46 protein-coding genes and 1 other RNA gene (2 of these 47 running past the window's edge) are annotated in these 57,671 nt (G+C 70.3%); 21 read left to right on the forward strand and 26 right to left on the reverse strand.

The features are described 5' to 3' along the window. Together rplI and dnaB are read left to right on the forward strand one after the other, a co-directional pair. Positions 1 to 378, forward strand: the 3' portion of a protein-coding gene (rplI, locus tag AC1Q7O_RS03010) for a 50S ribosomal protein L9 (protein ID WP_492658483.1). It extends 75 nt beyond the left edge of the window; 378 of the gene's 453 nt are visible here — the last part of the coding sequence; its start codon lies beyond the left edge, outside the window; it ends in the stop codon at positions 376 to 378. Between the two features lie 154 nt (positions 379 to 532). After that, on the forward strand, positions 533 to 1,957 hold the full coding sequence (gene dnaB / locus AC1Q7O_RS03015) for a replicative DNA helicase (protein ID WP_492658482.1): 1,425 nt from the start codon (positions 533 to 535) through the stop codon (positions 1,955 to 1,957). Between the two features lie 13 nt (positions 1,958 to 1,970). Here dnaB and AC1Q7O_RS03020 read toward each other — a convergent pair whose 3' ends face one another. Further along, the gene (locus AC1Q7O_RS03020) at positions 1,971 to 2,897 is read right to left on the reverse strand and encodes a LysR family transcriptional regulator (RefSeq protein ID WP_492658481.1); all 927 of its coding nucleotides are present in this window, start codon (positions 2,895 to 2,897) and stop codon (positions 1,971 to 1,973) included. Between the two features lie 90 nt (positions 2,898 to 2,987). On the opposite strand from AC1Q7O_RS03020, the gene aptA reads away from it, so the two are divergent. Beyond that, positions 2,988 to 4,331, forward strand: coding sequence for an omega-aminotransferase AptA (aptA, locus tag AC1Q7O_RS03025; protein ID WP_492658480.1), 1,344 nt, complete (start codon positions 2,988 to 2,990; stop codon positions 4,329 to 4,331). Positions 4,332 to 4,353: 22 nt separating this feature from the next. After that, the gene (locus AC1Q7O_RS03030; RefSeq protein ID WP_492658479.1) at positions 4,354 to 5,844 is read left to right on the forward strand and encodes a CoA-acylating methylmalonate-semialdehyde dehydrogenase; all 1,491 of its coding nucleotides are present in this window, start codon (positions 4,354 to 4,356) and stop codon (positions 5,842 to 5,844) included. Positions 5,845 to 5,850: 6 nt separating this feature from the next. On the opposite strand, the gene AC1Q7O_RS03035 is transcribed toward AC1Q7O_RS03030, so the two are convergent. Beyond that, positions 5,851 to 7,140, reverse strand: coding sequence for an MFS transporter (locus AC1Q7O_RS03035; RefSeq protein ID WP_492658478.1), 1,290 nt, complete (start codon positions 7,138 to 7,140; stop codon positions 5,851 to 5,853). Between the two features lie 70 nt (positions 7,141 to 7,210). On the opposite strand from AC1Q7O_RS03035, the gene AC1Q7O_RS03040 reads away from it, so the two are divergent. Continuing rightward, positions 7,211 to 8,335 carry a PA0069 family radical SAM protein gene (locus AC1Q7O_RS03040; protein WP_492658477.1) on the forward strand — a complete coding sequence of 375 codons (1,125 nt, stop codon included), beginning with the start codon at positions 7,211 to 7,213 and terminating at the stop codon, positions 8,333 to 8,335. Between the two features lie 17 nt (positions 8,336 to 8,352). On the opposite strand, the gene AC1Q7O_RS03045 is transcribed toward AC1Q7O_RS03040, so the two are convergent. From AC1Q7O_RS03045 to argA, 15 genes are all read right to left on the reverse strand, one after another. After that, entirely contained in the window at positions 8,353 to 9,357 is a 1,005-nt protein-coding gene (locus AC1Q7O_RS03045) for a lysozyme inhibitor LprI family protein (RefSeq protein ID WP_492662661.1), read from the reverse strand. Between the two features lie 79 nt (positions 9,358 to 9,436). Continuing rightward, positions 9,437 to 11,113, reverse strand: a complete 1,677-nt coding sequence (locus tag AC1Q7O_RS03050; RefSeq protein ID WP_492658475.1) for a phosphoethanolamine transferase — start codon at positions 11,111 to 11,113, stop codon at positions 9,437 to 9,439. Between the two features lie 70 nt (positions 11,114 to 11,183). Further along, positions 11,184 to 12,827, reverse strand: a complete 1,644-nt coding sequence (locus AC1Q7O_RS03055; RefSeq protein WP_492658474.1) for a response regulator — start codon at positions 12,825 to 12,827, stop codon at positions 11,184 to 11,186. A 252-nt stretch (positions 12,828 to 13,079) separates the two neighbouring features. Further along, positions 13,080 to 14,234: a molecular chaperone DnaJ gene (gene dnaJ, locus AC1Q7O_RS03060; RefSeq protein WP_492658473.1), complete on the reverse strand. Its 1,155-nt coding sequence runs from the start codon at positions 14,232 to 14,234 to the stop codon at positions 13,080 to 13,082. A 71-nt stretch (positions 14,235 to 14,305) separates the two neighbouring features. After that, entirely contained in the window at positions 14,306 to 16,306 is a 2,001-nt protein-coding gene (dnaK, locus tag AC1Q7O_RS03065; RefSeq protein ID WP_492658656.1) for a molecular chaperone DnaK, read from the reverse strand. A gap of 36 nt (positions 16,307 to 16,342) precedes the next feature. Next, a complete protein-coding gene (gene grpE, locus AC1Q7O_RS03070) occupies positions 16,343 to 16,867 on the reverse strand; it encodes a nucleotide exchange factor GrpE (protein ID WP_492658472.1) in 525 nt (174 codons plus the stop codon). Positions 16,868 to 16,947: 80 nt separating this feature from the next. Further along, complete coding sequence (locus AC1Q7O_RS03075; protein WP_492658471.1) at positions 16,948 to 17,370, reverse strand: RNA-binding S4 domain-containing protein; 423 nt, start codon at positions 17,368 to 17,370, stop codon at positions 16,948 to 16,950. Continuing rightward, positions 17,367 to 18,464: a ferrochelatase gene (gene hemH, locus AC1Q7O_RS03080; protein ID WP_492658470.1), complete on the reverse strand. Its 1,098-nt coding sequence runs from the start codon at positions 18,462 to 18,464 to the stop codon at positions 17,367 to 17,369. Before hemH ends, AC1Q7O_RS03075 begins: the two co-directional genes overlap by 4 nt. Then, the gene (locus tag AC1Q7O_RS03085; RefSeq protein WP_492658469.1) at positions 18,464 to 19,432 is read right to left on the reverse strand and encodes an adenylate/guanylate cyclase domain-containing protein; all 969 of its coding nucleotides are present in this window, start codon (positions 19,430 to 19,432) and stop codon (positions 18,464 to 18,466) included. The genes hemH and AC1Q7O_RS03085 overlap by 1 nt, the downstream gene beginning before the upstream one ends. Positions 19,433 to 19,608: 176 nt before the next feature. Then, a complete protein-coding gene (gene rpoD, locus AC1Q7O_RS03090; protein WP_492658468.1) occupies positions 19,609 to 21,825 on the reverse strand; it encodes an RNA polymerase sigma factor RpoD in 2,217 nt (738 codons plus the stop codon). A 359-nt stretch (positions 21,826 to 22,184) separates the two neighbouring features. Then, entirely contained in the window at positions 22,185 to 24,074 is a 1,890-nt protein-coding gene (gene dnaG, locus AC1Q7O_RS03095; protein ID WP_492658467.1) for a DNA primase, read from the reverse strand. Positions 24,075 to 24,083: 9 nt separating this feature from the next. Next, positions 24,084 to 27,239 (reverse strand): putative bifunctional diguanylate cyclase/phosphodiesterase, encoded by a 3,156-nt coding sequence (locus tag AC1Q7O_RS03100; protein WP_492658466.1) that lies wholly within the window; start codon positions 27,237 to 27,239, stop codon positions 24,084 to 24,086. Between the two features lie 276 nt (positions 27,240 to 27,515). After that, entirely contained in the window at positions 27,516 to 27,812 is a 297-nt protein-coding gene (locus AC1Q7O_RS03105) for an H-NS histone family protein (RefSeq protein WP_492658465.1), read from the reverse strand. Positions 27,813 to 28,261: 449 nt separating this feature from the next. Next, positions 28,262 to 28,540, reverse strand: coding sequence for an oxidative damage protection protein (locus tag AC1Q7O_RS03110; protein WP_492658464.1), 279 nt, complete (start codon positions 28,538 to 28,540; stop codon positions 28,262 to 28,264). A gap of 78 nt (positions 28,541 to 28,618) precedes the next feature. Continuing rightward, entirely contained in the window at positions 28,619 to 29,962 is a 1,344-nt protein-coding gene (gene argA, locus AC1Q7O_RS03115) for an amino-acid N-acetyltransferase (RefSeq protein WP_492658463.1), read from the reverse strand. A 348-nt stretch (positions 29,963 to 30,310) separates the two neighbouring features. Between argA and AC1Q7O_RS03120 the strand changes: the two genes are divergently transcribed. The 7 genes from AC1Q7O_RS03120 to AC1Q7O_RS03150 all read left to right on the forward strand — a co-directional run bounded on the left by AC1Q7O_RS03120 (position 30,311) and on the right by AC1Q7O_RS03150 (position 40,859). Continuing rightward, positions 30,311 to 30,706, forward strand: coding sequence for a VOC family protein (locus tag AC1Q7O_RS03120; protein ID WP_492658462.1), 396 nt, complete (start codon positions 30,311 to 30,313; stop codon positions 30,704 to 30,706). Between the two features lie 26 nt (positions 30,707 to 30,732). Beyond that, positions 30,733 to 34,575, forward strand: coding sequence for an ATP-dependent RNA helicase HrpA (hrpA, locus tag AC1Q7O_RS03125; RefSeq protein ID WP_492658461.1), 3,843 nt, complete (start codon positions 30,733 to 30,735; stop codon positions 34,573 to 34,575). Between the two features lie 191 nt (positions 34,576 to 34,766). Next, positions 34,767 to 36,524 (forward strand): HDOD domain-containing protein, encoded by a 1,758-nt coding sequence (locus AC1Q7O_RS03130; protein WP_492658460.1) that lies wholly within the window; start codon positions 34,767 to 34,769, stop codon positions 36,522 to 36,524. Between the two features lie 12 nt (positions 36,525 to 36,536). Beyond that, positions 36,537 to 38,927, forward strand: a complete 2,391-nt coding sequence (locus tag AC1Q7O_RS03135) for a protein kinase domain-containing protein (protein WP_492658459.1) — start codon at positions 36,537 to 36,539, stop codon at positions 38,925 to 38,927. 223 nt (positions 38,928 to 39,150) lie between these two features. Then, positions 39,151 to 39,519 carry a DUF4398 domain-containing protein gene (locus tag AC1Q7O_RS03140; RefSeq protein WP_492658458.1) on the forward strand — a complete coding sequence of 123 codons (369 nt, stop codon included), beginning with the start codon at positions 39,151 to 39,153 and terminating at the stop codon, positions 39,517 to 39,519. Between the two features lie 18 nt (positions 39,520 to 39,537). After that, positions 39,538 to 40,455: an OmpA family protein gene (locus tag AC1Q7O_RS03145; RefSeq protein WP_492658457.1), complete on the forward strand. Its 918-nt coding sequence runs from the start codon at positions 39,538 to 39,540 to the stop codon at positions 40,453 to 40,455. Positions 40,456 to 40,466: 11 nt separating this feature from the next. Next, positions 40,467 to 40,859: a hypothetical protein gene (locus tag AC1Q7O_RS03150; RefSeq protein WP_492658456.1), complete on the forward strand. Its 393-nt coding sequence runs from the start codon at positions 40,467 to 40,469 to the stop codon at positions 40,857 to 40,859. 101 nt (positions 40,860 to 40,960) lie between these two features. Here AC1Q7O_RS03150 and ffs read toward each other — a convergent pair. From ffs to AC1Q7O_RS03180, 6 genes are all read right to left on the reverse strand, one after another. Beyond that, positions 40,961 to 41,057: signal recognition particle sRNA small type (gene ffs / locus AC1Q7O_RS03155), an RNA gene on the reverse strand. A gap of 10 nt (positions 41,058 to 41,067) precedes the next feature. Then, positions 41,068 to 41,454 (reverse strand): SirB2 family protein, encoded by a 387-nt coding sequence (locus tag AC1Q7O_RS03160; RefSeq protein WP_492658455.1) that lies wholly within the window; start codon positions 41,452 to 41,454, stop codon positions 41,068 to 41,070. A 19-nt stretch (positions 41,455 to 41,473) separates the two neighbouring features. Further along, entirely contained in the window at positions 41,474 to 42,583 is a 1,110-nt protein-coding gene (locus tag AC1Q7O_RS03165) for an AIR synthase-related protein (protein ID WP_492658454.1), read from the reverse strand. A 43-nt stretch (positions 42,584 to 42,626) separates the two neighbouring features. Then, positions 42,627 to 43,820 carry a serine hydrolase domain-containing protein gene (locus AC1Q7O_RS03170; RefSeq protein ID WP_492658453.1) on the reverse strand — a complete coding sequence of 398 codons (1,194 nt, stop codon included), beginning with the start codon at positions 43,818 to 43,820 and terminating at the stop codon, positions 42,627 to 42,629. Positions 43,821 to 43,880: 60 nt separating this feature from the next. After that, positions 43,881 to 45,194 carry a sensor histidine kinase gene (locus AC1Q7O_RS03175; RefSeq protein WP_492658452.1) on the reverse strand — a complete coding sequence of 438 codons (1,314 nt, stop codon included), beginning with the start codon at positions 45,192 to 45,194 and terminating at the stop codon, positions 43,881 to 43,883. Further along, positions 45,191 to 45,853: a response regulator gene (locus tag AC1Q7O_RS03180; protein WP_492658451.1), complete on the reverse strand. Its 663-nt coding sequence runs from the start codon at positions 45,851 to 45,853 to the stop codon at positions 45,191 to 45,193. The genes AC1Q7O_RS03175 and AC1Q7O_RS03180 overlap by 4 nt, the downstream gene beginning before the upstream one ends. An 89-nt stretch (positions 45,854 to 45,942) precedes the next feature. Here AC1Q7O_RS03180 and dnaX point away from each other — a divergent pair, with 89 nt between their 5' ends. From dnaX to AC1Q7O_RS03200, 4 genes are read left to right on the forward strand one after another with little or no spacing between them, the layout of a single operon-like run. Further along, the gene (dnaX, locus tag AC1Q7O_RS03185; protein WP_492658450.1) at positions 45,943 to 47,883 is read left to right on the forward strand and encodes a DNA polymerase III subunit gamma/tau; all 1,941 of its coding nucleotides are present in this window, start codon (positions 45,943 to 45,945) and stop codon (positions 47,881 to 47,883) included. A gap of 11 nt (positions 47,884 to 47,894) precedes the next feature. After that, positions 47,895 to 48,221: a YbaB/EbfC family nucleoid-associated protein gene (locus AC1Q7O_RS03190; RefSeq protein WP_268165600.1), complete on the forward strand. Its 327-nt coding sequence runs from the start codon at positions 47,895 to 47,897 to the stop codon at positions 48,219 to 48,221. 13 nt (positions 48,222 to 48,234) lie between these two features. Then, positions 48,235 to 48,816, forward strand: coding sequence for a recombination mediator RecR (recR, locus tag AC1Q7O_RS03195; protein WP_492658449.1), 582 nt, complete (start codon positions 48,235 to 48,237; stop codon positions 48,814 to 48,816). A gap of 11 nt (positions 48,817 to 48,827) precedes the next feature. Then, positions 48,828 to 49,220, forward strand: coding sequence for an MAPEG family protein (locus AC1Q7O_RS03200; RefSeq protein WP_492658448.1), 393 nt, complete (start codon positions 48,828 to 48,830; stop codon positions 49,218 to 49,220). A gap of 165 nt (positions 49,221 to 49,385) precedes the next feature. Here the strand turns inward: AC1Q7O_RS03200 and AC1Q7O_RS03205 are convergent, their stop codons facing one another. After that, on the reverse strand, positions 49,386 to 51,014 hold the full coding sequence (locus AC1Q7O_RS03205; RefSeq protein WP_492658447.1) for a transglycosylase SLT domain-containing protein: 1,629 nt from the start codon (positions 51,012 to 51,014) through the stop codon (positions 49,386 to 49,388). Beyond that, on the reverse strand, positions 51,011 to 51,805 hold the full coding sequence (gloB, locus tag AC1Q7O_RS03210; protein ID WP_492658655.1) for a hydroxyacylglutathione hydrolase: 795 nt from the start codon (positions 51,803 to 51,805) through the stop codon (positions 51,011 to 51,013). The genes AC1Q7O_RS03205 and gloB overlap by 4 nt, the downstream gene beginning before the upstream one ends. 34 nt (positions 51,806 to 51,839) lie before the next feature. Here gloB and AC1Q7O_RS03215 point away from each other — a divergent pair, with 34 nt between their 5' ends. Genes AC1Q7O_RS03215 through dcd form a run of 5 tightly spaced genes read left to right on the forward strand, consistent with a single transcriptional unit; the run spans position 51,840 to position 57,216 of the window. Then, positions 51,840 to 52,544 carry a class I SAM-dependent methyltransferase gene (locus tag AC1Q7O_RS03215; protein ID WP_492658446.1) on the forward strand — a complete coding sequence of 235 codons (705 nt, stop codon included), beginning with the start codon at positions 51,840 to 51,842 and terminating at the stop codon, positions 52,542 to 52,544. After that, entirely contained in the window at positions 52,541 to 53,029 is a 489-nt protein-coding gene (gene rnhA / locus AC1Q7O_RS03220; RefSeq protein ID WP_492658445.1) for a ribonuclease HI, read from the forward strand. Before AC1Q7O_RS03215 ends, rnhA begins: the two co-directional genes overlap by 4 nt. A 19-nt stretch (positions 53,030 to 53,048) precedes the next feature. After that, entirely contained in the window at positions 53,049 to 55,079 is a 2,031-nt protein-coding gene (locus tag AC1Q7O_RS03225) for an amidohydrolase family protein (protein ID WP_492658444.1), read from the forward strand. Further along, on the forward strand, positions 55,076 to 56,635 hold the full coding sequence (locus tag AC1Q7O_RS03230; RefSeq protein WP_492658443.1) for an ABC transporter substrate-binding protein: 1,560 nt from the start codon (positions 55,076 to 55,078) through the stop codon (positions 56,633 to 56,635). The genes AC1Q7O_RS03225 and AC1Q7O_RS03230 overlap by 4 nt, the downstream gene beginning before the upstream one ends. Before the next feature lie 14 nt (positions 56,636 to 56,649). Further along, positions 56,650 to 57,216 carry a dCTP deaminase gene (gene dcd, locus AC1Q7O_RS03235; RefSeq protein ID WP_394396407.1) on the forward strand — a complete coding sequence of 189 codons (567 nt, stop codon included), beginning with the start codon at positions 56,650 to 56,652 and terminating at the stop codon, positions 57,214 to 57,216. Positions 57,217 to 57,232: 16 nt separating this feature from the next. Here the strand turns inward: dcd and AC1Q7O_RS03240 are convergent, their stop codons facing one another. Further along, positions 57,233 to 57,671 carry the 3' portion of an alpha/beta fold hydrolase gene (locus AC1Q7O_RS03240; RefSeq protein WP_492658442.1) on the reverse strand. It continues 314 nt past the right edge of the window, so the window shows 439 of its 753 coding nt (coding positions 315-753); its start codon lies off the right edge, out of view; its stop codon occupies positions 57,233 to 57,235.

Below are 57,671 nucleotides of genomic sequence, written 5' to 3' on the forward strand. Positions count from 1 at the left end.
GCCCGCAACTTCCTGATCCCGACCAAGGCCGCTCGTCGCGCCACGGAAGCCGCGATCAAGGAATTCGAAGCCAAGCGCGCCGAACTGGAAAAGGTCGCCGCCGAGAAGCTGGCCGAAGCCCAGAAGCTGGGTGAGAAGCTGGCCGGCACCACCGTGCGCGTCGCCCAGAAGGCCGGCGTGGACGGCCGCCTGTTCGGCTCCGTCACCAACGCCGACATCGCCGACGCGCTGACCAAGGCCGGCACCGCCGTCGCCAAGGCCCAGGTGCGCCTGCCCAACGGCCCGCTGAAGACCGTGGGCGAGTTCCCGGTGAGCGTGGTGGCCCACACGGACGTGGTCGTCGAGATCAACGTCCACGTGGTTCCGGAAGCCGAGTAAATCTCGCTTCCCCTGATGCCGGTGACAGCCAGTCACCGCATCATCGAAAGAAGGCCGATACCCTCGAGGGTTTCGGCCTTCTGTCTTTCAGGACCGGGTTTTCCCACCCGCTCCACCGTTTGCCCCCAGTTCGTTCACAGCTTTGTCCACAGGCATGTCCGCGATCTTCCCCGCATCCTCTTCCGCCGCGCCGCAAGACGACGAGGTCGCCCGCCTGCGCGTGCCGCCGCATTCGGTGGAGGCCGAGCAGAGCGTGCTCGGCGGCCTGTTGATCGACAACTCGGCCTGGGACAAGGCGGCCGACCTGCTGACCGACAGCGACTTCTACCGCTTCGAGCACAAGCAGGTGTTTGCGGCCATCGGCAAGCTCGTCAACGCCGGCAAGCCGGCCGACGTGGTGACCGTCTTCGACGAGCTGACCTCGCTGGGCCGTGCCGAGGACTGCGGCGGTCTGGCCTACCTGAACGCGCTGGCGCAGAGCGTGCCGAGCGCCGCCAACCTGCGCCGCTACGCCGAGATCGTTCGCGAACGCGCCATCCTGCGCAAGCTGGTGGCGACGTCCGACGAGATCGCCACCGCCGCGATGAACCCGCAGGGCAAGGCCGTCACGCAGATCCTGGACGAGGCCGAAGGCAAGATCTTCAAGATCGGCGAGGAGGGCTCGCGCAGCCAGCAGGGCTTCCAGAGCATGGACCGGCTCGTCATCGCGCTGATCGACCGCGTCAACGAACTGGCCGAGGCCGGGTACCAGGACGTGACCGGCGTGCGCACCGGCTTCTTTGACCTGGACAAGCAGACCGCCGGCCTGCAGCCGGGCGACCTCATCGTGCTGGCCGCGCGCCCGTCCATGGGCAAGACGGCGTTCGCCGTCAACATCGCCGAGAACGTCGCCATCAACGAGGGCCTGCCGGTCGTCATCTACTCGATGGAAATGGGTGCCGCGCAGCTGGCCTTGCGGATGGTGGGCTCCATCGGCCGCATCGACCAGAGCCACCTGCGCACCGGCCAGCTCAAGGACGACGAATGGAGCCGGCTGTCCGAGGCCGTCGACAAGCTGGGCAAGGCCGCCATCTACATCGACGAGAGCCCCGGCCTCTCGCCCAGCGAGGTGCGCGCCCGGGCGCGGCGGCAGGCGCGCATCAGCGGCCAGCTGGGGCTGATCGTCATCGACTACCTGCAGCTGATGACCGGCAACGGCGGCGGCAGCGAGGAAAACCGCGCGACCGTGCTGGGCGAGATCTCGCGGGGCCTGAAGGCGCTGGCCAAGGAGCTGCGCTGCCCCGTCATCGCGCTGTCGCAGCTGAACCGCTCGGTGGAGCAGCGGCCCGACAAGCGGCCCATGATGTCCGACCTGCGCGAGTCCGGCGCCATCGAGCAGGACGCGGACATCATCATGTTCATCTACCGCGACGAGTACTACACCAAGGACGAGTGCAAGGAGCCGGGTGTGGCCGAGATCATCATTGCCAAGCAGCGGAATGGCCCGGTGGGCACCGTGAAGCTGATGTTCCAGCGCATGCACACCAAGTTCGAGAACCTCGCGCCGGGCTACGTGGGCGTGGAACGCGACGAGTACTGACGCGGGGCGCCGCTCAGCCGGGCGCGTGCGCGGCCTCCAGCGCCTGCACCAGCGTCCACGCGGCCCGCGTGGGCTGCGGATCGTGGCGGTAGATGCAGGCGAAGCTGCAGTCGTAGCCCAGCGTGTCGGGCGACACGGCGCGCATGCGGCCGGCGGCGACGAATGGCTGCGCGTAGTGGTCGGGCAGGAAGCCGACGAAGCCGCCGCTCAGCACCAGCGTGGCCACGCCCTCCTGGTCCGACGCGGTGGCGTGCCGCTGCAGCTGATGCTGGTGCGCCAGCCGCAGGTTGGGTGAGTGGTAGCCCAGGCCGGCCAGCTTCTGGCGGCGCAGGTCGGCCCATTGCCAGCGGGCATCGGCCGCAAACCAGGGGTGCCCGGCGCCGGCGTACAGGTGCATCGCCTCACCGAACAGCGGGCGGTAGGCCAGGCTGTCGGAGCGCCGGTGTTCGGGGATAACGCCCACCTGGAAGCGGCCCGACAGCACGCCCTGCTCGATGTCGGTGATGGTGCCGACATGCACGTGCAGCTGCACGCCCGGCGCGGCCGCGTGGAACTGCGCCAGCGCGCGGTCGATGTGGCAGGCGGGGTTGCTGACGGTCTTCTCGAACAGCGCCAGGTGCAGGTCGCCGCCGATCTGCTGGTGGATCTCCTGCAGCCGGGTGCGGAAGTCCGTCGTCGCGGCCAGCAGCTGCTGCGCGGCGGCATACAGCTCGGCGCCCTCGGCCGTCAGCGCAAAGCCGGCGCGGCCGCGGCGGCACAGCACCAGGCCCAGCCGTTCCTCCAGGTCCTTGATCTGCCGGCTGATCGTCGGCATACCGACGTTGAGCTCCAGCTCGGCCGCCGCCATGCCGCCGCATTCGACAACGGTCTTGAAGACGCGCAGCAGCCGCAGGTCCACGTCGGCGATCTGGCCCGGCAGCGAGGCATTCATTGGTTTCATATCCAGTCAAGTGAACATTGATATGTTGCCATTCTTGGAAATCAATGGCCTGGGCAGCATGCAGCCCTCTGTAGCGAGGAGCCCGAGCCCATGTCCCCAACGACACCCCAGCGACCCGACGGCTGGATGGATGCCCACTGGATGCCGTTCACCGGCAACCGCCAGTTCAAGGCCAACCCGCGCCTGCTGACCGGCGCCGAGGGCGCCTACTACCGCACCGACGACGGCCGGCGCATCTTTGACGGGCTCTCGGGCCTGTGGTGCACGGGCCTGGGCCATGGGCGCACCGAGATCGTCGACGCCGTCAGCCGCCAGGTGCGCGAGCTGGACTATTCGCCGGCCTTCCAGTTCGGCCACCCGCTGTCGTTCGAGCTGGCGAACCGGCTCGTCGAGAAGATGCCTGCCGGCCTGAACCGCGTGTTCTTCACCGGCTCGGGCTCGGAGTCGGCCGACACGGCGCTGAAGATGGCGCGGGCCTACTGGCGCGCCAAGGGCCAGGCCAGCAAGACGCGGCTGATCGGCCGTCTCAAGGGCTACCACGGCGTCAACTTCGGCGGCATCTCGGTGGGCGGGATGGTGGCCAACCGCAAGACTTTCGGCCAGGGCGTGGAGGCCGACCACCTGCCGCACACGCAGCCGCCCAGCGGCAGCTTCTTCAAGGGCATGCCGCCGGCCGAGGGCCCGCACGGCGCGGCGCTGGCCGACGAGCTGCTGCAGCTGATCGCGCTGCACGATGCGAGCAACATCGCGGCCGTCATCGTCGAGCCGTTCTCGGGCTCGGCCGGCGTCGTCATCCCGCCGGTGGGCTATCTGCAGCGGCTGCGCGAGATCTGCACGGCGCACGACATCCTGCTGATCTTCGACGAGGTCATCACCGGCTTCGGCCGCACGGGGTCGTGGACGGGCGCCGAGGCCTTCGGCGTGACGCCGGACATCCTGACCGCCGCCAAGCAGATCACCAACGGCGTGCAGCCGCTGGGCGTCGTCGTCGCCAAGCAGGCCATCCACGACACCTTCATGGCCCAGGGCGGGCCGGACTACATGCTCGAGTTCCCGCACGGCTACACCTACTCCGCCCACCCGGTGGCCTGCGCGGCCGGCCTGGCCTCGCTGGACCTGCTGGCGCGCGACCATGCGCTGGAGCGCGTGAACGCGCTGGCGCCGATGTTCGAGAACGCGGTGCACGGCCTGCGCGGCGTGAAGCATGTGGCCGACATCCGCAACTTCGGCCTGGCCGCGGGCATCACCGTCGCGGCGCTGCCGGGCGAGCCGGCGAAGCGGCCGTTCGACATCGCGATGGCCATGTACGCCAAGGGCTTCTACGTGCGCTACGGTGGCGACACCATCCAGCTCGCACCGCCCTTCATCAGCACGCCGGCCGAGATCGACACGCTGGTGTCGGCCCTGGGCGACTGCTTCGAAGCCACTGCCTGAACCTTCAACAGCCCACTCTCCCGTGATCACCCATCTCATCAACGGCCAGCAGGTCGACGGCGGCAGCCGCTCGGCCGACGTCTTCAACCCCGCCACCGGCCGCGTCGCCGCCCAGGTGCGCCTGGCGGACCGCGCGACGGTCGAGTCGGCCATCGCTGCCGCGCAGGCCGCCTTCCCCGGCTGGCGCAACACGCCGCCGTTGAAGCGCGCACGCGTCATGAGCCGCCTCAAGGAGCTGCTGGAGCAGCATGCCGACGCGATCTGCCGCCTCATCACCGACGAGCACGGCAAGGTGCTGGCCGACAGCCTGGGCGAGCTGCAGCGCGGCATCGAGAACGTCGAGTACGCGAGCTACGCGCCCGAGCTGCTGAAGGGCGAGCACAGCCGCAACGTCGGCCCGGGCATCGACGCCTGGTCGGAGTTCCAGGCGCTGGGCGTCTGCGCCGGCATCACGCCGTTCAACTTCCCGGCCATGGTGCCGCTGTGGATGTGGCCCATGGCCGTGGCCTGCGGCAATACCTTCGTGCTCAAGCCCTCGGAGCGCGACCCGAGCAGCGCGCTGCTCATCGCGCAGCTGGCGCAGGAAGCCGGCCTGCCGCCGGGCGTGTTGAACGTCGTCATGGGCGACAAGGAGGCGGTGGACACGCTGCTGACCGACCCGCGCGTGCAGGCCGTCAGCTTCGTCGGCTCCACGCCCATCGCCGAATACATCTATGCGACGGGCACGAAGCACGGCAAGCGCGTGCAGGCGCTGGGCGGCGCGAAGAACCACGCGGTCGTCATGCCCGATGCGGATCTGGACAACGCGGTCAGCGCGCTGATGGGCGCGGCCTTCGGCTCCTGCGGCGAGCGCTGCATGGCCATCCCGCTGGTGGTGGCCGTGGGCGACGCGACGGCCGACGCGCTGCGCGACAAGCTGGTGGCCGAGATGGCCCGCATGAAGATCGGGGCGGGCCGCGAGGCCGGCTGCGACATGGGCCCGCTGGTCACGAAGCCGCACCTGGACAAGGTGCGCGGCTACGTGGCCCAGGGCGTGGAGGAGGGCGCCGAGCTGGTGGTGGACGGCCGCAGCCTCACGGTGGCCGGGCACGAGGGCGGCTACTTCCTCGGCCCCTGCCTGTTCGACCGCGTGCGGCCCGGCATGCGCATCTACGAGGAAGAGATCTTCGGCCCGGTGCTGGGCCTCGTGCGCGTGCAGAGCCTGGCCGAGGCCATGGCGCTGATCGACGCCCACGAGTACGGCAACGGCACCTGCATCTTCACGCGCGACGGCGAGACGGCCCGCCACTTCACCGACCACATCCAGGTCGGCATGGTGGGCGTCAACGTGCCGCTGCCGGTGCCGGTGGCCTACCACTCCTTCGGCGGCTGGAAGCGTTCGCTGTTCGGCGACCTGAACGCCTACGGGCCCGATGCGGTGCGCTTCTACACGCGCCGCAAGCAGATCACGCAGCGCTGGCCGTCGTCGGGCGTGCGCGAGAGCGCGGTGTTCGCGTTTCCGTCCAGCCGGTAGACGCGCTCAGTGCAGGCGGTCGCGCTGCGCCAGTGCCGGGAACAGCCTGAACCACAGCGCCACGACCGCCAGCACGCCAAAGCCGCCCAGCAGCACCGAGCCCACCGGCCCCAGCAGCGCCGCGGTGGCGCCGGACTCGAACTCGCCCAGCTGGTTGCTGGCGCCGATGAAGACCGAGTTCACCGCGCCGACGCGGCCGCGCATGTCGTCCGGCGTTTCCAGCTGGACCAGCGACTGGCGGATGACGACGCTGACCATGTCCGCCGCGCCGCTGACGGCCAGCACGATGAAGGCGACGACGAACGACGTCGTCAGCGCGAACGCGATCATCGCCAGGCCGAACACGCCCACGGCGCCCAGCAGCCAGTGCCCGGCACGGCGCGTGATGGGCCGGCGCGATAGCCACACGCCGACGACGACGGCGCCCAGCGCCGGCGCCGAGCGCAGCAGGCCCAGGCCCTCGGGGCCGGTGTGCAGGATGTCTTTCGCGAAGATGGGCAGCAACGCCGTGGCGCCGCCCAGCAGCACGGCGAACAGGTCCAGCGAGATGGCGCCCAGCACCACCGGGCGCTGCCAGATGAAGCGGATGCCCGCCGTCAGCTGCGCCAGGCCCGGCGCCGCGCGGCGCGGCTGCAGGGGGCGGTGGCGGATGGACAGCACCGCCAGCACGGCGCAAACCAGCAGCAGCAGCGACACGCCATAGACGATGGCCGCACCCCAGTGCGCCGCGGCGGCCGCCGACGTGCCGTGCGCGACGCGGCCGGCCGCCCACGGCCCCAGCGCGTACAGCACGCCGCCCAGCGCCGGGCCGGCAATGATGGCTGCCTGCATCGTGGAACTGGACGTCGCCACCGCGCGCGGCAGCAGCTCCACCGGCACCAGCGACGGCATCAGCGCCTGCTGCGCCGGCATCTGCAGCGCCCGGGCGCAGCCCAGCACGATGGACAGGCCCAGGATGAGGCCGGGCCCCACCCAGCCGCCGCCGCTGGCCAGCGCCAGGCAGGTGGCCGTCAGCAACTGCAGCCCGAGGCTGGCGGCCAGCAGCAGGCGGCGGTCGTGCTGGTCCACCACATGGCCGGCCGGCAGCGTCAGCAGCAGCGCGGGCAGGAACTGCGCCAGGCCCACCAGCCCCAGCTCCCAGGCGCTGCCGGTCAGGTCGTACATCTGCCAGCCCAGCGCCACCATCAGCATCTGGTTGGCGGCGCCGCCGGTCACGCGGGCGGCCAGCAGGCGCAGGTAGTCACTCTGGTCGCGCAGGCGGGCCAGGCCTGCGGAACTCGTCACGGGAATCGTCATCTCCGCTCAGTCTAGGGTGTGGCCGATGGGCAGGTGCCCGGCAGGCCTAAAAGCTGTATATATTTACAGCATGTCGCGCGCACCCATTCGCATTGCCGCCGCCCAGCCGAACCTGGTTGCCGCCGAGTCCATCAAGGGCCGCGGCACGGCCACGGCCATGCCGCACCGCTTCGAGCGGCGCGAGCGCGAGCAGTACGACGACGGCTGGGGCTCGCTGGACCAGGACGCCGCCGAGGAACACCTGCCGCCGGCCACCCAGGTCATCGAGGAGATGGCCAGGAAGATCGTCACCAGCAACCAGTCGCCCGACATCTCGTTCGACTACTCCATCAACCCCTACCGCGGCTGTGAGCATGGTTGCGTCTACTGCTTCGCCCGGCCCACGCACAGCTACCTGAACCTGTCGCCGGGGCTGGACTTCGAGACCCGCATCGTCGCCAAGGTCAACGCCGCCGAGCGGCTGCGCGAGACGCTGGCCGGCGCGCGCTACGAACCACGCTCGCTGGTGCTGGGCACCGCGACGGACGCCTACCAGCCGGTGGAGCGCCGGCTGGGCATCACGCGCCGCATCGTCGAGGTGCTGGCCGAGACCGGCCACCCGTTCTCCGTCGTCACCAAGAGCAGCGGCATCGAGCGTGATCTCGACCTCATCGCGCCGATGGCCGCGCAGGGGCTGGTGTCGGCCTACCTGTCGGTGACGACGCTGGACAACGACCTCGCCCGCATCCTGGAGCCGCGCGCCGCGGCGCCGGCGCGGCGGCTGCGCACGATCAAGGCGCTGGCGGACGCGGGCGTGCCGGTGGGCGTCAGCGTGTCGCCCATCATCCCGTTCATCAACGAGCCGGAGCTGGAGCGCATCCTGGAGGTCGCCGCCGCGGCCGGCGCCAGCAGCGCCTTCAGCATCCCGGTGCGGCTGCCGTGGGAGGTGAACCCGCTGTTCCAGGACTGGCTGCAGCGTCACTTCCCCGACCGCGCCGACCGCGTGATGGCCCGCATCCGCGACATGCGCGGCGGCAAGGACAACGACGCACGCTTCGGCACCCGCTTCACCGGCGAAGGCATCTGGGCCGACCTGCTGCGCGCACGCCTGCGGCGGGCGGCGGCCAAGCTGGGCCTGCGCACCGAGCGCCGGCCGGTGCAGCTGGCGCTGTTCACGCCGCCGCGCAAGCCGTCGGCGCAGGGGGATCTGTTCTAGTCGCGGTCGCGCTGCCGTCAGCGCTTGTCGAAGAACGACACGTCGCAGGCCGGCGCGGCATTGCCGATCAACAGCGGCTTGAGCGCGGCCCAGGGCACCGTGATGGGGCCGGGCGTGCCGGCGTAGCTGCCGGCCTCGTAGGCGCTGAAGCTGATGCGCAGGCCCACAGGTGTGATCAGCCAGCGGCGCTCGTCTGCGGCGACCTCACGAACCGTCCGTTCCACCGGATCGGCCTTGTAGGCGTCGGCTCCGCTCGCATAGGTCTGCCAGAACAGCGTGGGCAGCCTGGCCTGCCAGCCGGAATCCTTGGCGAACAGGTCCGCCGCCGTCAGCGGGCGCATGTCGGCCTGGAGCAGCACCGTCGTCGGGAATACGTCGTAGATGCCATGGGGCGCGCCGTGGGAATAACGAAAGCTCGTCCTCTCGAGACTCAACAGGCGAGCATTGCCGCAGGCGATGGTGGCATCGCTGAGGATGTCTGCCGTCGAGTCATCATCGCTGTCGCTCGGCATGGTTGGCGGTTCCGGCGGCTTCTGCGCGCGGTTCCAGGCGAGTTGGTCGGGCGTGGTCACGCCGTCAATCTGCACATGCCCGACGTGATGGGTGACCATGCCGGCTCGTCCGCCGGTGTCGTCCCCAGGCGGGCCGGGGCGCGCGTCGTACTGGTCGACGTGGTTCAGCACGAGGACGCCGAGCTTCACGCCGGCTTGATCGAGGCGCTTGATGCGTTCCTGCAATTCTCGCGACAGGCAGGCTTCGTCGGACACCCGGGTCTGCGGCGCCGGCTTGCAGACCTGTGGCGCGTAGCGCAGCCAGGCGCGCTGTGACGTCTTCAGCGCGGTGCCGCCGGCGGGGCTCAACGCGGCCAGTGCGCGCTGGTAGGACTGCGCCATGCGCTCGTCCAGCGCCGACAGCGCCGCGTTGCCGCAGATGGCCCGTTCCATCGGCGTCTTGGCCAGCTTGCAGTCGAAGCTCGCAGCGCGGGCGCCGGTACACGACAGCAGCGCCAGCAGCGCGGCCATGGCGCGATGTTTCGCGGTGATGCCCATCTATTGCCCTCCCTGTTCAAACCGAGCCGGCGTGGTGGCGCCTGAGGCGCGCTTATTGGCGGCAGCCGGCCAGCAAGTCCCACTCCGCCTTGTAAACATCCGCCCGCGCGCCCACCCAGCCCATCGTCGTGTGGAACAGGTTGTCGTGCGACGCCGGCTTGTCGCGCAGCGTGGCCAGGCAGCCGGGCTTCATCGATGCCGCCAGCGCGCCGCCTTCGGGTACCCACAGGATCATGGGCACGTGCGTCTGCTCCTTCGGGGCCATCGCGTACGGCATGCCGTGCAGGTACAGGCCGTTCTCGCCCAGCGATTCGCCGTGGTCCGACACGTACAGCATGCCGGTATCGAAACGGTCCTGCTGCGCCTGCAGCCACGCGATGGAGCGGGCCAGCAGGCGGTCGGTCGTCAGCAGCGTGTTGTCGTAGCCGTTGACGACCTGCTGCCGCTCGCAGTCCTGCAGCTGGTTGCTCTTGCACTCGGGCAGGAAGCGCTTGAGCTCGTCCGGCGAGCGCTTGAAGTAGGCCGGGCCGTGGCTGCCCATCTGGTGCATGACGAGCACCAGGCCGCGCTTCACGCGCTCCGGGTCCAGCGCGGCGATGCGCTTGTCCAGCTCGTGCAGCAGCGCCTCGTCGAAGCACTCGGCGCCTTCCAGTTCATCCTTGTGGCACAGGCTGGCGGGCAGCGGCGTGGCGCCATCGGGCAGCTTGGACGTGAAGCTGTTGGGCACGCGGTCGCACAGGCCTTTGCAGCCGCTCTGGTTGTCCAGCCACAGCACGGCCAGGCCGGCGCGCTGCAGCACGTCCAGCAGGTTCTCCTGGGGCTTGTCGGCATCGAAGCCGGCCCGGCCCTGCGGCGCGAACATGCAGGGCAGGGAGGCGGCCGTGGCGGTGCCGCAGGAGCTCACGTCGCGCAGGCTGACGACCGGCAATTTGGACAGCTCGGGGTTGGTCGGCCGCGCGTAGCCGTTGAGGCTGAAGTTCATCGCCCGCGCCGTCTCGCCGACGACCAGCAGCAGCAGCGGCGGCTTGGCGCCGTCGGCGCGCGGCAGCAGGCGCGCGTCGGCGCCGATGACCACCGGCGGGCCCTTGGGGCCGGACAGGCTGCGCACGCCGACGATGCTGACCGAGTAGACGGCGTTCAGCGGCGTGACCATGTAGCGGATGGACTTGTGGTTGCGCATCGTCGACGACAGCGTCGCGAACACGCTCAGCGCCAGCAGCACCATGACGACGAGGCCCAGGCCGAAGGACGCGAGGTTGCCGCCCAGCCGTTTGCCGGCCGACTGCGCCGGCGCTTTCGGGCGGCGCAGCAGCCACCGGGCGGGCAGCGCGCCCAGCAGCAGCAGGCTGGCGAACAGCTTCCAGCTCAGCAGGTCGCGCGTCTCGCGCACGTCGGTCTGCGCCATGTTCACGACCATCGTCGGGTCGAACACGATGCCGTAGCTGCCGATGAAATAGGCCAGCGCGCCGGCGCTGAGCAGCAGCACGGCCAGCACGCCCTTGATGAGCCGCGGCCAAGCCAGCAGGCTCAGCACGGCGCCGGTGGCGGCCGTGACCATGCCGGCGAACACCAGCGTGAACCCGAGGCCGATGCCCGGCAGCGCCTGCAGCTGCTTCCACAGCGGCCAGTTGGCGAGCAGCCCCATCCACAGGGCGGCCAGCCAGGCCTGGGTCAGAGGGCGGGCGGTGTCGGGGCGGAACCAGGCCAGCAGGCGCTTGAGAAAAGTCATGGCAGTCGGAGAGGCGGGGGCGGGCGCATTCTGCCGCCAGTGCGGCGCCCGGGCCGTCCGCCAGCTGGCGTCAGGCCGGCACGGAGGCCGCGGCGCCGGTGCGCAGTGCGACGCCGCCGGTCGCGCGTGCCTTGGACGAGCCGCCACCCATGGGCCTGACAAAGCGGCCGTGCAGCACGTCGATCTGTTCGGCCAGCGTGCCGGCCTCCTCGATCTTCTCGGCATGGCGCTTGAGCACCAGGCCGGCCATGTCGATGAGCTTGGCGTTGCGTGTCAGCTCGCCCTGCTGGATGAGCAGCTCCACTGCCATCTTGGCGCTGCCTCGCAGCGAGTGGCGCATGGCCGTTTCGGCGACGCTGAAGACCTGCTGGTGGCAGTCGCGGAACTGCTCGGCCGCGCCGATGTGGCCCTCGGTCATCGCGACGAGGATCTCGGTGCTGGCCTTGGCGGAGCAGTAGCGCGTGCCCAGGCTGCGCAGGATGGGCATCATCTCCTCCAGCTCCACCTCCTGGCTGGACAGTCGTATCCACAGCGCTGTCAGCAGCGACGCGGCCTCCAGGTCGAAGTTGCCGGCGTCGGCGTGCTCGGTGAACTCGCGTGCGACCACCAGCGCCTGGCCCACGCGGCGTTCGAGCAGGAAGGACAGGCCGCGGAACACGAGGTCGAAGCGCTGCAGCCGGATGGAGCCCGGCGCGCGTTCCAGCGCGGCCGTCAACGCGTCGTGCGCGTACTTGAAGCCCTTGTAGTCCTTGTTGTCGAAGCGCATCAGGCCGATGAGGACGACGCTGAGCATGTCGAACAGCTTGGAGCGCAGCCCCTGCGACATGGCGCGCTCCAGCATGCGCAGCGAGTCGGCGCGCTGGCCGGCGTAGAAGCCCAGCGAGCCGCAGCGCTGCAGCCGCAGCAGGCAGCCGGGCGTCAGCGTGGCGGCGATCTGGTAGGTCTTGAGCGCCTCCTGCAGGTCGCCCTGTTCCATCTGCACGTGGCCCATCAGGTCGTGCGAGTCGGCGTAGTCGGGCAGCTCGCCGATGAGGTTTTCCAGCGTGCGGCGGGCCTTCTGCAGGTTGCCGCCGGCCACCTCGGTGCGCGCCACGCCCAGCCGTGCCCAGGGCACCGTCTTGGCCGCGATGATGGCCTCGTACAGCGCCCGGGCGTCTTCGAAGCGCTTGAGCCGCAGCAGCAGCTCGGCGCCGATGCGTGCGGCGTAGAGCCAGTACTTGCCCTTGGCCTCGAAGCGCGCCAGGCACAGGTTGGCGGCGGTCTCGAAGTCCTCGGCCTCGATGGCCTCGAAGATGTCCTTCAGGATGCGCTTGCGCTGGCGCGCGCTCGCCAGTCGCTCGGCCAGGTTGGCGCTGGTGTAGGGCTTGATGAGATAGGCGTCCAGCGCCGCCTCCGCCGCCTCGGCCACCTTGGCGTAGGTGGCTTCGCTGGTCACCATCACGAAGACGGTGGAGTAGGGCAGCAGGCCTTCGCGGCGCAGCTCGTCCAGCAGGTCCTGTCCCGACGTGTCGCTCGTGTCGAAGTGGTAGTCGCACAGCACGATGTCGAAGGTCTGGTGCTCCAGCATCACGCGGGCGTCCTTCACGCGCGGCGTCTGGCGCACGGTGCCCACGCCCAGGTCGCGCAGCTGGGCCGACATCAGGCTGCGCGAGTTGGCGTTGCTGTCAATGATCAGCGCCGACGCGGCCTGGATGGTCTGGTCCATCAGGAACATGCGTGTTCCCTTCCCGGCGCGGGGCCGTGGACTCTGATCGGGAAACGCACAGGCAGCATCACTTATGAGTCATCGGTATGACAGTCCATGGACTTTAGGTTTTCCCCAGCGAGAAGGGAGCGGTGGTTAACGCGCGTTCTCGCTGCATTTCGTGACATCCGACGCGATGGCATCTGCGGTGACGACGGCGCCGACCATGAAAAAAGCCGCGGTCTCCTGGCGGAGTGCCGCGGCTGATCGGCCCGGAAGGGCTTATTTGAACAAGTCCTTGACGCGGTCGGTCCAAGTCTTGGCGTTGGGCGAATGCTTCTCGCCGCCCTTCTTCAGCGACTCGTCCAGCTCCTTGAGCAGCTTCTTCTGATGCTCGGTGAGCTTGACCGGCGTTTCCACGGCGATGTGGCAGTACAGGTCGCCGGGGTAGCTGGAGCGCACGCCCTTGATGCCCTTGCCGCGCAGGCGGAAGGTCTTGCCGTGCTGCGTGCCCTCGGGCAGCTCGATCTCGGCCTTGCCGCCCAGCGTCGGCACCTCGATCGTGCCGCCCAGCGCGGCCGTGATCATCGACACGGGCATCGTGCAGTGCAGGTCGTCGCCGTCGCGCTCGAAGATGTCGTGCTGCTTGATGCGGATCTCGATGTAGAGATCGCCCGCCGGGCCGCCGTTCACGCCGGGCTCGCCATTGCCCGCCGAGCGGATGCGCATGCCCTCGTTGATGCCGGCCGGGATCTTCACTTCCAGCGTCTTCTGCTTCTTCACCTTGCCCTGGCCGTTGCAGGCCGTGCAGGGGTCGGGAATGATCTTGCCGCTGCCGTGGCAGTGCGGGCAGGTCTGCTGGATGCTGAAGAAGCCCTGGCGCATGTGCACCGTGCCCGAGCCGCCGCAGGAGCCGCAGCTCTTGGCGCTGGTGCCGGGCTTGGCGCCCGAGCCGCCGCAGGTCTCGCAGCCTTCCCAGCTCGGGATGCGGATCTGCGTTTCCTTGCCGCGTGCGGCCTCTTCCAGCGTGATCTCCATCGCGTAGCTGAGGTCGCTGCCGCGGTAGACCTGCTGGCCGCCGCCACCGCGGCGCTGGCCGCCGCCCTGGCCGCCGAAGATGTCGCCGAAGATGTCGCCGAAGGCCTCGGCAAAGCCGCCGAAGCCCTCCGCGCCCGGGCCGCCGCGGCCGGCACCCATGTTGGGGTCCACGCCGGCATGGCCGTACTGGTCGTAGGCCGCGCGCTTCTGCGCGTCGGACAGCATCTCGTAGGCCTCCTTGGCCTCCTTGAACTGTTCCTCGGCCTTCTTCGCCCCGTCGCCCTGGTTGCGGTCGGGGTGGTACTTCATGGCCAGCTTGCGGTAGGCCTTCTTGATGTCCTCCTCGGTCGCGTTTTTCGCGAGGCCGAGGACTTCGTAGTAATCGCGCTTGGAAGCCATGCTGTCTTCTTTGAAGGGCAAAGGCCCGAGGGCGCAGTCAAGCGCTCCCGGGCCGTGAAGTCATCGAGGGCTTACTTGCTGTCCTTGACTTCCTTGAAGTCGGCATCCACGACGTTGTCGTCGGCCGGGCGCTTGGCTTCGCCTTGCGGCGCGGCCTGCGGTTGCTCGGCGGCGCCAGCGGCGGCACCCGCAGCAGCCTGGGCGGCCTGCTGGTCGGCGTAGATCTTCTCGCCCAGCTTCTGGCTGGCGGTCATCAGCGTCTCGGTCTTGGCCTCGATGGCGGCCTGGTCGTCGCCCTTGATGGCTTCTTCCAGGTCCTTGGCGGCGGCTTCGATAGCGTCCTTCTCGGCCGCATCCAGCTTGTCGCCATGCTCGGCCACCGACTTGCGCACGCTGTGCACCAGGCCGTCGGCCTGGTTGCGGGCCTGCACCAGCTCGACCTTCTTCTTGTCCTCGGCCGCGTTGGCTTCGGCGTCCTTCACCATCTTCTCGATCTCGGCTTCCGACAGGCCCGAGTTCGCCTTGATGGTGATCTTGTTTTCCTTGCCGGTGCCCTTGTCCTTGGCGCCGACGTGCAGGATGCCGTTCGCGTCGATGTCGAAGGAGACCTCGATCTGGGGCACGCCGCGCGGTGCCGGCGGGATGCCTTCGAGGTTGAACTCGCCCAGCGACTTGTTGGCCTGGGCCAGCTCGCGCTCGCCCTGGTAGACCTTGATCGTCACGGCCGGCTGGTTGTCGTCAGCCGTGGAGAACGTCTGCGAGAACTTCGTCGGGATGGTCGTGTTCTTCTTGATCATCTTCGTCATCACGCCGCCCAGGGTCTCGATGCCCAGGCTCAGCGGGGTGACGTCCAGGAGCAGCACGTCCTTGCGCTCGCCGCCCAGGACCTGGCCCTGGATGGCGGCACCGACAGCCACGGCCTCGTCGGGGTTGACGTCCTTGCGCGGCTCCTTGCCGAAGAACTCCTTGACCTTCTCCTGCACCTTGGGCATGCGGCTCATGCCGCCGACCAGGATGATGTCGTCGATGTCGGCCACGGACACGCCGGCATCCTTGATGGCCATGCGGCAGGGGGCGATCGTGCGTTCGATCAGTTCGTCCACCAGCGACTCCAGCTTGGCGCGGGTCAGCTTGACGTTCAGGTGCTTCGGGCCGGTCGCGTCTGCCGTGATGTAAGGCAGGTTGACGTCGGTCTGCGACGAGTTGGACAGCTCGATCTTGGCCTTTTCAGCGGCTTCCTTCAGGCGCTGCAGGGCCAGCACGTCCTTGGTCAGGTCGACGCCTTGTTCCTTCTTGAACTCGGTGACGATGTAATCAATGATGCGCTGGTCGAAGTCTTCGCCGCCCAGGAAGGTGTCGCCGTTGGTCGACAGCACTTCGAACTGCTTCTCGCCGTCCACGTCGGCGATCTCGATGATGGACACGTCGAACGTGCCGCCACCCAGGTCATAGACGGCGATCTTGCGGTCGCCCTTGCCGTGCTTGTCCAGGCCGAAGGCCAGCGCCGCGGCGGTGGGCTCGTTGATGATGCGCTTGACGTCCAGGCCGGCGATGCGGCCGGCGTCCTTGGTGGCCTGACGCTGCGCGTCGTTGAAGTAGGCCGGCACCGTGATGACGGCCTCGGTCACTTCCTCGCCGAGGTAGTCCTCGGCGGTCTTCTTCATCTTGCGCAGCACTTCGGCCGAGACCTGCGGGGGCGCGAACTTCTTGCCGCGCACTTCCACCCAGGCGTCGCCGTTGTCGGCGGCGGCGATGGTGTAGGGCATCAGGTCGATGTCCTTCTGCACTTCCTTCTCGGAGAACTTGCGGCCGATCAGGCGCTTCACCGCGTACAGCGTGTTCTTCGGGTTGGTCACCGACTGGCGCTTGGCCGAGGCGCCGACGAGGATCTCGCCGTCTTCCTGGTAGGCAATGATGGACGGCGTCGTGCGAGCGCCTTCGGCGTTCTCGATGACGCGGGTCGTGTTGCCTTCCATGACCGCCACGCACGAGTTGGTGGTGCCGAGGTCAATGCCGATGATCTTTCCCATGGGATGCTCCTGAGGATTTGGTGATGTGTTCGAGTTGTGGATAACTTGCGCCGTTTCAAGGGAACGGCTGCATGTGTATTACTTCGGCGCGGCAACCGTCACGAGTGCCGGGCGCAGCACGCGGTCGGCGATCAGGAAGCCCTTCTGCAGCACGGTGACCACCGTGTTGGCGTCCTGCGTGGGCGCCGGCACCACGGAGATGGCCTGGTGCTGGTGCGGGTCGAACTTGGCGCCCTGGCCCGGGTTGATCTCGACGACGCGGTTGCGCTCCAGCGCGCTGGACAGCTGGCGGCGCGTGGCGTGCACGCCTTCCAGCACGGTGTCGACGCTGGCGTTGGGCGTGGCGATGGCGCCTTCCAGGCTGTCCATGACCGGCAGCATCGCCTCGGCGAAGGCCTCGACGGCGAACTTGCGCGCCTTGGCGATGTCTTCCTCGGCACGGCGGCGCACGTTCTCGGCCTCGGCCTTGGCGCGCAAGTAGGCGTCGCTCATCTCGGCCAGGCGGCCTTCGAGCTCGGCGATCTTGATCTCGGGGTTCAGTTCGGCGGCCGTGGGCTCGGGGGCGCCAGCGGCGTCTTCGGGCAGAGAGGTGTCGGTAGTCATGGCAGAAAAAGAGGCAACCGCGTCGACATGGGGCGCGATGCCCTGGTTTCAAGAGGGGGATTGGTGGCGAATTATCCGGGTCAACCCGGATCTTCATCGTCCAGCGAGGCGGACCAGCGGTCCCAGTTCGCCAGCCGGCGGCGGTCCTGCTTGGTCGGCCGGCCTTGCTCGATGGTGGCTGCCGGCTCCGGCGCCAGCCGGCGGGCTTCAGCTGCAGCCTCCCGCGCCGTGATGCTGGCCGCGGTCTCGGCATACAGCAGCTGCGCCTGCGGCGCCGGCCCGCGCTGGTGCGACAGGCCCAGCACCGCGACCTCACGCGTCACCTGGCCGGTGCGGATGCTCAGCACGTCCCCGGGCTTCACGTCCCGCGCCGGCTTGACCGGTTGGCCACCCACGCGCACGCGGCCCAGGTTGATCTCATCGACGGCCAGTGCCCGTGTCTTGTAGAAGCGCGCCGCCCACAGCCATTTGTCCAGCCGCATGCTGGCCGGCAGGTCGCTCATTCACGGGCCCCGGCGGCCAGCGCACGCTGGCGCTGCAAGGCCAGTGTGTCAGGGTGGGCAGCTTCCAGGGGCCAGCCCTGCAGATGCCGTTCGGCCAGCCTGGCGAGCGCACGCATGCCGGCCGGGTGGTCGTTCAGGCAGGGGATGTAGCCGAAGCGCTGGCCACCCGCGTGCAGGAAGGCCTCGCGTGCCTCCTGCGCGATCTCTTCCAGCGTCTCCAGGCAGTCGGCCGCGAAGCCGGGGCAGATGACGTCCACGTGCTTCAGGCCGCCCTGGGCCAGCTTGACGAGGCTGGGCTCGGTGTAGGGCTCCAGCCACTTGGCCTTGCCGAAACGGCTCTGGAACGTGACCAGCCACTCGCCCTCCTTCAGCCCCAGCGCCTCGGCCAGCAGGCGGCCGGTCTTCAGGCATTCGCAGTGGTAGGGGTCGCCCAGGTGCAGCGTGCGCTCGGGCATGCCGTGGAAGCTCATCACCAGCTTGTCGGCGCGGCCCTCGCGCTGCCAGTGCTCGCGCACGGTCTGCGCCAGCGCGGCGATGTAGGCCGGGTCGTCGTGGTAGCGGTTGATGAAGCGCAGCTCGGGCAGGTGGCGGGTCTGCAGCGCCCAGCGCGCCACGTCGTCGATGACGCTGGCCGTCGTGGCGCCCGAGTATTGCGGGTAGGCCGGCAGCACCAGCACGCGGCGCACGCCTTCGCGCTTGAGGGCGTCCAGCGCCGCCGCAATGGCGGGCTGGCTGTAGCGCATCGCATAGGCCACGCGCACGCGCAGGCCGCGCTCGCCCAGCTGGCCCTGCAGCAGCTTGGCCTGCTTCTCGGTCCAGACCTTCAGCGGCGAGCCCTCGGGCGTCCAGACGGTGGCGTATTTGGCCGCGGACTTGGCGGGCCGCACGCGCAGGATGATGCCGTGCAGGATGAGCAGCCAGATCAGCCGCGGGATCTCGACGACGCGCGGGTCGGCGAGGAACTGGGCGAGGTAGCGGCGCAGCGCGGGGGCGGTGGGCGCGTCGGGTGTGCCGAGGTTGCACAGCAGCACGGCCGTGTCGGGCCCCGCAGCAGGAGCGCCGTGGCGGTAAGGCGGTTCAGGAAGAAATGGCATCAGCGGCGGGAGCGGGGGGCACCGAAGGCCTGCGGTTCCGTGTCGGCGAAGTGCAGCACCTCGAAGCGCACGATGGGCGACTGCTCGTCGGTCGGCAGCCCGCCCAGGCCGATGACGCCGCTGCCATGCAGCGTGCAGCTGCCGCGCTTGAGGCTGAGCAACTCGCCGGAGTCGCCGAAGCGCACGTAGGTGCCGTTGTAGGAGAGATCGGTCAGCTCGAAGCTGCTGCCCTGCCAGTCGATGCGGGCGTGCGAGCGCGACACGCGGGCGTCGGTGATGCAGTAGGTCGCCTGTACGCTGCGGCCCAGCACGATGGGCATGGCGCCGATGTCGAAGACACGGTCCAGGTCGTGCCACACCAGCCGCATGCCGTCGGGCTCGACGGAGCGCATCGGTTCGCCGAACTGCGTGGCGGTGTCGTCGGCGCTGAGCAGCGACGCGGCGTCCATGCGGTAGACGTGCACGGGCTCGATGCGGCCACGCACCGAGATGCGGTCCAGGCTGCGAAAGCGCCCCTTGGACGCGTGGTGCAGGCCGGCCAGCACCTCGGCGGTGATGAGGATCTCGCCGTCGCCGGCATGGTCGATGAGGCGGGCCGCCACATTGACCGCGTCGCCGAAGCAGTCGCCGTTGAGCTCCACCACCTCGCCACGCGCCAGCGCCACCTGCAGCCGTAGCGACAGCATGGCGGGGTTGTTCAGGCGGCGCGCGCGCTGCACGGTCTTCTCCAGCATCTCCTGCATGCGCTGGGCCGCGCGCACGCCGTCGCGCGGCGTCTCGAACGCGGCCATCAGGCCGTCGCCCAGCGTCTTGATGAGGTGGCCGCCGCTTTCCAGCACGGCCTCGCTGACCTGGCTGACCGTCTGCGTGACCAGGCCGCTGGCCTCGGCATTGCCGAGGGACTCGTACAGCCCGGTGCTGCCACGCAGGTCGGCGAAAAGAACGGTGCGCTCGCGGATCGCGGTCATGTCGAAAGTTTATAGGCGCAAAAAAGGCCGGGGGACCGGCCTTCGTTGCTATCCCGATCAGAGGTTGTCGAGATAGGTGCGCAGCTTGTGCCCTGTCGCGCGATGCGAGCCAGGGCGCAAGTCGCGTTGCCGCTGCGCGGCAGTTCGCTGGCGCGAACCACGTCTCTGGCCGACCTTTACAGGTTGTCCAGATACGTGCGCAGCTTGTCGCTGCGGCTCGGGTGCTTGAGCTTGCGGATCGCCTTGGCCTCGATCTGGCGGATGCGCTCACGAGTCACGTCGAACTGCTTGCCGACTTCTTCCAGCGTGTGGTCGCTCTGCATCTCGATGCCGAAGCGCATGCGCAGCACCTTGGCTTCGCGCGGGGTCAGCGAGTCGAGGATGTCCTTCACCACGTCGCGCAGGCCGGCCTGCATGGCGGCTTCGATCGGCGCGGTGTTGTTGGTGTCCTCGATGAAATCGCCCAGGTGGCTGTCGTCGTCGTCGCCGATCGGCGTTTCCATGGAGATCGGCTCCTTGGCGATCTTCATGATCTTGCGGATCTTGTCTTCCGGGATCTCCATCTTCTCGGCCAGCGTCGGGGCGTCCGGCTCGTAGCCGAACTCCTGCAAGTGCTGGCGCGAGATGCGGTTCATCTTGTTGATCGTCTCGATCATGTGAACCGGGATGCGGATGGTGCGGGCCTGGTCGGCGATGGAGCGCGTGATGGCCTGGCGGATCCACCACGTCGCGTACGTCGAGAACTTGTAGCCGCGGCGGTATTCGAACTTGTCCACCGCCTTCATCAGGCCGATGTTGCCTTCCTGGATCAGGTCCAGGAACTGCAGGCCGCGGTTGGTGTACTTCTTGGCGATGGAGATCACGAGGCGCAGGTTGGCCTCGATCATTTCCTTCTTCGCATCACGAGAGGCCTTTTCGCCCTCGTTCATCTTCTTGTTGATGTCCTTCAGGTCGTCCAGCGGCACCACGGCCTTGGCCTGGATGTCCGTCAGCTTCTGCTGCAGTTCCTGTACCGGCGGCAGGTTGCGGCTCAGGATGATGCTGTAGGGCTTGCCGGCAGCCACTTCCTTCTCGGCCCACTTCAGGTTCAACGCGTTGGGCGGGAACGTCTTGATGAAGTGCTCCTGCGGCATGCCGCACTTGTCGACCACGATCTTGCGCAGCTCGCGCTCGTAGCGGCGCACGTCGTCCACCTGGCTGCGCAGGATGTCGCACAGCTTCTCGATGGTCTTGACCGTGAAACGGATGGTCATCAGCTCGGCGCTGATGGCTTGCTGAGCCTTGTTGTAAGGGATCGACTTGTAGCCGTCCTTCTCGAAGGCCTTGCGCATCTTGTCGAAGGCGACGGACATCGAGTCCAGCTTCACCAGCGCGGCGTTCTTCAGCTCTTCGAGCTTCTTGGTCAGCGCCTTGGAGCCGCCGTTGCCGTCGTCGTCGTCTTCTTCGTCGAACTCGTCGAAGTCTTCCTCGGCCACGTAGTCGTCGGCCTCGTCTTCGGCCACGAAGCCGTCGACGACGTCGGAGATCTGCATCTCGCCGGCGCGGATCTTGGTGGCGTATTCCAGGATGTGGGCGATGGTCGTCGGCGAGGCCGAGATCGCCAGCATCATGGCCTGCAGGCCACCTTCGATGCGCTTGGCGATCTCGATTTCGCCTTCACGCGTCAGCAGCTCGACCGTGCCCATCTCGCGCATGTACATGCGCACCGGGTCGGTCGTGCGACCGAATTCCGAGTCCACCGTCGACAGCGCCGCTTCGGCGGCTTCTTCGGCTTCTTCCTCGGTCGACGTGGCCGTCGTGTTGCCCTGGATCAGCAGCGTGGCGGCGTCGGGCGCCTGCTCGTAGACCGCGATGCCCATGTCGTTGAGCATGGACACGATGGCTTCGAGGATTTCCTCGCTGACCAGCTTTTCGGGCAGGTGGTCGTTGATTTCCTGGTGTGTCAGGAAACCACGCGTCTTGCCCATCTTGATGAGGGTCTTCAGCTCGCTGCGGCGCTTGAGGGCTTCCTCTTCGGTCAGCGCGGTCTCTTCCAGGCCGAACTCGCGCATCAGCGCGCGCTCCTTGGCGCGGCTGACCTTCATGCGCAGCGGCTTGGCCTTGACGGTTTCTTCCGCAACGACCGTCGTCTCCTCGGCCTCCGCCTCGGGCTCTTCGCCCTCGACCTCGGCGTCGATGTCGGAGAAGTCTTCCTCGTCCTCGGCGTCCTTCTTGCCGGCCTTCTTGGACGTGGTTTCCGCCTTGGGCTTGCGGCCGCGCTTGGGCTTGTCCTCGTCCGTGGCCTTGACGGCCTTCGCCGCGGGCTTGGCAGCCGCCGCCTTCACGGCAGGCTTCTTCTTGGGGTCTTCGGCGGGGGCGGGGCTGGCCTTGGGCGCGGTCTTCTTGGCGGTCATGCAGGTCCTTCGAGGGGTTGCGCGGGTCAATTCAGAAATGCAGCAGCCACCGCGGCCGGCCCGGGCTCGATCGCAAAACCGGCGGGGCAGGGGGCGGTGGCTTTCGTCGTCAAGGTATCGGTCAGCGTGTGATCGAGGGACCCTGGCGTGGCGCGAACAAGCTGGCGTGATCGTTTGGTATGCAGAGCTGGCGGAGGAGTTGGCCTTTAAAACCCCTTGGGTCGTCCCGTTGGGTTGCCCAGTGTCGCTGGGTGGCCGGGGTCCGGCATCTCTCTGCCGTCACTCTTGTTGACGCGCGCGGAAAACACGAGATTATCAGCGATAAGCCGCTGAATTGCAAAACCGTGACAGGGCGAACCCTAGGTTTGCACGCCGTGGCGCTCGCGCAGCCGGGCCAGCGCCTCCAGCGCGCGGCGGCGTTCGTCGTCGGTGGCGCCGTTGCCGCCGGGTAGCACGGCCGGCGCGCGGGCGCGCAGTTCGGAGACGGCATGGGCCAGGTCGCCGGCGGGGTCGGATTCCTCGATGCCCAGCTCCTGCGACGGGCGCACCAGCCGCTGCGCCTGCTCGCCCAGCCCGTCGGCGTCCAGCCCGGCCTGCACGACGGCCCAGGGGCTGGCGCCGTGGTGGGTCAGGTGACGCTCCAGCCAGTGGATGAGCTGGCCGTGCGTGCCGGGCAGTTCGTGCAGCAGCGCGCGGTCCTCGTCGGGCAGCGGCTCCCACAGCTCGCTGTGCTGCAGCAGCAGGCGCACGGCGTTGTCGGTGGGCGTGGGCGGCGCGGCGCGCGGGCCGGCCGGGCGTTCCTCCTCGCCGCGACGCTTGCCTTTCCAGTCGCCCTTGCCCTTCCAATCCCCTTTGGGTTTCCATTCGCCCTTGGGTTGCCAGCGCGGCTTCTCGGCCGGGGGCTCGCCGGGTGCGCTGTCGGCGGCCGCGGCGCTGGGCGCCGCCTGGCCCAGCCACAGCGTCTGCAGCTCGGCCTCGGGCATCTGGCCCTGGCGGGCCAGTTCGCCCAGCAGCTGGCGGCGCAGCAGGCCGTCGGGCAGCAGGCTCCACAGCGGGTGGGCCTGCTTGAGCATGCGGGCGCGGCCTTCCGGCGTGCCGAGGTCGCAGCCGTCGGCGGCCACGGCGCTCAGCTGGCGCGACAGCGGCACGGCGCCCTCGACGCAGCGCTCGAACGCGTCGGCGCCCAGGTCGCGGACGTAGGAGTCGGGGTCGTGCTCGGTCGGCAGGAACAGGAACTTGACGCTGCGCGTCTCGGTGGCGTGGGGCAGCGCGGCCTCCAGCGCCCGCACGGCGGCGCGGCGGCCGGCGGCGTCGCCGTCGAAGCTGAACACCACCGTGTCGGTGTGGCGGAACAGCTTGTGGACGTGGTCGGCCGTGCAGGCGGTGCCCAGCGTGGCCACCGCGTTGGCGATGCCGTACTGCGCCAGCGCGACGACGTCCATGTAGCCTTCGACGACCAGCGCGTAGCCGCGTTGGCGCATGGCCTGGCGGCCCTCGTAGAGGCCGTACAGCTCGCGGCCCTTGTGGAAGACCGGGGTCTCGGGCGAGTTCAGGTACTTGGGCTCGCCCTTGTCGAGCACGCGGCCACCGAAGCCGATGACCTCGCCCTGCACGTTGCGGATCGGGAACATGACGCGGTCCCGGAACCGGTCGTAGCGCTTGGCGTCCTGGCCCGGCTCGACATCGGGCGTGATGACGAGGCCGGACTCGACCAGCTGCGGGTCGTCGTAGGCCGGGAAGCCGCTGGCGAGCGACCGCCAGCCCTCGGGCGCATAGCCCAGGCCGAAGCGGGCGGCGATCTGGCCGGTCAGGCCGCGGCCCTTGAGATAGGTGACGGCCCGTTCCGACTTGCGCAGCTGCGCCTTGTAGAAGTCCGACGCGCGCGCCAGCACGTCGGTCAGGCTTTGCTGCTTCTGCTTCTCGGCCTTGGCCTTCTCGCGCTGCTCGGGCGAGCGCTCATCCTGCGGCACCACCATGCCCACCTGCTGGGCCAGGTCTTCCACGGCTTCGACGAAGGTGGCGGCCGTGTGCTCCATCAGGAAACCGATGGCGTTGCCGTGCACGCCGCAGCCGAAGCAGTGGTAGGTCTGGCGGCTGGGGCTGACGATGAAGCTGGGTGATTTCTCGCCGTGGAAGGGACACAGGCCCTTGTGGTTGATGCCGGCCTTCTTGAGGTCGACATGGCGGCCCACCACGTCGACGATGTCGACGCGGGACAGCAGGTCCTGGATAAAGCCTTGGGGGATCACCCCTGGAGTTTAAAGACGCGTCTGCGCGGGCAGCTTCAACTGGCTGGCCCAGGGGGTGTCGGCGAAGGCGTGGATCCACCCCGGCAGGTTCTGCGGCGGCATCGCGGCGGCGATGCCGTTGCCCTGGCCGAGCCGGCAACCCAGCCGCAGCAGCTCGCGGGCGTGGGCGCGGCTTTCGATGCCCTTGGCCAGCACGGCGCAGCCGATGTTGCGGGCCAGGCCGATGACGCTCTCCACCAGCGACAGGTCCTGCGCGTCGCCCAGCATGCCCTGCACGTAGCTGCGGTCCAGCTTGAGCGTGTCGACGTTGAGGCGCTTGAGCGAGGCGAGGTGGGAATAGCCGGCGCCGAAGTCGTCCAGCGCGATGCCCACGCCCAGCACCAGGCAGCGCTGGATCAGGGCCTGGGCGGCGTCGGTTTCCTCCAGCGCGTCGGACTCCAGCACGTCCAGGTGCAGCAGCGACGCCATCTCGGGCGGCTGGCGCTGGATGAGCTCCTGCAGCCGCTGCGGGAAGTCGTGGCGGCGCAGCTGGCGCGCGCCGACGTTGACGCTGATCGGCAGCCCGCGGCCGCCGTTGATGCCCTGGCGCCGCCACAGCGCCGCCTGCGCGAGTGCCTGCTCGATGACCCAGTCGCCGATCTGCAGCGCCAGGCCGGTGGTCTCGGCCAGCGGCAGGAAGTGCGCGGGCGTCAGCAGGCCGCGGTCCGGGTGCTGCCAGCGCAGCAGCGCCTCCACGCCCATCACCTGGCCGGTGCGCAGGTCGATCTGCGGCTGGTAGTGCAGCAGCAGCTCGTCGCTGTCCAGCGCGCGCTGCAGCCGCGCCAGCGCGATCAGGCTGGCCTCGTCGCGCTGGTCCAGCGCCGGGTCGTGGAACTGCACGACGCCGCGGCCCGCATGCTTGGCGCGGTACAGCGCATGGCCGGCGTGGCGCAGCAGCGTCTCGGGGTCGGCGTCGTCCAGCGGGTACAGCGTCGCGCCCATGCTGGCGCCGATCTCCAGCGCCAGGCCGTCGCCGATGCGGCTCTCGCGGATGGCGACCGGTGTGCACAGCAGCGCCATCAGCCGGTCCACGGCGCGCTGGGCTTCCTCGGGCGTCTGCACGCGCAGCAGCACACCGAACTCGTCACCGTGCAGGCGGGCGAGCTGGTCGGCCGTGTCGGGCCAGGCGCCGCGGGCGCCGCGCAGCGTGGCCTGCAGCCGGCCGCTGAGCTGCAGCAGCACGGCATCGGCGACGAGCAGGCCGTGCTCGGCGTTGACGCGGGCGAAGTCGTCCAGGTCGATGACGGCCACCACCAGCTTGAAGTTGTCGCGGTTGGCGGCGGCCATGGCCTGCTGCATCAGCCGCATGAATTCCTCGCGGTTGGGCAGGCCCGTGGCCGCGTCGAAGCGCAGGCTGCGGCGCAGCTGCTCCTGCTGGCGCAGCGTCTCGCCCATGTCGGTGAGGCTGAGCAGCCGCCAGCGCGGGTTGGCGCCATCGGGCTCGGGCACGGCGCTGAGGCGGGCGGCGAACACGTGGCGGCCGCCGTCGTCCAGCTCGGCCTGCAGCTGGCCACTCCAGGCCTGGCCGGCGGCCAGGCGCGCCTGCAGCTCGCCGGGCTCGTGGCCGCTGCGCTGCAGGTTGGGCACGCTCAGCGGCGTGGCAACGCGACCCACCAGCGCCTCGCGCGGCGTGTGCAGGATCTCGCAGTAGGCCGGGTTGGCCTCGACGATGCGCCACTGCATGTCGACGATGGCCAGGCCCTCGGTGGCCTGCTGGAACAGCGTGGCCGACATGCGCTCGCGTTCCTCGGCCGTGTGGCGCCAGCTGATGTCGGCCAGCGTCATGATGAGGTGGCGCGCGCGGCCCTGGCGGTCGCGCATCGGCACGTGGGCGTGCAGTTCGTGCCAGCGCCAGTCGCCACCGTCGGCGGCCAGCCGCAGGGACAGATGCAGGCGGTCCTTGTCGGGCAGGGCCAGCAGGTCGCGCAGCGCGCGTCGCACCGTCTCGCGGTCGCGCGGGTGGCCGATGCGTATCCAGTCCAGCGGCGCGTTGCCGGCGGCGGCCGTGGGGTCGAGCGGCGTCGTCAATGCCAGCCAGCGGGCCGAGGCATGCCGGCGCCCCTCGGGCAGCCGCCACTCGGCCAGCGCCAGCCCCTGGGCGTCCAGCGCGCCGCGCCAGCTGTCACGGTCGCGGATCTGGTGCTGGGTCAGCGCGATGATGGCCAGCGGCAGCGCCGCCAGCAGCGCGCCCGACACCAGGCTGAGCGGCATGGCGGACGCACCCAGCGCCCACAGCGTCAGCAGCGCGGCGCCCAGCCGGGCGTTGTTGCGCGGCGAGGCCTGCAGCGCGTGCAGGCACAGCAGCAGATGCGGCGTCAGCGCCAGCAGGCTGCCCGCCGGCAGCCAGGGTTGCGCGGCTTGCAGCAGCAGCGCGGTGGTGGCGATCAGCGCGCCGGTCCAGCGGCCGCTGCGGCGCGGCCGCGCTGCGCTGGCCTGCAGCGCCGTGCCCGTGCTCAGCAGTGCCAGCGCCCACAGGCCCGCCAGCCCGAGCGCCGACATGAGCGCCGTGCCGCGCGGCTGCCCGGCAACCAGCAGCGCGGCCAGCGCCAGCAGGCCGGCTAGCGCGGGCCCGGCCAGCCCGGCCAGCAGCGCGAAGCTGGTCATGTCGCGCAGATGGGCCAGCCGCCCGGTCAGGCCGAGGCGGCGCAGCAGCGTGCGGTTCAGCACCGTGGCCAGCAGCGGCAGCGCCAGCACGGTCAGCAGCGGCGGCGAGGCCAGCAGGCTCAGCGCCGGGATGTCGGGCGCCAGCAGCAGCGGCAGGCCGCAGCCCACCAGCAGGCCGGCCATCACCAGCGGCAGCACCCAGGCGCTGAGCCGCCACAGCGCGGCCAGGCCGACGGCGGCCAGCAGCATGGGGATGAACAGCTCGACGGCCGGCAGCGCGGCCGCCGGTTGCGGCAGGCGCAGCAGCGGCGGCAGGAAGGCCCCCGCCAGCGCCCAGGCGGCGATGAGGCCGCCGGCCAGCCCGGTCAGCGCGGCCAGGCCCACGCGCCGCAGCCGTCGCCAGCCGTGGCGGTGATCGTGGATGCGGCGCGGGCCGGGGGGCAGCGACGTCGATGGCGGCGAGCTGCTGGTGGTCAGCCCGCGGGTTTCGAGCATGTCGCTGACGGTGGAGCGCAGATCCATGGCTCAGCGCGGCCCGGGCTGGCCGCCGGTACGGCGGCGAGGAGTGGGCGAGGAGAGCGATGGGCGAACCGGCATGCCGGCAATCTCGTCGCGCATACACGCGGGCACCCCTGGGTGAAACCCTGGGCCCGGCGGGAACGACAGCATGACGAAAGCCATTGGTGGAGTTTATGGGCCGCCCCCGCCACAAAAGAAAAGGGCCATCCCGAGGATGGCCCTGATTTGTGGGGGTAGCGCCCGGCGGGCGGACCCCGCCGCGGGACGGCAGGAAAGCGGTTAGACGGCGAAATCGGTCAGCTTGGCGCCGCCGGAAATGGCCGCCTTCAGCCACTTGGGCTGCAGGCCGCGGCCGCTCCAGGTTTCGCCGGTGGCCTGGTTGCGATATTTGGCTGCGACCTTGGACACCTTGGCCGGCTTCGGGGTGCGCACGCTGAGGTCGGCAATCGTCAGGCCATATTCGCTCATCAGGGTTTTGACCTTGTTGATGGCTTCGCTGCGCTCGCGGTCCTTGGTTTGATTGATCTGTTCATCCAGCGCGGCGCGCTGGGCCAAGAGTTCCTTGAGACTGGACATGCTGCTATTCCTCTTGCGATTTGAGCGTTGAGACGCGCGAAGTTGCCGTCGCGGCCTCGGAGCGGCGCGTGCGATGGTGCGCGCGAATATCTCCGTGGCACGAATTAAATCGCGGGGCAGGGTTTCGCGCAAGAGTTTTCGTTGGAGGCCTGCTACGGGTTTCCATTTGTGTGCGGCCAATTTGGCATATGGCAGCAGCAGTGGGTGCGTGCCTGCGTGTGCGGGCCCCGGAAACTGCCAGGGCCGGCGACTTGCGTCCCGGCCCTGGCAATATGGCGTGGCAAATGGGGTGGCCGGCTAATTCACCGGCGCGCAGCGCGACCGCTCAGGCCGCCGGCGGCACATAGCCCGCCACCGCTTCGGCACCCGTGCCGAAGAAAAATGGTGTGACCGCATCACTTGCGCTCCGCGCAAATGAGCGCTCCCCCAGTTTTTGCACTGAGCTGCGCTCAGGCCGCCGGCGGGACATAGCCCGCCACCGCTTCGGCACCCGTGCCGAAGAAAAACTGGTCGGCCTGGCGCATCAGGTATTGGCGGGAGCGCAGGTCGGCGAGGTTCAGGCGGTTTTCATTGACGAGCATGGTCTGGTGCTTCATCCAGGCCGCCCAGGCTTCCTTGCTGACGGATTCCCACACCTTCTTGCCGAGTTCGGTGTGGACGGGGTAGGGCGGGAAGTCCAGGCCTTCGGCTTCCTTCTTCAGATAGGCACATTGAACGGTGCGGGGCATGTCGGACTCCTGCGGACGCGAGAAAGGAAATGGGCCGGCACTTTAGCGCGCGGCCCGTTTGGGTGGGCCCGTGGGGGCTCAGCTGAATCGTTTGACGAGAACCTGCGAGCGGCGGTCCCAGTTGTATTTGCGCTTGCGTTCCTCGGGCAGCCATTCGGGGTCGACCTGCTGGAAGCCACGTTTGATGAACCAGTGCATGGTGCGCGTGGTCAGCACGAAGATGCTGTCCAGGCCGGCGGCCTTGGCGCGTTGCTCGATTCTCTTCAGCAGCCGGTCGCCGTCGCCCTGGCCCTGCACTTCGGCGGACACGGTCAGCGCCGCCATCTCGGCGGTGCGGGCTTCAACATAGGGGTACAGCGCCGCGCAGCCGAAGATGACGCCGTCGTGCTCGATGACGGTGTAGAGCTCGGCGTCGCGTTCGATCTCGGTGCGGCTGCGCTTGACCAGCGTGCCGTCGCGTTCGAACGGCTCGATGAGCTGGATGATGCCGGCCACGTCGTCGGCGCTGGCCTCGCGCAGGCTCTCCAGCTTCTCGTCGACGACCATGGTGCCGATGCCATCGTGGGTGTAGACCTCCTGCAGCAGCGCACCGTCCACGGCGAACGGGATGATGTGCGAGCGTTCCACGCCGGCGCGGCAGGCCTCGGCGCAGTGGCGCAGGTAGAAGGCCACGTCGGTGGGCTCGGGCGCCGGGCCGGCCTTGGCGAGCATGCGGTCGGCGTCGGCGACGGCCAGCTCGGTGTCGATGGGGCTGTCGGGGTCGCCGGGGTTCTCGGGCACGCCGGGCACCTCGCAGACGAACAGCAGCTTGTCGGCCTGCAGCGCGATGGCCGTGGCCGTGGCGACGTCTTCCATGCTCAGGTTGAAGGCCTCGCCGGTGGGCGAGAAGCCGAACGGCGACAGCAGCACGATGGCGCCGATGTCGATGGCGCGCTGGATGGCGCCGCCGTCGACCTTGCGCACGAGGCCGGAGTGCTGGAAGTCCACGCCGTCGACGATGCCGACGGGGCGGGCGGTCAGGAAGTTGCCCGAGACGACGCGCACGGTCGCGTTGGCCATCGGCGTGTTGGGCAGGCCCTGGCTGAACGCGGCCTCGATCTCGAAGCGCAGCTGGCCGGCGGCCTCCTGGGCGCAGTCCAGCGCGACGGCGTCGGTGATGCGCCGGCCGTGGCTGTAGCGCGGCGTCTGGCCCTTGGCGAGCAGTTGCTCGTTGACCTGCGGCCGGAAGCCGTGCACCAGCACGATCTTGATGCCCATGGCGTGCAGGATGGCCAGGTCCTGCACGAAGTTGTTCAGCTTGCCGGCAGCCACCAGCTCGCCCGGCATGCCGACGACGAAGGTCTCGCCGCGGTAGGCGTGGATGTACGGCGCCACGGAGCGGAACCAGGGCACGAAGGTGTGAGGGAAGACGAGGCCGGTCATGGGGCGGGATTGTCGCGTGTGACGGGGCCTGTTAACACCGAGGCAGCAGGTCGCGTTGTGACCAGAAAGCCTGCGAGCAAGGCGCAAACCGCAGCCGGGTTGCTCACCCGGCGAGGATTTGCAACACCGCGCGCGGGTTTTCTGGTCACAACCCAAGGGAAGGCAATCCGCCAGGGGCCACTCTGCGTTGCACCGCTGGCTCGCACATCAATGCGAGCAGCGCGCTGCGCCTTGATTGGCCCCTGGCGGATTGCCTTCGCGACCTACTGCCTCAGTGTTAACAGGCGCTCACTTGACGCTGTCATATCGGGTGTCGACGATGGCTGCCCCATCCACCAGGAGATCGCGATGAAGGAATACAACGACGTCTACATGACACCGGGCGCCTTCAGCTGGAACGAGCTGTCCTGCGCCGACCCCAAGAAGGCGACCGAGTTCTACGGCACGCTGTTTGGCTGGCGCTTCGACACGATGAACCTCGGTCAGGGCGATTACCACGTCATCACGGTCGGCGACGCGGCGGTGGGCGGCGTCTGCGCGCCGATGCAGCCGGGCGCGCCGGCGATGTGGGGCGCCTACGTGACCGTCGAGTCTTGCGACGCGACGGTGGAGAAAGCCAAGGGCCTGGGCGCCAACCTGCTGGCCGGGCCGTTCGACATTCCCGGCATCGGCCGCATGGCCGTGATCCAGGACCCGCAGGGCGCCGTGCTGCAGGTCATCAATTACTTCCCGCGAACCGAGTAGGGCGGTTGCGGGACAATCCCGCGGCAATGACAGCTTTGAACCCCGAGAGCCGGCAACAGCCGGCTCTCTCCATTTCATTTCCCGAAAGCCTGCCGGTCTCGGCTCGACGCGACGAGATCGCGCAGGCGATGGCTGACCATCAGGTCGTTATCGTCTGCGGCGAGACGGGCTCCGGCAAGACCACGCAGCTGCCCAAGATCGCGCTGGCGATGGGCCGTGGCCGCGTCAACGGCGGCGGCCTGATCGGCCACACGCAGCCGCGGCGCATTGCCGCCAGCAGCGTGGCCAAGCGCATCGCCGAGGAGCTGAAGACGCCGCTGGGCGAGGTCGTTGGCTACAAGGTCCGCTTCCAGGACCGGCTGTCCAAGGGCGCGTCGGTCAAGCTGATGACGGACGGCATCCTGCTGGCCGAGACGCAGAGCGACCCGCTGCTGAAGGCCTACGACACGCTGATCATCGACGAGGCCCACGAGCGCAGCCTCAACATCGACTTCCTGCTCGGCTACCTGCGCGAGCTGCTGCCGCGCCGGCCCGACCTGAAGATCATCGTCACGTCGGCCACCATCGACGCGGACCGGTTTGCCAAGCACTTCGAGTCGGCCAAGGGCCCGGCGCCGGTGCTGATGGTGTCGGGGAGGCTGTTCCCGGTCGAGCAGCGCTACCGTCCGTTCGAGGAAAGCCGCGAGTACGACCTGAACAACGCCATCACCGACGCGGTGGACGAGTTGTGGCGCGAGGGTGGCGGCGATGTGCTGGTGTTCCTGCCCGGCGAGCGCGAGATCCGCGAGGCGGCTGAGGCGCTGCGCAAGCACCACCCGCCTGGCGTGGACATCCTGCCGCTGTTCTCGCGGCTGTCCGAGGCCGACCAGAACAAGGTCTTCGAGCCGCACGGCGCGCGCCGCATTGTGCTGGCCACCAACGTGGCCGAGACCTCGCTGACGGTGCCGGGCATCCGCTACGTCATCGACCCGGGCCTGGCTCGCGTGAAACGCTACAGCTACCGCAACAAGGTCGAGCAGCTGCTGATCGAGAACATCAGCCAGGCGGCGGCGAACCAGCGCGCGGGTCGTTGCGGCCGCGTCAGCAACGGCATCTGCGTGCGGCTGTACAGCGAGAAGGAATTCAACGAGCGGCCGAAGTTCACCGACCCGGAAATCCTGCGGTCGTCGCTGGCCGGTGTCATCCTGCGTATGAAGTCGCTGCACCTGGGCGACGTGGAGCGCTTCCCCTTCCTGGAGGCGCCGCGGCCCAAGGCGATCGCCGACGGCTACCAGCTGCTCAACGAGCTGGGTGCCACCGACGACGCCAACGAGCTGACGTCGCTGGGCACGGAGCTGTCGCGTCTGCCGCTGGACCCGCGCGTGGGCCGCATGATCCTGGAGGCCCGCACACGTGACGCGCTGACCGAGGTGCTGGTCATCGCGTCGGCGCTGAGCGGCCAGGACGTGCGCGACCGCCCGCAGGAAGCGGCTCAGGCCGCCGACGAGAAGCACAAGAAGTTCGACGACGAGAAGTCGGAGTTCATGGGCTACCTGAAGCTGTGGAAGTGGCTGGGCGAGTCGCGCGGCGGCGAGGGCCAGCACAAGCTGTCGCACCGCAAGCAGGAGCAGCTGCTGCGCGAGAACTTCGTCAGCCCGCGCCGCGTGCGCGAGTGGCGCGACGTGCATTCGCAGCTGCAGACGGTCGTCGCCGAGCACGGCTGGCGGCTCAACCAGAGCGATGCGACCTACGAGCAGATCCACCTGTCCATGCTGGCCGGCCTGCTGGGCAACATCGGCCAGAAGAGCGACGACGAGGACTGGTACCTCGGCGCGCGCGGCATCAAGTTCTACCGCCATCCCGGCGCGCATCTCTCCAAGAAGCCGGGCCGCTGGATCGTCGCGGCCGAGCTGGTGGACACGTCGCGGCTGTACGGCCGGGGCCTCGCCAACATCGAGCCGCAGTGGCTGCCGCCCATCGCCGGCCACCTGATCAAGACCCAGCTGCTGGAGCCGCACTGGGAGAAGAAGGCCGCCGAGGTCGTGGCACTCGAACGGGCGACCCTCTACGGCATCGTGCTCTACAGCGGCAAGCGCGTGAACTTCGGCCGTGTGGACGCGAAGACGGCGCGCGAGATCTTCATCCGCGAGGGGCTGGTCAATGACGACCTGCCGGAAGACCTCGTGCGCAGCCTGCCGTTCATCGGCCACAACCGCCGCCAGATCGCGAAGGTCGAGGCGCTGGAGCACAAGTCGCGCCGCCAGGACGTGCTGGTGGACGACGAGCTGATCTACGCCTTCTACGACGACAAGCTGCCGGCGCACGTGTACAGCGGCGCGACGCTGCTGAAGTGGTGGCGCGATGCGAGCAAGGCCGACGACAAGCTCTTGCAGCTCAGCCAGGACGAGCTGATGCGCCACGAGGCGTCGGGCGTCACCAGCGAGGCGTTCCCGAAGGTCATCCGCCTGGGCGGCGTGGACTGCGCGGCGACCTACCTGCACCAGCCCGGCGACCCGCGCGACGGCCTGACGGTGACCGTGCCCATCTTTGCGCTCAACCAGGTCAGCGAGGAGCGCGCCGAGTGGCTGGTGCCCGGCATGCTGGCGGCCAAGGTGACGGCGCTGCTGAAGAGCCTGCACCAGAAGCCGCGCGCGCGGCTGACGCCGCTGCCGGACTTCGTCGCCGAGTTCATCGAGCTGCAGCCTTTCTGCCAGGGCGGCCTCGTGGACACGCTGCTGCGGGCCGTGAAGGACCGCAGCCAGATCGCCGTGCAGCGCAACGACTTCAAGCTGGAGCAGTTGCCCGCCCACCTGTTCATGAACTTCCGCGTCGTCGACGAGCACGGCCGCCAGCTCGGCCAGGGGCGGCAGCTGGCGGCGCTGAAGGCGGAGCTGGGCGGGCAGGCGCGCTCGGCCTTCCAGGCGCTGGCGGCGCTGAAGCTGCCGGCGGCCGAGGCGCCCAAGCCTGCGCCGGCCGCGCCGGTGGCCGGGAAAGGCATCCGTGCCGAAGTCATCAAGAGACCCGAGCCGGCCCGCGACGCCAGTCAGGCCTACACGGACTGGACCTTTGGTGAACTGCCCGAGCTGCTGGAAGTGCGCAAGGGCGGCCAGACGCTGATCGGCTTCCCGGCCTTGATCGACAAGGGCAACCACGTCGAGATCGAGGTGTTCGACGAACCGGAGGTGGCCGCCGCCAGGCACCGCGCCGGCCTGCGCCGGCTGATCGCGCTGCAGCTGAAGGAGCCGCTGAAGTTCCTGGAAAAGAACATCCCCGACCTGCAGCGCATGTCGGTGCTGTTCATGGGCCTGGGCACGGCCGAGGACCTGCGCGACCAGGTCATCGGCGTCGCGCTGGACCGCGCCTTCCTGGCCGACCCGCTGCCCACTGACCCGATCGGCTTCAGGAAGCGCATCGAGGAGGGCCGCAGCCGGCTCAACCTGATCGCCCAGGAAGTGGCCCGTGCCGTGCATGCGGTGCTGCAGGAGCTGGCCAACGCCAGCCGCAAGCTGAAGGACGCGCGGCCGCCCAAGGACGTGTCCGACGACATCGCCGCGCAGCTGCAGCGCCTGGTGCCCAAGCGCTTCGCGCTGGACACGCCCTGGTCGCAGCTGCAGCACCTGCCGCGCTACCTGAAGGCCGTCACCGCGCGGCTGGACAAGCTGCGCGCCGACCCGGCCCGCGACACCAAGCTGATCAGCGAGATCCGGCCGCTGGAGCAGCGCTACACGCGCCGCATCGCCGAGCTCAAGGGCGTGCGCGATGCGCGCCTGGACGACTTCCGCTGGCAGCTGGAGGAATTGCGTGTCAGCCTGTTCGCGCAGGAGCTGCGCACGCCGCAGCCCGTTAGCGTGAAGCGGCTGGAGAAGGTCTGGAGCCAGCTGGCGGGCTGATGGCCCGACCGTGAGCTGCGGCACGAAAGGTAACGATTGCGGGATGACCCGGGGGAAATCCGTCGCATTTCGACGCTTCTTTCAGGTTCGGGCCAGCTTGCGTGGAGTCCAATGCAGGGATAACAAGTGTTACTTCTGCGGTCGCCTCCGTCGTGTCTGAGTCCACTCCTGCTGTTGCTGCGCCTTCCCCGTTGAGAAGCTTCGGCCGCTTCGAGTTGCGTGCCCTGCTGTCCAAGAGCGCCCGCAGCCTGATCTGGCGCGTGTTCGACCCGCGCCATGGCCAGGAGCTGATGCTGTGCATGCCGCGCGAGAAGCCCAACAGCACGCCGGCGCTGGAGCACTGGCTGCGCATGGCCCAGGGGGCCGAGCGCGTGCAGCACCCCAACCTGGCGCCGCCGTTCGAGATCGGCCAGGTCGAGCACTGGCCCTACGTCGCCTACGACCGCGCTTTGGGCGAGACGCTGGATGAGCGCCTGGCCCGCCAGGCCGCGCCGCTGCCCATCGACGCTGCCGGCTGGGTGGCGCAGCTGCTGGAAGGCCTGGCCTTCGCCCACGAGGCCGGCCACGCCCACCGCGACCTGCAGACGGCAACGCTCCTCATCGACGCCGGCGACAAGGTGCGGCTGATGGGCCTGGAGGTGGCGCAGGAGGTGTTCCCCGCCACGGTGGACTTCAACGCCGTGACGCGCCGCGCCGTGCGCGAGTCGGCCGAGGAAGACGTGCTGTGCGTGGGCCTGCTGCTGAACCGCATCCTCAGCGGCAAGCCGGTGCTGGAGGAGAACGACCTGCAGCACGTCGTGCAGCAGATGCAACCCATCGGCCGCGAAATGGTGCGCCTGGGCTGGGAGACGCCGCACCCCATCCCCGACCCGCTGCGCGCCATCTGCAACCGCGCAACGGACCGCCAGCTGCGCCAGCGCTACCACCTGGCGCGCAGCTTCTGGCGCGCGCTGGACGGCTGGCGCCAGGCGGCCGCGCACGACGACGGCGGCCCCATCGTGCTGCTGCTGGACAAGCTGCAGCGCCAGGGCCACCTGCCGACGACGACGACCGGCATCCACCGCTTCACGGCCGGCTCGGGCCTGGAGGCGCAGCACGCCAGCGCGCTGTCCGACCTCGTGCTGAAGGACATGGCGCTCAGCCTGGAGCTGGTGCGCCGCGTCAACAACGCGCTCAAGCTCAGCGGCCACGCCGGCGAGACGGTGCTGAACATGCAGCGCGCCATCCAGATGATCGGCCTGGACGGCGTGCAGCTGGCCGCCAACGCGCTCAAGCCCTGGCCGGGCCCGCTGGCGCCGGTGGCGGCCGAGATGCTGCGCCAGGTGATGGCGCGCGTCGTCAAGGCCGGCCAGGTCGCGCAGGCACTGCGCCCGGCGGGTTATGACGGTGAGGTTGTCTACCTCATCACCGTCATGCAGAACCTGGGCCGGCTGCTGCTGCAGTACCACTTCCCGGACGACGCCCAGCAGATCCGCCAGCTGATGGTGCCGCCCGAGCCGACCGAGGAACTGCCTAACCCGCCCACGTTGAGCGAGCAGGCCGCCGCCTACGCCGTGCTGGGCTGCGACCTGGACGCGCTGGGCGCCGCCGTGGCCCGCCACTGGGGCCTGGGCGACGAGCTGCTGCAGATGATCCGCCGCCAGCCGCTGGACGCGCCCGTGCACCCGCCGCGCACCGACGCCGACACGCTGCGCCTGACCAGCAGCCTCGCCAACGAGCTGCTCGACGCGCTGGCGCTGCCCGAGGCGCGCCGCCGCCCCGGCGTGGAGGCCGCCACGCGCCGTTACGCCAAGGCGCTGGGCCTGGGGCTGGGGCTGCGTGAGGTCATGGAGGCGCTGAACCCGGGGGCGTCGCGTCCTGGCCAGACGTCGCCCGCGCCCCAGGCCGCACCGGCGCCGCAGGCCACGGCGCCCAGCCCGCTGCGCAGCCGCCTGGCAGGGCGCAGCTGAAGCCGCTGAGCCATGGCCGACGACCTGCCCCCCCAGCTCGGCCGCTTCCGGCTGCTGCAGCGCCTGGGCGAGGGCGCGCAGGCCACCGTCTGGCTGGCGCATGACCCGCTGCTGGACCGCGAGGTCGCCGTCAAGCTGCTCAAGACCACGGGCGTGGACGCCACCGAGCCCGGCACCGTCGACGAATGGCTGCACGAGGCCCGCGCCGTCAGCCGGCTGACGCACCCCAACATCGTCCCCGTCTTCGAGGCCGACACGCAGGGCGGGCGCTCCTACCTCGTGTTCGAGTACGTCAGCGGCGGCACGCTGAGCCAGCGCCTGCGCGCCGGCCCGCGGCTGACCGCGGCCGAGACCGTCACGCTGATGCTGGGCGTGCTGGACGGCCTGACCGCCGCGCATGCCGCCGGCCTGGTGCACCGCGACCTCAAGCCCAGCAACATCCTCATCGACGGACGCGGCCGGGCGCGGGTCATGGACTTCGGCATCGCGGCGCGCGTGTCGCCCACGACCAATGTGCCGGCGCGCATCGTCGGCACGCCCGGCTACATCTCGCCCGAGGCCGCGGCCGGTGCGCCGCCGCATCCGCAGATGGACGTGTTCGCCGCCGCCGTCATGCTGGCCGAGATGCTCAGCGGCCAGCGCCTGAACCACGACCCCGACCCCTGGCGCGCCGTGCAGCGCGTGCAGACGACCGACCTCGTGCTGCCGTCGGGCCTGGCGCCGGATGTGGACGACGCGCTGCGCGCCATCGTGCAGCGCGGCCTGGCGCGTGACCCGGCGGCCCGCTGGCCCAGCGCCACGCAGATGCGCGACGCGCTGGCCGCCTGGCTGCGCCCCGTGGCCGAGCCCGACGCCGACGCGCAGGACGCGCCGGTCCTGGACTTCCTGCTGCGCCGCATGCGCCACAAGAGCGACTTCCCGGCGCTGTCCGACGCCATCCAGCGCATCCAGCGGCTGACGCAGTCCGAGAACGAGAGCCTGGCCAGCCTGTCCAACGAGATCCTCAAGGACGTGGCGCTGACGCAGAAGCTGCTGCGCCTCGTCAACACCGCGGCCTACCGGCACACGGGCGGCGGCGGCATCAGCACCGTGTCGCGTGCCGTCGCGCTGATCGGCTTCGCCGGCATCCGCAACCTGGCGCTCAGCCTCGTGCTGCTGGAGCGCATGGAGAACAAGGGCCATGCGCAGCGGCTGCGCGAGGACTTCCTGCGTTCGCTGATGGCTGCGTCCGTCGCGCGCGAGCTGTGCCTGAGCGAGCGGGAGGCCGAGGAGGCCTTCCTCGGCGCCATGCTGCACCACCTGGGCCGCACGCTGACCGAGTTCTACTTCCCCGAGGAGGCTGACGCCGTGCGCCGCCTCGTCAGCCCCGCCGACGACGGCCTGGCCCTCAGCGAGGCGGCCGCGTCGGCCCAGGTGCTGGGCATGAGCTACGAGGCGCTGGGCCTGGGCGTGGCGCGGCAATGGGGGCTGCCCGAGAGCCTGCAGCGCGCCATGCGCCGCCCCGGCGGCGAGGCGCCGGTCAAGCTCATCGACGACGCGTCCGAGCGCCAGCGCTGGCTGGCGCGCGCGTCCAACGACATGGCCGACCTCATCCTGCAGACGCCGCCCGAGCAGGCCCATGCCAAGGTGAAGGCGCTGGCGCAGCGGCATGCCCGTGCGCTTGGCATCCAGGCGGAGGCCTTCGAGAAGGCTGCCGACACGGCCCGCCAGCGCCTCACGCAGATGACCGAGGCGCTGGAGCTGCATCTGCCCAAGCACTCGCCGGCCCAGCGGCTGCTGGCACCGCTGACGCCGTCCGTGCAGGACTCGCTGACCGCGCACGAGCTGGCGCCCACGCTGGTCATGGAGCGCACCGAGGTGCTCGGCGCGCCGGCCCAGCCGGTGCCGCCTGCTGAGCTGCTGGCCGCCGGCGTGCAGGAGATCACCGACGCGATGGTCAACAGCTTCCAGCTCAACGCCGTGCTGCGCATGATCCTGGAGACTATCTACCGCGCTTTAAGCCTGCGCCGCGTCATCTTCTGCCTGCGCGACGCGCGCGGCCAGACGCTGACCGGCCGGCTGGGCGTCGGCGACGACATCGAGCGCCTGGCGCCGCTGCTGCGCGTGGACCTGGTACAGCAGCCGCCGGACCTGCTGGCGGCGGTGTGCCTGAAGGGTGCCGACACGCTGATCCAGGACGCCCGCGCCGCCAACATCGCCGCGCGGCTGCCCACGTGGTTCAAGGGCGAGATGCAGGCGCAGAGCTTCCTGCTGCTGCCCCTGATGCTCAAGGACGCGCCGCTGGGGCTGATCTATGCCGACCATGCCCAGGCGGGCGCGGTGCAGCTGGGCGAGAAAGAGCTGTCGCTGCTGCGCACGTTGCGCAACCAGGCGGTGATGGCCTTCCGCCAGGCGGCCGGCTGAGCGGGCCGACCCCTCGGGCCCGCGGGATGCGGGCCTGATCGGCTGTCGATGCGTAGGGGCTGTCCGACAGCGGGTGGCGCCCGAGGCTGACCGTGCGCGCGGCGGCGCTCCGACGGGGCGGGCGGTGGCGCATGCGAATACTGACTGGGCAGGCTGCATGCACCTTCTTCGGTGATGGCGGGCACCGCCAGCAAGCCGGCACGACCACAACCAGGAGTCCCAGATGAATCCGCATTCACTGAAGAACACCGGCCGGGCCGTTCTCGCCGTCGGCGCCGCCCTCGCGCTGGCGGCCTGCGCGTCGGCCCCCGAGCCCAAGGAGCAGTTGGCCGTCGCCAACGCCGCCGTCGACACCGCCACCGGCAACGCCGCCGAGGCGCCCGCCGAGCTGGCCACGGCCCGCGACAAGCTGGCCCGCGCCAACGCCGCGGCCGCCCGCAAGGACTACGTGGCCGCCCGTCAGCTGGCCGACGAGGCCGCCGCCGATGCGGCGCTGGCGCAGGCGCAGGCCCGCAACGCCCGCTCCAGCCGCGCGCTGGCCGAGGTGCGCGAAAGCATCCAGCAGCTGCTGGCGCAGCTCAACCGTTCCTGACTCTGAAAGGCGCCCATCATGAAGAAGACCATCGCCCAACTGTCCGCCCTGGCCGCCGCCGCCGCGCTGTTCGCCGGCTGCGCCAGCGCCCCCACCGTGACCCCCGCGCTGCAGCAGGCGCGCAGCACCGTGCGCAGCGCCGAGGCCGACCCGGCCGTGCTGAAGTACGCGTCGCTGGACGTGAAGAAGGCCGGCGACTCGCTGAAGCGGGCCGAGGAGCTGAGCGCCAACCGCGAATCGCCGGCCGACATCGACTCGGCCGCCTACGTCGCGGCCACGCAGGCCCGCACCGCGATGGCGCTGGCCAAGGCGGCGACCGAGGAAGAGGCCATCAAGACCGCCGAAGCCGACCGCGAACGCGCCCGCGCCGACGCCAACGCCCGCCGCGCCAACGTCGCGCAGGCCCAGGCGGCCAACGCGCAGATCGCCGCGGCCAACGCCAGCGCCGAGGCCAGCGCCGCCCGCCAGCAGGCCGCCACCGCGCAGGCCGACGCGGCCACTGCGCAGGCCCAGGCCGCCGCGCTGCAACAGGAGCTGGCCGAGCTGCAGGCCAAGCAGACCGACCGCGGCATGCTGGTCACGCTGGGTGACGTGCTGTTCGAGTTCGGCCGTGCCGAGATCAAGCCCACCGCGCAGGCTGCGATCGCCAAGCTGTCCAACTACCTGAAGCAGCACCCGGACCGCCGCGTGCTGATCGAAGGCTTCACCGACAGCGTCGGCAGCGACCAGGCCAACCTGACGCTGTCGCAGCGCCGCTCGCAGGCCGTCGCGGACGCATTGTGCGCCCAGGGCGTGGACCCGGCGCGCGTCGACACCCGCGGCTACGGCGAGGCCTACCCGGTGGCCAACAACGCCAGCTCGTCCGACCGTGCGCTGAACCGCCGCGTCGAGGTCTACATCTCCAACGACAACCAGCCCGTGCGCGCACGCGGCTGAAGGAGGACGTCATGAACCGCATTCACCGAACTTGGCTGGCCGCCGCGCTGCTGACGCTGGGCGCCACGGCGGCGCAGGCCGGCAACAACGTCGACCCGCTGCGCCTGCAGTACGAGCGCGAGCGCGCCGCCTGCCTGCAGGGCCAGACCGGCCAGCCGCGCGACGTCTGCCTGAAGGAAGCCGGCGCCGCCTATGCCCAGGCCCGCCGGGGGCGTCTGGCCACGGCCGGCGACCGCCCGGAGCAGTGGGCGGCCAACGCCCTCAAGCGCTGCCAGGCCCAGCCGCCGGAAGACCGCGAGATGTGCGAACGCCGCGTGCGTGAAGGCGAGGTGGTGGGCAGCGTGTCCAGCGGCGGTCAGATGAGCACGCTGACCGTGCGCTCGACGGACATCCAGGGGAGCTGAAACCCCCTCGCCCAGGGCCTTGCCCTGGGCGGTCCCCCGAGGGGCCGGTTTGGGGCGGTTCGGCGCTCGGCCCGCAATGCGGCGGAGTGTTGTTGGGGGAGGGTGACGAGCCTGACCCCGGCACTGGTTGCAACGCTTAGGGCTGCTTGGTTCCCCACCTGACCCGGTTGGGCGCGCTTCCATGCGGGGAGGCCCGTCGAGCGTGATTCTAACCGGGGATGAAGCCTCGATTGATCGAGAGGTCCATGGCGAGCAGCAAAAGCGCCAGTGCGGTGAAGTAGCCCAGCAGGTGCAGGCGCTGCTGGCTCATCGCCCAGTGCCCGCAGACCATGTAGCCCACGAGCGCGACAAGCTTGATGCCCAGCCACGTGTCGCGCACCGGGTTGTAGCCGATGGAGCCCCACAGGCTCAGCCCGGTGACGACGAGGCAGGCGTTGACGCCGAACACCAGCACCATCAGCCGCGCGTCCTTGGCCAATTCCTGCAGGCGCGGCGTGCCGAACTGGAACAGCGCCCCGCGCGTGAAGAACAGGCCGAGGCTGCACCAGGCCAGCAACACGTGCCACTCGACCATCTGCGAATAGAACCACGTCATCGCAGAGGCGCCGCGTGGTTCAGCGCAGTGCCAGGTCGTCTTCGCTGAAGCGGATGTTCAGCGGCTCGATCAGCAACTGCTTTTCGCCCGCCTCGACGGTGCCCGCCACCCAGGCGGCGATGCCGCAGTCGCGGGCCACCTGCGCGGTGCGCTCGGCGTCTTCGGCCTTGACGAAGATCGCGAAGCCCGCGCCCATGTTCAGCGTCGAGTAGGCCTCGCGGTCGTCCTGGCCGGCCTGCTGCTGGATGAACTCCAGCACGGCCGTCTTGGGCGGCACGGTGTGGATGCGGTAGGTGAGCGCCGAGGGGTGGCGCAGCAGCTTGCGCCAGCCGTGGCCGGTGATGTTGGCGCAGTAGTGCGGCGCAATGCCGGCCGTCCACAGCGCCTCGGTCACGGGTGAGTACAGCGCGGTGGGCGCCAGCAGCGCCTCGCCGTAGGTCAGGCCGGGTGCGATCTCGGTCAGGTAGCCGTTCGGCAGGCGCTCTGCCAGCTTGCGGGCCAGGCTCAGGCCGTTGGCGTGGATGCCGCTGGAGGCCAGCAGCACGATGGCGTCGCCGGCGCCGAGCTTGTCGCCGACCGACAGCCGCTCCTTGGGGTTGATGAGGCCCGTGCAGGACGCGGCCAGGTCGATGCGGCCGTCTTCGACGATGCCGGCCAGCGCCGGCGTCTCGCCGCCACCCCAGGCGACCTGGCAGGTGTCGCAGGCGGCCTTCCAGCCGGCCACCAGCGCCTGCGCGCGCTGAGCATCGCCGAACCAGTCGCTGCCGCCGGCGGCCCAGTAGGCCTGCACCACCAGCGGCGTGGCGCCGACGGTGATGAGGTCGTTGACGGCCATCGCGATGGTGTCCTGCGCGATGCCGGCAAAGAAGCTCCTGCCCGTCAGCTTGGCCATCTCGTCGGCCACCAGCGTCTTGGTGCCCAGGCATTCGACGATGGAGGCGACGTAGAACGGGCCCACGTCGACGACGTAGGCCGACTCGCCGCGCGAGGCCTTGACCTCGCTGAAGCCGTGCCCGGCCAGGTGGGACGCGGTGGCCGCGGCGGCCCGCTGGGCGGTGACCTTCAGGGGGTCGATCAGGTCGTAGTTGACGCCGGCTTGGTCGTAGGTGAGGGGGCTGTTGGAGGTCATGTCGCGCCGCGGCTGTGAAAGGTGTTCAGGCGCGATTGTCTCTTCAGTGGCCCAAGAGCACGGCCGACAGCGCCGAATCGAGGCAATCGGCCACCCAGTCCGTGGTGCCGCCGCCGCTGGCCTGGGTGTTGCTGAACGCGAAGCAGGCGGCCTGGCCGTCCTGGCGCATCGCCACCAGGCTCGTGAACCCCGGCATGCCGCCGCTGTGCACCAGCAGCGGCGACTGCACCGTGCCGCCGCCCTGCCAGCCCAGCGCGTACTCGCCGGGGCGCAGCGCCCGCAGGCGGCGCAGGTAGTCGGCCGGCAGCAGGCTGCCTTGACCCTGCAGCGCGCGCTGGTGCTCGCGCAGCCACCGGGCGTAGGCGCTGGCGGTCATCCACTGGCCGCCGCTGCCCTGCAGCGCCTGCAGCCAGGCGTCGACCGGCGCGGGCACCTCGGCCACGGCCAGCGCGGCCGGGGACGGGCCGGCGTGGCCGGTGGTGCCGTCGGCCGGCGGCTGCACGAGCAGCGACAGGCCCAGTGGCTGGTGGATCTCGCGCTGCAGCAGCGCCTCGAAGCTGTCGCCCGCGGCGGCCTCCAGCATCCAGGCCACCAGCTCGTAGCCGATGTTGGAGTAGAGGAACTCGCCGGTGGGGCCGGCGGGCGGCGACTGCAGCGCCCAGGCCAGCACGGCGCGGCGGCGCAGCACCGGCGTGGCGGGCTCGGGCTGGCCACTGGCGGCCCAGGCCGCCAGGAAGGTCGCGAGGTCGTCCTCGCCGCCGTAGGGCAGGCCGCTGCGGTGGTCCAGCAGCTGGGTCAGCGTGATGTTGGCGTAGGCGGGCTGTTGCAGCGTGGCCAGCGTGGGGATGAGGTCGACGGGCCGGCTGTCCCAGCGCAGCCGCCCCTGCTCGACGAGTCGGGCGGCGAGCGCGGCCGTCATGGCCTTGCCCAGCGAGCCGGTGCTGAAGCTCTCGTCGCCCTGCAGCGGCGCGCCCTGCGGCTGGCGGCGGCGGCCGGCGCAGGCACGGTAGAGCTTGCTGGCGCTGTGGTACTGACTGGCGATGACGACGCCGGCCAGGCCGCCGGGCTGCACGGCGGCGCTGGCCTGGTCTTGCAGGCGCTGGTTCTCGGTCAGCAGGCGCGGGTCGAGGATCTCGTCGCGCTGGCCACCGCCGCCGCCACAGGCGGCCAGCAGGGTGGGCGTGCTGATGAGGGCGGCCAGCAGGTGGCGGCGGGTCGGTTGGGCCGGGTAGGACAAGGGGTCGATCCAGGGCAGTGGGAATGCCGCGGATTCTTCGGGTTTGACCCTAAAGGCTCGCTAAACCCCGCGGGGCTCCGGCAACGTCAGCTCGAACCCCACGCCGCGGCCGTGCAGGCCGGGCACGAGCCGCAGGTGGCCACCCAGGCGCCGAGCGGCCTGCGCGGCGATGGCCAGGCCCAGGCCGGTGCCGGGCTGGGCCTGGCCGGGCGAGCGCCAGAAGCGGTCGAACACCCGCTCGCGCTCGGCCTCGGGGATGCCCGGGCCGTCGTCCAGCACGGCCAGCCGCGGCGGCGCGGCGCTCAGGCGCAGCTCAATGTGGCCGCCGTCGGGCGTGTACCGCAGCGCGTTGTCCAGCAGGTTCTGCAGCACGTGGACGAGGGCGGCGCGGTCGCCGTACCAGGGCAGCTGCTCGGGCCCTTCCAGCGCCAGCTGCTGGTGCCGGGCGCGGGCCTGGGCATGCAGCGACGCGAGCAGCTCCGCGCCGAGGTCGGCCAGGTCCAGCGCCTCGGCCGGGCGGTCGCCGCGGTCCAGCAGCGCCAGGTCCAGCAGTTGCTGGGACAGGTGGGCGGTGCGCTGCAGCGTGGCCAGCAGCTCGGCGGCGCTGGCGCGCTGGTCGCGCGCGTCGCCGGCCTCCAGCAGCAGGTGCACCTGGGCGGCCAGGGCCGCCAGCGGCGTGCGCAGCTCGTGGGCGGCGTCTTGCACAAAGGCGCGCTCCAGCGCCAGGCGCTCGTCCAGGCGCGCGATGAGGGCGTCGAACGCGCGGCCCACCGGCGCCAGCTCGGCGTAGCGCAGGTCCAGCCCCAGCGGTTGCAGCGGGCCGCGCGGGTCCAGCGCCGCCACCCGGGCCGTGAAGCGCCGCAGCGGCCGCAGCCCGCTGCGCACGGCCAGCCACAGCGGCAGCGCCAGCAGCGGCAGCGCGATCAGCAGCTGCACCAGCAGCTCGCTGGCCTGCCAGCGCAGCAGCGTGGCGTCGTCGGGCAAGGCCTCGTGTACCTGCAGCCGCCAGCGCTCGCCCTGCACGATCGCGTGCGCCGCGTTGGCCGGTGGCGGCGCGTCGGGCAGCGTCAGCTGCAGCTGGCCGGCGGCGTCCCACAGCTGCACGTGCAGCGGCTGCAGCGGCATGGGCAGCTGTGCGCGCTCGCGGTTGAGCTGCTGCACAAAGCCCTGCAGCGCCTGCCGGGCGGTGGCGGCGTCGGGCAGGCTGTCCACCAGGTGCAGCATGACCTGCGCGACGGGCCGCACCTGCGCCGCGTCGGCCTGGCGCTTGATGTCCCAGACGTTGAAGGCCGTCAGCAGCACCGCGACGCCGGCCAGCGCCGTCAGCAGCGTCAGCACCAGGCGCCGCGTCAGCGTGCGCGGCGGCCAGGTCATGGCAGCGCCTCCAGCCAGTAGCCCACGCCGCGCAGCGTGCCGATGCGCTCGGCGCCGATCTTGCGGCGCAGGTTGCTCAGGTGCATCTGCAGCGCGGTGAGCTGCAGCGCGTCGCCCAGCGGCTCCAGCCGCTGCGCGAGCTGGTGGCGCGGCACCACCTGGCCGCCGGCCTCGGCCAGTGCCTGCAGCAGCTGGAACTCGCGTGGCGACAGCGCCAGCACCTCGCCGTGCAGCAGCGCGCGGGCGCGGCCGGGCTGCAGCACTAGGGCGCCGAACGGCCAGTCGTCGCTGCTCTGCTGCGCGCTGCGGCGGGCCACGGCGCGCAGCCGGGCCAGCAGCTCGGGCACCTCGAAGGGTTTGACGAGGTAGTCGTCGGCGCCGGCGTCCAGGCCGTCCAGCCGCTGGTGCAGCGAGCCCTGCGCCGTGATGACCAGCACCGGTGTACCGACGCCGGCCTGCCGCCAGCGCCGCAGCAGCGCCAGGCCGCTGCCGTCGGGCAGGCCCAGGTCCAGCAGCACGGCCTGCACGCCGGCGTCACCCAGGTCGGGCGGCACGTCGGCCGCGCGGCGCACCCACAGCGTGTCGTGCCCCGCGGCCAGCAGCGCCCGGTGCAGCGCGCTGCCCAGGGCCAGGTCGTCTTCGATCAGCAGCACCAGCATGGGCAGGGCGGGGCAGTCATGCCAGGAAGGCGCGCAGCATATCGGCAGCCGGCCGACCGGGGCGGCTGCCGCTCCTAGAATCCGCGCCCATGAGTTATCTGGTCCTGGCCCGCAAATACCGTCCGCAGAGTTTCGAGCAGCTCGTCGGCCAGGAGCATGTCGTGCAGGCGCTGGCCAACGCGCTGACGCAGGGCCGGCTGCACCACGCCTACCTGTTCACCGGCACGCGCGGCGTCGGCAAGACGACGGTGTCGCGCATCCTCGCCAAGAGCCTGAACTGCACCGGGCCGGACGGCACGGGCGGCATCACGGCGCAGCCCTGTGGCGTCTGCGCGGCCTGCCGCGACATCGACTCGGGCCGCTTCGTCGACTACGTGGAGCTGGACGCGGCCTCCAACCGCGGCGTCGAGGAGATCTCGCAGCTGCTGGACCAGGCGGTCTACAAGCCCGTCGTCGGCCGCTTCAAGGTCTACATGATCGACGAAGTGCACATGCTGTCGAACACCGCGTTCAACGCGATGCTGAAGACGCTGGAGGAGCCGCCCGAGTACCTGAAGTTCGTGCTGGCGACGACCGACCCGCAGAAGGTGCCCGTCACCGTGCTGTCGCGCTGCCTGCAGTTCAACCTGCGGCCCATGGCGGCGGCCGACGTGCAGAGCCACCTGGGCAACGTGCTGGGCGCCGAGAGCGTGCCGGCCGAGCCGGGCGCGCTGCGGCTGCTGTCGCGCGCGGCACGCGGCTCCATGCGCGACGCGCTGTCGCTGACCGACCAGGCCATTGCCTTCGGCGCCGGCAACCTCACCGAAGCCGGTGTGCGCCAGATGCTGGGCAGCGTGGACCGTGGCCATGTCGTGTCAATAGTCGATGCGCTGGCCGCGGCCAGCGGCGAGGCTGTCGTGGCTCAGGCCGATGCGCTGCGCGGCGCGGGCCTGTCGGCCGCCGGCACGCTGGAGGACCTGGCCACGCTGTTCCAGCAGATGGCGCTGGCCCAGGCCGCGCCCGCCGCGCTGGACGACGCCGACGGCGAGACGGCCGAGATCCGCCGCCTGGCCGCCGCGCTGCCGGCCGACGAGATCCAGCTGATGTACAGCATGGCCTTGCACGGCCGCGCCGAGCTGCCCCTGGCGCCCGACGAGTACGCCGGCCTGTTGATGGTGCTGCTGCGCATGCTGGCCTTTCGCCCGGCCGGCACGACGCCCAAGCCCGTGAAGACCGCAGCGCTGGTGCGCCCGCCGGCCGTGGCCAAGGCCGTCGTGGCGGTGCCGCTGCCCAAGGCCGTGCCGCCCGCGCCCGCGGTGGCGTCGCCTGTGCACAGCCCGATCGTTGCAGCCCCCATCGTGGCTGCCCCGGTCGCCGCACCGGTATCGGCGCCTGTCGCCGCGCCTGTTGCCGCGCCGGTCGTGGCCGAGCCTGCGCCCGCGCCCGCACCCAAGGTCGCGGAGCCGGCCGCCCCGAGCTTCGGCGCTCGCCTGCGCCCGCGCCCCGTCGAGCAGGCGGCGGTGGAGGACGACGCCGATTTCGGCGACGGCGCGCCGCCCGACGATGCGCCGCCGCCGTGGATGGAGGCCGACGACGCGCCCTCTGCCGCCGCGGCGCCCGATACCCGCGAGCCGGATGCGCCGCGCCGCATCGAGCTGCGCGAGACGCCCGAAGGCGCGCGCTGGGCCGAGCGCATCGCCGCGGCCAGCATCCTCGGCATGACCGGCGAGCTGGCCCGCCAGGCCCAGGCACTGGGCTGCGAGACGGTGGACGGCCGCGAGGTCTGGCGGCTGCGCGTGGAGCGCGAGTCGCTGCGCGCGCCGGCGCTGGTCGCCAAGCTCGAAGCCGCGCTGGACGCGACGCTGCACATCGAGGCCGGCGTAGCCGACGACTCCATCGCGCTGCGCACCGTGGCCCGCGCCGAGGCGCAGCAGCGCGCGGCCGAAGACCTCGCCGCGGCGCATCCGATGACGCGCACGCTGCTGTCCCAATTCCCGTCGGCACGCATCCTGCCGGGCTCCGTGCAGCCCGTGCTGACACCTTCAACTTAAAGGAAACGATCATGATGAAAGGCCAACTCGCCGGCTTGATGAAGCAAGCCCAGGCGATGCAGGACAACCTGAAGAAGGCGCAGGAAGAGCTCGCCAATGTCGAGGTGGAGGGCCAGAGCGGCGCCGGCCTCGTGAAGGTGCTGATGACCTGCAAGAACGAAGTCCGCCGCGTCACCATCGACCCCAGCCTGCTGGCCGATGACAAGGACATGCTGGAAGACCTCGTCGCCGCCGCCTTCAACGACGCGGCCCGCCGCGCCGAGGCCACCAGCGCCGAGAAGATGGGCAAGCTGACGGCCGGCATGCCGCTGCCCCCGGGCATGAAGTTCCCTTTCTGAGCTCGACCGCCTCTTGAACGCACTCGATAGCCTCATCGAGGCGCTCAAGCGCCTGCCCGGCGTGGGCCAGAAGTCGGCCCAGCGCATGGCCTACCACCTGCTGCAGCATGACCGTCAGGCCATGCCGCGGTTGGCCGGCGCGCTGACGGCGGCGGTGGAGCGCATCAAGCATTGCGAGCGCTGCCACACGTTCAGCGAGACGCCGCTGTGCAATGTCTGCGCCGACACCAAGCGCGACGGCCGGCTGCTGTGCGTCGTCGAGACGCCGGCCGACCAGGCGGCGCTGGAACGCACCGGCTCCTACCTGGGCTACTACTTCGTGCTGCTGGGGCGGCTGTCGCCGCTGGACGGCGTGAGCACGCGCCAGATCGGCGCGGCGGAGCTGCTGGCGCGGGCGTCGGAGGATGGCGTGCAGGAGGTCATCCTCGCGACCAGCTTCACCGCCGAGGGCGAGGCCACGGCCCATGTGCTGGCCGAGGCGCTGCGCGCGCGCGGCATCAAGTCCACCCGGCTGGCGCGCGGCGTGCCGGTGGGCAGCGAACTTGAATACGTGGACCTGGGCACCATCGCCCATGCCCTGTCTGACCGCCGCTGAAGGAGACCGACTTGACCCTCGCCCAACTCTGCCTGCTCGTGGCCTGCGTGCTGCCCGTCGTGTGCGCGGCGCTGGCCAAGTCCAAGGGCTTCGGCAAGCGCCGCCGCGACGGCGGCTTCGACAACCACTCGCCGCGCGAATGGCTGGCGACGCTGCAGGGCTGGCAGGCACGCGCCAACGCGGCACAGGCCAACAGCTGGGAGGCGCTGCCGGTGTTCATCGCCGGCCTGTTCGTGGCCCACCAGCACCAGGCCGCGCAGGGCACGGTGGACATGCTGGCGCTGGGCTTCCTGGCCGCGCGGCTGGCCTATATCGGCCTGTACCTGGCCGACCAGGCATCGCTGCGCTCGCTGCTGTGGGTGACGGGCCTGGGCTTCTGCGTCGCACTGTTCTTCGCGCGCTGATTCGAGAAGGCTGGCTGAACAAGGCGGGCCGAGCGCCGGGCCGCCCCAAGCCGGCCCGTCTGGCGATGTGCGAGCGGCTCAATGCCGTGAGCATCGCCGTCCCCTTGGGGGACCGATCAGGCCCGCCCGCGTTCAGCGGTGCGGGACTGGGCGAGGGGCCCCACCTTACGGCGCAGCCGACGCAACCACGTTGCTGCGGCCCTTGCCGCTGCGGGCCTTGGCCAGCGTGCGGGGTGCGGCCGGCTTGGCGGCGCGGGCCGTCGTCGTGGCCTTGCCCTTGGCGGCCGGGCGGGTCGCCGTCGTGCCGGCCTTGGCCACGATGGGCTGCGACGCGGTGTAGACGACAACCGACTGGCCCGGCTTGAAGCGGGCGCCGTTGCCGACCTTGTTCCATTGCGCGACCTGCTCGGCCTTGACCTTGTAGCGCGCGGCGATGCCGGCCACCGTGTCGGCCTTGCCGGCCTTGAAGCTGACGCGGCGCAGCGGCGGCGCGTCGGGCGCGAGGTTCAGGCTGGCGGTGTCGGCCAGGCGTTCGGACACGTCGTCCTGCACATGCGCGGCGCGCGGCACCAGCAGCGTGGAGCCGGCCTTGACCAGCATCTTGGGCGGGATGCGGTTCACGTCGCGCAGCGCGGCCTCGGCCATGCCGGTGCGCCTGGCGGCCTCCGACGGGCTCATGGTCTTGGGCACCACCCAGGCCGTCCACGTGGCCAGCGGGCCGGCGTGGCGCGACAGGTTCTCGGCGAAGTTGCCGGCCTGGTCGTAGGGCAGCAGCACCTGCTGCGTGGCGGCGGCCAGGATGACCGGCTTGTTCATCTGCGGGTTGAACTGCTGGAAGGTTTCCAGCGACAGGCCGGCCAGCTCGGCGGCGAGCGCGACGTCGATGTCGCGCTCGATCTTCACGCTCAGGAAGTAGGGGTGGTTGGCCATCGGCGGCAGCGACAGCGCGAAGCGGTCGGGGTTCAGCACGATGTTCTTGACCGCCTGCAGCTTGGGCACGTAGTAGCGCGTCTCGTCCGGCATCTTCAGGCTGGCGTAGTCGGTCGGCAGGCCCAGGCGCTGGTTGCGCGCGATGGCCTTGCTGACGTTGCCCTGGCCCCAGTTGTAGGCGGCGAGCGCCAGGTGCCAGTCGCCGAACATCTTGTGCAGGCGGCCCAGGTAGTCCAGCGCGGCGCGCGTGGACGCGAGCACGTCGCGGCGGTCGTCGCGGAAGATGTTCTGCTTGAGGTCGAAGTCGCGGCCCGTGGCGGGCATGAACTGCCACATGCCAGTGGCCTTGGCACTGGACACGGCGTGCGTGACGAAGGCGCTCTCCACGAAGGGCAGCAGTGCCAGCTCGGCGGGCATGCCGCGCTTCTCGACTTCTTCGAGGATGTGGAACAGGTAGCGGCTGCCGCGCGTGGTCATGCGCTCGACGTAGTCGGGCCGCGCGCTGTACCAGGCCTCGGCTTTGCGCACCCAGTCGTCGTCCAGGTCAGGCAGCAGCAGCCCGGCGCGCAGCCGCGCCCACAGGTCGGCGCTGGCGTCGGGGGAGTCGAGGTCGATCTTCTCGCCGGGGCGCAGGTTGTCCTCCAGCAGCTCGGAGGCCATCGTGCGCACGGGCACGGCGGTGGCCGTCTCGGTGACCGGGGCGGCTTCGACGGTGGGCGTGGGGGCGGGGAGGGCAACCGGCTCCGCTGCGGGGGCGGGGGGCGGTGCGGTGGTGGCGCAGGCGGCGAGCAGCAGGGCCAGCAGGATCGGGGAAAGGCGCGCGAGCGCCTTGGGCGGGGCAAGTCGATGGATCAGCGTCGTCATCGGAATCCGTTCTTCCATTCGCGCAGCGTGGCGAAGACGTCGACCGGGCTGGGCGCGGCCGGGAGTTTCAGCGGCGCATGGCGCCGCGCAGATTCACGCAGCGCCGGTTCGGCGCAACGCAAGAAGGGGTTGATCTGGCGCTCGGTGCCGACGCGGCCGGGCAGCGTCGGGCGGCCGGCGGCGCGCTCGGCTTCGCACCAGGCGGCGTAGGCGGCGAGCGCCGGGTTGGCGGGGTCCACCTCGCGCGCGAAGCGCAGGTTGGACAGTGTGTACTCGTGGGCGCAGCAGACGCGCGTGTCGCCGGGCAGCGCGGCCAGCGCCTGCAGCGACGCGTGCATCTGCGCCGGCGTGCCCTCGAACAGGCGGCCGCAGCCGGCGCTGAACAGCGTGTCGCCGCAGAACAGCAGCGGCGAACTGTCGGCATCGGCGCCGGCCGGCCGGGCGAAATAGGCAATGTGCCCGGCGGTGTGGCCCGGCACGTCCAGCACGGCGAAGCGCAGGCCCAGCAGTTCGACGCTGTCGCCACCCTGCACGCGCGTGACGGGCTCGGGCATCTTTTCGTGGGCCGGCGCGTAGACGGGGCCTTGCAGCCGGTCGCGCAGCGCATTGACGCCGCCGACGTGATCGCCGTGGTGGTGGGTCAATAGAATGCCGGCGAGCGTCAGGCCCCGGGCGTCCAGCGCAGCGGCCACCGGCGCTGCGTCGCCGGGATCGACGACCAGGGCCTCACGGCCGTTGTCCAGCAGCCAGAGGTAGTTGTCGTCGAAAGCGGGGAGAGGCGTGAGCGTCAACGTGAGCGTCACCAATAAAGCGTCGAGTATAGATTTGGCTGCGTGGCTGCAGACCCCCCCCGGCCGTTACCTGCTGGCGTGGGAGCAGGCGCAGGTGGATGCGGCCGTGGCCGACCTGTTCGGCTTCCATGCGCTGCAGCTGGGCATGCCCGAGCTGGATGGCTTGCAGGCCAACCGCATGCCGCACCGCTGGCTGGTGGGGCACGACCTGCAGGCCGACTTCGACGCGCTGCCGTTCGAGAGCGCCAGCCTGGACCTCGTGCTGCTGCCGCATGCGCTGGAGCTGGCCTGCGACGCCCACGCGCTGCTGCGCGAGGTGGAGCGGGTGCTGAGGCCCGAGGGGCGGCTCATCGTCTTCGGGCTGAACCCGGCCAGCCTGTGGGGCCTGCGCCAGAACCTGGGCCGCCTCAAGCGCCGCGGCGAGCCCTACCTGCCCGAGGACGGCGACTTCATCGGCTACTGGCGGCTGCGCGACTGGCTGAAGCTGCTGAGCTTCGAGGTGGAGGCGGCGCGCTTCGGCGTCTACCGCCCGCCGCTGCGCACCGAGGCCTGGCTGGACCGCTGGCAGTGGGTCGAGGGCGTGGGCTCGCGCTGGTGGCCGGTGCTGGGCGCCGTCTATTTCATCCAGGCGGTCAAGCGCGTGCATGGCATGCGCATGATCGGCCTGGCCAAGAACGCGCGCATGGCGGCCAAGAAGGCACCGGCCGTCGCGCTGAACAACAACCACAAGAAACGATGACCGAAGAAGCGACCCGACCTGCCGTGGCGATCAAGAAGCCTCAGGTGACGATCTATACCGACGGCGCCTGCAAGGGCAACCCGGGCCCTGGCGGCTGGGGCGCCTGGCTGCACAGCGCCGGGCATGACAAGGAACTGTTCGGCGGCGAGCGCGAGACCACCAACAACCGCATGGAGCTGACGGCGCCCATCGAGGCGCTGGCGTCGCTCAAGCGCAGCTGCGACGTGGTCGTCTACCTGGACAGCGAGTACGTCCGCAAGGGCATCACCGAATGGATCACGAACTGGCAGCGCCGCGGCTGGAAGACGGCCGACGGCAAGCCGGTGAAGAACGCCGACCTGTGGATGCGGCTGGACGCGCTGCGCAAGCTGCACGCGGTGGAATGGCGCTGGGTGAAGGGCCACGCGGGCGACCCGGGCAACGAGCGCGCCGACATGCTGGCGAACAAGGGCGTGGCCTCCCTCAGTAAAGTGCGCTCCACCTAAACACCGCAGGGAGTCGCCCGTGAAGCTGTTGCCCACCTTGTTCGCTGCCGCGTTGCTGGCGGCCGGCGCGGCCCAGGCCCAGGCCCAGACGCAGACGACCTACACGGTCATCTGCAAGAAGACGCCTTGCGGCCAGCTGAAGGCCACCGAGAACGGCGGCCGGCTGGAGGTGGACTACCGCTACCGCAACAACGGCCGCGGGCCGGAGCAGAAGGAGCTGCTGGAGACCGCGTCCGACGGCGCCTGGCTGCGCTATCGCAACGAGGGCGTGGCGACCTTCGGTGCGCGCATCGACGAGAGCTTCGAGCGCGACGCGGCCGACAAGGCCACCTGGCGCTCGCCGGTGGACCGCGGCGAGCGCGCCGGTCTGGCGCGCGACGCCGTCTACCTGCCGGTGGCCGCCAGCCCGGCCTGGGCCGCGCGGCTGGCGCAGACGCTGCTGGCCAGCAAGACGCAGCGCACCGAGGTGCTGCCCGTGGGGCGGCTGTCCATCGAGCGGGTGCAGCGCCTGCCCGTGCCGGGCCAGGCCTACGAGATCGGCCTGTACGCGATCACGGGCCTGGACCTCGAACCGGTCTACGTCTGGCTGCGCGAGGACAACCGCGCGCTGTTCGCGCAGGTCTACCCGGGCTGGGGTGGCACGGTGCTGCAGGGCTTCGAGGCCGAGGTGGACCGGCTGGGCGACGCGCAGAACGCCGCGCAGTTCGCGCGGCTGCAGCGCATTGCCAAGGAGCTGCCGCAGCCGTTGCCGGGGCTGACGGTCATCGAGGGCGTGCGCTGGTTCGACGCGCAGGCGGCGCAGCTTCGCGGGCCGTCCGACGTCTACCTGCAGGACGGCCGCATCGCCTTCATCGCCAAGCCGGGCAGCCTGAAGAACGCCGCGCCGGCGCAGCGCATCAGCGGCAAAGGCCGCACGCTGCTGCCGGGCTTCGTCGACATGCATGCGCACGTGACGCCGGGCGATCTGCTGCTGAACCTGGCCGCCGGCGTGACGGCCGTGCGCGACGTGGGCAACAACAACGCCGAGCTGGCCGCACTGCGCGGCCGCATTGGGCGCGGCGAGCTGCTGGGCACGGACATCGCGGCCAACGGCTTCATCGAGGGCAAGAGCCCGTTCTCGTCGCAGGCCGACTTCGTGCCCGACAACCTGCCCGATGCGCTGGCCGCCATCGACTGGTACGCCGCGCACGGCTACCGCCAGCTCAAGCTCTACAACTCCATCCGCCCCGAGTGGGTGAAGCCGATGGTGGCGCATGCGCGCTCGCTGGGGCTGCGCACCGGCGGCCATGTGCCGGCGTTCATGACGGCGCGCGAGGCCGTCGAGGCCGGCTACGACGAGCTGCACCACATCAACCAGGTGACGCTGAACTTCCTCGTCAGCAAGACCGACGACACGCGCACGCTGCTGCGCTTCAGCCTCGTCGGCGACAAGGCGGCCGACCTCAAGCTCAACGACCGCCGCACGCAGGACTTCATCGCGCTGCTGAAGAAGAAGGGCACCGTCGTCGACGCCACCATGGTGGCCTTCGAGGGCCAGTACACGCAGCGCCAGGGCCAGCCCAACCCCAGCTATGCGGTGGTGGCGGCCAACCTGCCGGCCGCGGTGCAGCGCAGCCTGCTGTCGGCCGAGTCGGAACTGGACGACGTGAAGGCCAGGCGCTGGGGCGCGAGCTGGAAGGTCATGACCGACCTGCTGCGCCGCATGCATGCGGCCGGCATCCCGCTGGTGGCCGGCACCGACGCGACGGCCGGCTTCGCCTTCCTGCGCGAGCTGGAGCTGTACGTGCAGGCCGGCATCCCGGCCGCGCAGGCGCTGAAGATCGCGACGTGGAACGGCGCGAAGTACAGCGACCGGCTGAACGACCTGGGCAGCATCGAACGCGGCAAACGCGCCGACCTGCTGCTGGTGGACGGTGACCCGGTGGCCGACATTCGCGCCATCCGCCGGGTGGCACTGGTCATCCAGGGTGACAAGGCGCTGTCGCCGGCGGCCCTGTATCAATCGATGGGCATCCTGCCGTTCGTGCCGGCCGCGGACATCCTGAAATGAAGCGACTGGCCCCGCTGCTGCTGGCGCTGCCGCTGCTCGCCGGCGCCGACACCACGCTGCGCTTCTGCGCCGCCGGCAGCCCCAAGACCTTCGACCCGGCGGTGACCGACAGCGGCATCGACCACATCGCCCACCTGCCCATCTTCGGCACGCTGGTGGAAACCCGCCGCGGCACCGACGAGCTGATGCCCGGGCTGGCGACGAGCTGGCGGGTCAGCCCCGACGGCCTGGCGTACACCTTCGAGCTGCGCCGCGGCGTCGCCTGGCACAGCAGCGCCGACTTCAAGCCTACGCGGGCGTTCAATGCCGACGACGTGGTCTTCACGTTCGGCCGTCTGCTGAACCGCGACAGCGCCTTCGCCAAGGCCTTGCCCGGTGTGATGCCCTACGTCGTGTCCTTCGGCTGGGAGAAACTGATCCGCCAGGTCGAGAAGCTGTCGGAGCACGAGGTGCGCATCACGCTGGCCGAACGCGATGCGGGCTTCCTGTTCACGCTGACCCAGGCGTTCACGTCGCTGCAGTCCGCCGAGCTGGGCGCGCAGCTGCTGCAACGCGGCACGCCGCAACGCATCGCGCAGCTGCCCGTCGGCACGGGGCCGTTCCAGCTCAAGAGCTTCCGCAAGGACAGCGTCATCCGCTACGCCGCCCACCCGGGCTGGTGGCGCAAGGCCGAGGTGCCGCGGGCCGACCAGCTGGTGTTCGCGATCACGCCCGATGCCACCGTGCGCGCACAGCGCCTGCGGCGCGACGAATGCGATATCGCCGCCCCGGTGGGCCCGGCCGAGCTGGCGCAGCTGCAGAAGGACCCCGCCATCAAGCTGGCGACCGCGGCCGGCATGAACGTGGGCATCCTGGCCTACAACACCCGCAAGCCCGTGCTCGCCAACCTGGCCGTGCGCCAGGCGCTGGACATGGCCATCGACAAGGCCGCCATCCTGCGCACCGTCTACGGCGACGCCGGCACGGCGGCCACGACGATCATCCCGGCCTCCAACTGGGCGCATGACGCCTCGCTCAAGCCCGCGCCGCACGACCCGGCCAAGGCGCGCGAGCTGCTGAAGAAGGCCGGCGTGCTGCCGTTGAACCTGACGCTGTGGGCCATGCCCGTGGTGCGCTTCTACAACCCCAACGGCCAGGTGATGGCGCAGATGATCCAGGCGGACTGGGCCAAGGTGGGCGTGACGGCGCGCATCGTCACCTACGAGTGGGGCGAGTACCTGCGGCGCATCGATGCCGGCGAGCACGACGTGGCCATGTCCGGCTGGAACGGTGACCCCGAGCCCTCCGGCACCTTCGCGCAGCTGGCCTGCGGGTCGGCCAGCGGCACCTTCTGGTGCAATCCCGCCTACGACCAACTGCTGTCCCAGGCTCGCCAGGCCCAGCAGCCGGACGAGCGCAAGGCGCTCTATGCGAAGGCGCAGAAGCTGGTGCTGGAGCAACTGCCGTGGACGCCGATGGCCTATGGCCGCGTCGCCGTGCCGATGCGCGCGACGGTCAAGGGCTTCGTGCTGGAGATGGACGGCAGCACATATTTCGATGGGGCGCTGCCCCGCTGAGCAAGGACAACGAGATGAGCATCAAGAGCGACAAGTGGATCCGCCGCATGTGCGAGCAGCACGGCATGATCGAGCCGTTCGAGCCCGGCCAGGTGCGCGAGCAGGACGGCCGCAAGATCGTCAGCTACGGCACCAGCAGCTACGGCTACGACATCCGCTGCGCGCCGGAGTTCAAGGTGTTCACGAACATCCACTCCACGGTGGTGGACCCGAAGAACTTCGACGAGAACAGCTTCGTCGACGTCAACAAGGACGTCTGCATCATCCCGCCCAACAGCTTCGCGCTGGCGCGCACGATGGAGTACTTCCGCATCCCGCGCAACGTGCTGACCGTCTGCCTGGGCAAGAGCACCTATGCCCGCTGCGGCATCATCGTCAACGTGACGCCGTTCGAGCCCGAGTGGGAGGGCTATGTGACGCTGGAGTTCAGCAACACGACGCCACTGCCGGCCAAGATCTACGCGGGCGAGGGCTGCGCGCAGGTGCTGTTCTTCGAGAGCGACGAGGTCTGCGAGACCAGCTACAAGGACCGCGGCGGCAAGTACCAGGGCCAGGTGGGCGTCACGCTGCCCAAGACCTGAGCGACGGGCGGCGCTCTCAGCGCGCCATCTCCAGGATCGCCTGCGCCACGGCCGCGGGCTGGTCCTTCTGCAGGTAGTGGCCCGTGTCGGACAGCAGTTCCACGCGGGCGGCGCCGGTGCGGTGCAGCCAGTCCTGCTGCAGCTCGCGGAACACGGCCTCGAACGCGCCCTGCTCCAGCCCGCGGAAGTCGCGCCGCGCCAGCACGCGCACCGGCAGCTGCAGCGGCGGGGCGGCGTCCCACGCGTCGGTGCAGCGGGCCTGGGCGTCGAACTCGGCGGCGGTGGCGCCGGTCATCGCCAGCCGGGCGATGCGGATCATCGTGGCGCTGGCCGGCGCCTTCTCCTTCACGCGCGCCAGGTGCTGCGGGTTCGTGCCTTCCAGCAGCAGCAGGCCCTTGACCTCGTCGGGGTACAGCCGCGCGAACGCGTACTGGTACAGCCCGCCCAGGCTGTGG

This window comes from Roseateles sp. GW823-FHT07B05, assembly GCF_058794515.1.

Coding starts and splice junctions, on each gene's coding strand:
- grpE (WP_492658472.1), bottom strand. CDS start 16,867: ATGACTACCGACACCTCTCTGCCCGAAGACGCCGCTGGCGCCCCCGAG.
- AC1Q7O_RS03190 (WP_268165600.1), top strand. CDS start 47,895: ATGATGAAAGGCCAACTCGCCGGCTTGATGAAGCAAGCCCAGGCGATG.
- rnhA (WP_492658445.1), top strand. CDS start 52,541: ATGACCGAAGAAGCGACCCGACCTGCCGTGGCGATCAAGAAGCCTCAG.
- dnaB (WP_492658482.1), top strand. CDS start 533: ATGTCCGCGATCTTCCCCGCATCCTCTTCCGCCGCGCCGCAAGACGAC.
- AC1Q7O_RS03100 (WP_492658466.1), bottom strand. CDS start 27,239: ATGGATCTGCGCTCCACCGTCAGCGACATGCTCGAAACCCGCGGGCTG.
- AC1Q7O_RS03140 (WP_492658458.1), top strand. CDS start 39,151: ATGAATCCGCATTCACTGAAGAACACCGGCCGGGCCGTTCTCGCCGTC.
- dnaX (WP_492658450.1), top strand. CDS start 45,943: ATGAGTTATCTGGTCCTGGCCCGCAAATACCGTCCGCAGAGTTTCGAG.
- AC1Q7O_RS03180 (WP_492658451.1), bottom strand. CDS start 45,853: ATGCTGGTGCTGCTGATCGAAGACGACCTGGCCCTGGGCAGCGCGCTG.
- AC1Q7O_RS03110 (WP_492658464.1), bottom strand. CDS start 28,540: ATGCCCCGCACCGTTCAATGTGCCTATCTGAAGAAGGAAGCCGAAGGC.
- AC1Q7O_RS03040 (WP_492658477.1), top strand. CDS start 7,211: ATGTCGCGCGCACCCATTCGCATTGCCGCCGCCCAGCCGAACCTGGTT.
- AC1Q7O_RS03045 (WP_492662661.1), bottom strand. CDS start 9,357: ATGGCCGCGCTGCTGGCGCTGCTGTCGTGTACCGGCGCCCGCGCTGCG.
- AC1Q7O_RS03135 (WP_492658459.1), top strand. CDS start 36,537: ATGGCCGACGACCTGCCCCCCCAGCTCGGCCGCTTCCGGCTGCTGCAG.
- rpoD (WP_492658468.1), bottom strand. CDS start 21,825: ATGACCGCCAAGAAGACCGCGCCCAAGGCCAGCCCCGCCCCCGCCGAA.
- AC1Q7O_RS03160 (WP_492658455.1), bottom strand. CDS start 41,454: ATGACGTGGTTCTATTCGCAGATGGTCGAGTGGCACGTGTTGCTGGCC.
- dcd (WP_394396407.1), top strand. CDS start 56,650: ATGAGCATCAAGAGCGACAAGTGGATCCGCCGCATGTGCGAGCAGCAC.
- AC1Q7O_RS03165 (WP_492658454.1), bottom strand. CDS start 42,583: ATGACCTCCAACAGCCCCCTCACCTACGACCAAGCCGGCGTCAACTAC.
- AC1Q7O_RS03050 (WP_492658475.1), bottom strand. CDS start 11,113: ATGACTTTTCTCAAGCGCCTGCTGGCCTGGTTCCGCCCCGACACCGCC.
- aptA (WP_492658480.1), top strand. CDS start 2,988: ATGTCCCCAACGACACCCCAGCGACCCGACGGCTGGATGGATGCCCAC.
- AC1Q7O_RS03085 (WP_492658469.1), bottom strand. CDS start 19,432: ATGACCGCGATCCGCGAGCGCACCGTTCTTTTCGCCGACCTGCGTGGC.
- AC1Q7O_RS03105 (WP_492658465.1), bottom strand. CDS start 27,812: ATGTCCAGTCTCAAGGAACTCTTGGCCCAGCGCGCCGCGCTGGATGAA.
- AC1Q7O_RS03035 (WP_492658478.1), bottom strand. CDS start 7,140: ATGACGATTCCCGTGACGAGTTCCGCAGGCCTGGCCCGCCTGCGCGAC.
- AC1Q7O_RS03020 (WP_492658481.1), bottom strand. CDS start 2,897: ATGAAACCAATGAATGCCTCGCTGCCGGGCCAGATCGCCGACGTGGAC.
- dnaJ (WP_492658473.1), bottom strand. CDS start 14,234: ATGGCTTCCAAGCGCGATTACTACGAAGTCCTCGGCCTCGCGAAAAAC.
- AC1Q7O_RS03150 (WP_492658456.1), top strand. CDS start 40,467: ATGAACCGCATTCACCGAACTTGGCTGGCCGCCGCGCTGCTGACGCTG.
- AC1Q7O_RS03175 (WP_492658452.1), bottom strand. CDS start 45,194: ATGACCTGGCCGCCGCGCACGCTGACGCGGCGCCTGGTGCTGACGCTG.
- AC1Q7O_RS03230 (WP_492658443.1), top strand. CDS start 55,076: ATGAAGCGACTGGCCCCGCTGCTGCTGGCGCTGCCGCTGCTCGCCGGC.
- AC1Q7O_RS03120 (WP_492658462.1), top strand. CDS start 30,311: ATGAAGGAATACAACGACGTCTACATGACACCGGGCGCCTTCAGCTGG.
- AC1Q7O_RS03055 (WP_492658474.1), bottom strand. CDS start 12,827: ATGTTCCTGATGGACCAGACCATCCAGGCCGCGTCGGCGCTGATCATT.
- AC1Q7O_RS03145 (WP_492658457.1), top strand. CDS start 39,538: ATGAAGAAGACCATCGCCCAACTGTCCGCCCTGGCCGCCGCCGCCGCG.
- hemH (WP_492658470.1), bottom strand. CDS start 18,464: ATGCCATTTCTTCCTGAACCGCCTTACCGCCACGGCGCTCCTGCTGCG.
- argA (WP_492658463.1), bottom strand. CDS start 29,962: ATGACCGGCCTCGTCTTCCCTCACACCTTCGTGCCCTGGTTCCGCTCC.
- AC1Q7O_RS03205 (WP_492658447.1), bottom strand. CDS start 51,014: ATGACGACGCTGATCCATCGACTTGCCCCGCCCAAGGCGCTCGCGCGC.
- AC1Q7O_RS03075 (WP_492658471.1), bottom strand. CDS start 17,370: ATGAGCGACCTGCCGGCCAGCATGCGGCTGGACAAATGGCTGTGGGCG.
- hrpA (WP_492658461.1), top strand. CDS start 30,733: ATGACAGCTTTGAACCCCGAGAGCCGGCAACAGCCGGCTCTCTCCATT.